At 67.4% G+C, this 56,780-nt stretch carries 50 protein-coding genes (1 of these 50 running past the window's edge); 24 read left to right on the top strand and 26 right to left on the bottom strand.

Annotated elements, in window-relative coordinates:
• Positions 1-82, bottom strand: partial view of an SfnB family sulfur acquisition oxidoreductase gene (locus tag RT697_RS11665; protein WP_313699013.1) — the beginning only. It extends 1,136 nt beyond the left edge of the window; only the first 82 of its 1,218 coding nucleotides appear in the window; the start codon lies at positions 80-82; the stop codon falls past the left edge of the window.
• Between the two features lie 4 nt (positions 83-86).
• Positions 87-1,328 carry an SfnB family sulfur acquisition oxidoreductase gene (locus RT697_RS11660; RefSeq protein ID WP_313699011.1) on the bottom strand — a complete coding sequence of 414 codons (1,242 nt, stop codon included), beginning with the start codon at positions 1,326-1,328 and terminating at the stop codon, positions 87-89.
• Positions 1,329-1,554: 226 nt separating this feature from the next.
• Here RT697_RS11660 and RT697_RS11655 point away from each other — a divergent pair, with 226 nt between their 5' ends.
• The 6 genes from RT697_RS11655 to RT697_RS11630 all read left to right on the top strand — a co-directional run bounded on the left by RT697_RS11655 (position 1,555) and on the right by RT697_RS11630 (position 8,285).
• Positions 1,555-2,382 carry a hypothetical protein gene (locus RT697_RS11655; RefSeq protein WP_313699009.1) on the top strand — a complete coding sequence of 276 codons (828 nt, stop codon included), beginning with the start codon at positions 1,555-1,557 and terminating at the stop codon, positions 2,380-2,382.
• A gap of 60 nt (positions 2,383-2,442) precedes the next feature.
• Entirely contained in the window at positions 2,443-4,125 is a 1,683-nt protein-coding gene (locus tag RT697_RS11650; protein ID WP_175137153.1) for an ABC transporter substrate-binding protein, read from the top strand.
• A 19-nt stretch (positions 4,126-4,144) separates the two neighbouring features.
• Positions 4,145-5,122, top strand: coding sequence for an ABC transporter permease (locus tag RT697_RS11645; protein WP_313699007.1), 978 nt, complete (start codon positions 4,145-4,147; stop codon positions 5,120-5,122).
• Positions 5,119-5,997, top strand: coding sequence for an ABC transporter permease (locus RT697_RS11640; RefSeq protein ID WP_313699005.1), 879 nt, complete (start codon positions 5,119-5,121; stop codon positions 5,995-5,997). The genes RT697_RS11645 and RT697_RS11640 overlap by 4 nt, the downstream gene beginning before the upstream one ends.
• Positions 5,998-6,011: 14 nt before the next feature.
• Positions 6,012-7,718 (top strand): ABC transporter ATP-binding protein, encoded by a 1,707-nt coding sequence (locus RT697_RS11635; protein ID WP_313699003.1) that lies wholly within the window; start codon positions 6,012-6,014, stop codon positions 7,716-7,718.
• A 129-nt stretch (positions 7,719-7,847) separates the two neighbouring features.
• The gene (locus tag RT697_RS11630; protein ID WP_313699001.1) at positions 7,848-8,285 is read left to right on the top strand and encodes a universal stress protein; all 438 of its coding nucleotides are present in this window, start codon (positions 7,848-7,850) and stop codon (positions 8,283-8,285) included.
• Between the two features lie 11 nt (positions 8,286-8,296).
• Here RT697_RS11630 and RT697_RS11625 read toward each other — a convergent pair whose 3' ends face one another.
• The 4 genes from RT697_RS11625 to RT697_RS11610 all read right to left on the bottom strand — a co-directional run bounded on the left by RT697_RS11625 (position 8,297) and on the right by RT697_RS11610 (position 12,988).
• Positions 8,297-9,304: a 2Fe-2S iron-sulfur cluster-binding protein gene (locus RT697_RS11625; protein WP_313699000.1), complete on the bottom strand. Its 1,008-nt coding sequence runs from the start codon at positions 9,302-9,304 to the stop codon at positions 8,297-8,299.
• A gap of 11 nt (positions 9,305-9,315) precedes the next feature.
• On the bottom strand, positions 9,316-9,795 hold the full coding sequence (locus RT697_RS11620) for a GlcG/HbpS family heme-binding protein (protein ID WP_056319338.1): 480 nt from the start codon (positions 9,793-9,795) through the stop codon (positions 9,316-9,318).
• 29 nt (positions 9,796-9,824) lie between these two features.
• Positions 9,825-11,285 carry an aldehyde dehydrogenase family protein gene (locus tag RT697_RS11615; RefSeq protein WP_313698998.1) on the bottom strand — a complete coding sequence of 487 codons (1,461 nt, stop codon included), beginning with the start codon at positions 11,283-11,285 and terminating at the stop codon, positions 9,825-9,827.
• A gap of 170 nt (positions 11,286-11,455) precedes the next feature.
• Entirely contained in the window at positions 11,456-12,988 is a 1,533-nt protein-coding gene (locus tag RT697_RS11610) for a hypothetical protein (RefSeq protein ID WP_313698996.1), read from the bottom strand.
• Positions 12,989-13,218: 230 nt separating this feature from the next.
• Here RT697_RS11610 and RT697_RS11605 point away from each other — a divergent pair, with 230 nt between their 5' ends.
• Entirely contained in the window at positions 13,219-13,962 is a 744-nt protein-coding gene (locus RT697_RS11605; protein ID WP_313698994.1) for a sulfite exporter TauE/SafE family protein, read from the top strand.
• A 79-nt stretch (positions 13,963-14,041) separates the two neighbouring features.
• Positions 14,042-14,764, top strand: coding sequence for a GntR family transcriptional regulator (locus RT697_RS11600; RefSeq protein WP_312438843.1), 723 nt, complete (start codon positions 14,042-14,044; stop codon positions 14,762-14,764).
• 58 nt (positions 14,765-14,822) lie between these two features.
• Here the strand turns inward: RT697_RS11600 and RT697_RS11595 are convergent, their stop codons facing one another.
• The 4 genes from RT697_RS11595 to RT697_RS11580 form a co-directional block, all read right to left on the bottom strand.
• Positions 14,823-15,170, bottom strand: coding sequence for a 2Fe-2S iron-sulfur cluster-binding protein (locus RT697_RS11595; RefSeq protein ID WP_313698991.1), 348 nt, complete (start codon positions 15,168-15,170; stop codon positions 14,823-14,825).
• Between the two features lie 4 nt (positions 15,171-15,174).
• The gene (locus RT697_RS11590; RefSeq protein ID WP_313698989.1) at positions 15,175-15,510 is read right to left on the bottom strand and encodes a ferredoxin; all 336 of its coding nucleotides are present in this window, start codon (positions 15,508-15,510) and stop codon (positions 15,175-15,177) included.
• Positions 15,507-15,806 carry a 2Fe-2S iron-sulfur cluster-binding protein gene (locus tag RT697_RS11585; RefSeq protein WP_056566926.1) on the bottom strand — a complete coding sequence of 100 codons (300 nt, stop codon included), beginning with the start codon at positions 15,804-15,806 and terminating at the stop codon, positions 15,507-15,509. Before RT697_RS11585 ends, RT697_RS11590 begins: the two co-directional genes overlap by 4 nt.
• Before the next feature lie 86 nt (positions 15,807-15,892).
• Positions 15,893-16,624, bottom strand: a complete 732-nt coding sequence (locus RT697_RS11580) for a TenA family transcriptional regulator (protein WP_056319353.1) — start codon at positions 16,622-16,624, stop codon at positions 15,893-15,895.
• Between the two features lie 227 nt (positions 16,625-16,851).
• On the opposite strand from RT697_RS11580, the gene RT697_RS11575 reads away from it, so the two are divergent.
• Positions 16,852-17,067 (top strand): hypothetical protein, encoded by a 216-nt coding sequence (locus RT697_RS11575; RefSeq protein WP_313698988.1) that lies wholly within the window; start codon positions 16,852-16,854, stop codon positions 17,065-17,067.
• Between the two features lie 98 nt (positions 17,068-17,165).
• Here RT697_RS11575 and RT697_RS11570 read toward each other — a convergent pair whose 3' ends face one another.
• The gene (locus RT697_RS11570) at positions 17,166-17,597 is read right to left on the bottom strand and encodes a DUF2809 domain-containing protein (RefSeq protein ID WP_313698987.1); all 432 of its coding nucleotides are present in this window, start codon (positions 17,595-17,597) and stop codon (positions 17,166-17,168) included.
• A 266-nt stretch (positions 17,598-17,863) separates the two neighbouring features.
• Here RT697_RS11570 and RT697_RS11565 point away from each other — a divergent pair, with 266 nt between their 5' ends.
• Together RT697_RS11565 and RT697_RS11560 are read left to right on the top strand one after the other, a co-directional pair.
• Positions 17,864-19,555: an MFS transporter gene (locus tag RT697_RS11565; RefSeq protein ID WP_313698985.1), complete on the top strand. Its 1,692-nt coding sequence runs from the start codon at positions 17,864-17,866 to the stop codon at positions 19,553-19,555.
• Positions 19,556-19,571: 16 nt separating this feature from the next.
• Entirely contained in the window at positions 19,572-21,668 is a 2,097-nt protein-coding gene (locus RT697_RS11560) for a site-specific recombinase (protein ID WP_313698983.1), read from the top strand.
• A gap of 100 nt (positions 21,669-21,768) precedes the next feature.
• On the opposite strand, the gene RT697_RS11555 is transcribed toward RT697_RS11560, so the two are convergent.
• The 4 genes from RT697_RS11555 to RT697_RS11540 form a co-directional block, all read right to left on the bottom strand.
• The gene (locus tag RT697_RS11555; protein WP_313698982.1) at positions 21,769-22,752 is read right to left on the bottom strand and encodes a spore coat U domain-containing protein; all 984 of its coding nucleotides are present in this window, start codon (positions 22,750-22,752) and stop codon (positions 21,769-21,771) included.
• Positions 22,749-25,055 carry a fimbria/pilus outer membrane usher protein gene (locus RT697_RS11550; protein WP_313698981.1) on the bottom strand — a complete coding sequence of 769 codons (2,307 nt, stop codon included), beginning with the start codon at positions 25,053-25,055 and terminating at the stop codon, positions 22,749-22,751. The genes RT697_RS11555 and RT697_RS11550 overlap by 4 nt, the downstream gene beginning before the upstream one ends.
• Positions 25,056-25,153: 98 nt before the next feature.
• Positions 25,154-25,861, bottom strand: a complete 708-nt coding sequence (locus RT697_RS11545; protein ID WP_313698979.1) for a fimbria/pilus periplasmic chaperone — start codon at positions 25,859-25,861, stop codon at positions 25,154-25,156.
• Between the two features lie 12 nt (positions 25,862-25,873).
• On the bottom strand, positions 25,874-26,377 hold the full coding sequence (locus RT697_RS11540) for a spore coat U domain-containing protein (RefSeq protein WP_105237060.1): 504 nt from the start codon (positions 26,375-26,377) through the stop codon (positions 25,874-25,876).
• 436 nt (positions 26,378-26,813) lie between these two features.
• On the opposite strand from RT697_RS11540, the gene RT697_RS11535 reads away from it, so the two are divergent.
• Complete coding sequence (locus tag RT697_RS11535; protein ID WP_313698976.1) at positions 26,814-28,223, top strand: MFS transporter; 1,410 nt, start codon at positions 26,814-26,816, stop codon at positions 28,221-28,223.
• Positions 28,224-28,391: 168 nt separating this feature from the next.
• Positions 28,392-30,014: a methyl-accepting chemotaxis protein gene (locus tag RT697_RS11530; RefSeq protein WP_313698974.1), complete on the top strand. Its 1,623-nt coding sequence runs from the start codon at positions 28,392-28,394 to the stop codon at positions 30,012-30,014.
• 48 nt (positions 30,015-30,062) lie between these two features.
• On the opposite strand, the gene RT697_RS11525 is transcribed toward RT697_RS11530, so the two are convergent.
• Positions 30,063-30,827, bottom strand: a complete 765-nt coding sequence (locus RT697_RS11525) for a carbon-nitrogen hydrolase family protein (RefSeq protein ID WP_313698973.1) — start codon at positions 30,825-30,827, stop codon at positions 30,063-30,065.
• Between the two features lie 66 nt (positions 30,828-30,893).
• Complete coding sequence (locus tag RT697_RS11520) at positions 30,894-31,496, bottom strand: HutD family protein (RefSeq protein WP_313698971.1); 603 nt, start codon at positions 31,494-31,496, stop codon at positions 30,894-30,896.
• Between the two features lie 108 nt (positions 31,497-31,604).
• Here RT697_RS11520 and RT697_RS11515 point away from each other — a divergent pair, with 108 nt between their 5' ends.
• The gene (locus RT697_RS11515) at positions 31,605-31,895 is read left to right on the top strand and encodes a metal/formaldehyde-sensitive transcriptional repressor (RefSeq protein ID WP_175123774.1); all 291 of its coding nucleotides are present in this window, start codon (positions 31,605-31,607) and stop codon (positions 31,893-31,895) included.
• A 23-nt stretch (positions 31,896-31,918) separates the two neighbouring features.
• Complete coding sequence (locus tag RT697_RS11510) at positions 31,919-33,028, top strand: S-(hydroxymethyl)glutathione dehydrogenase/class III alcohol dehydrogenase (protein WP_313698969.1); 1,110 nt, start codon at positions 31,919-31,921, stop codon at positions 33,026-33,028.
• Here the strand turns inward: RT697_RS11510 and RT697_RS11505 are convergent.
• Both RT697_RS11505 and RT697_RS11500 read right to left on the bottom strand, forming a co-directional pair.
• Positions 32,967-34,142, bottom strand: coding sequence for a glycosyltransferase family 4 protein (locus RT697_RS11505; protein ID WP_313698967.1), 1,176 nt, complete (start codon positions 34,140-34,142; stop codon positions 32,967-32,969). The genes RT697_RS11510 and RT697_RS11505 overlap by 62 nt on opposite strands.
• Positions 34,139-35,137, bottom strand: coding sequence for a hypothetical protein (locus RT697_RS11500; protein ID WP_313698965.1), 999 nt, complete (start codon positions 35,135-35,137; stop codon positions 34,139-34,141). The genes RT697_RS11505 and RT697_RS11500 overlap by 4 nt, the downstream gene beginning before the upstream one ends.
• A 334-nt stretch (positions 35,138-35,471) precedes the next feature.
• On the opposite strand from RT697_RS11500, the gene RT697_RS11495 reads away from it, so the two are divergent.
• The 3 genes from RT697_RS11495 (at position 35,472) to RT697_RS11485 (ending at position 39,225) form a co-directional block, all read left to right on the top strand.
• Complete coding sequence (locus RT697_RS11495; RefSeq protein WP_313698963.1) at positions 35,472-36,581, top strand: GTPase; 1,110 nt, start codon at positions 35,472-35,474, stop codon at positions 36,579-36,581.
• Between the two features lie 184 nt (positions 36,582-36,765).
• On the top strand, positions 36,766-38,871 hold the full coding sequence (locus tag RT697_RS11490) for an EAL domain-containing protein (RefSeq protein ID WP_313698961.1): 2,106 nt from the start codon (positions 36,766-36,768) through the stop codon (positions 38,869-38,871).
• Between the two features lie 141 nt (positions 38,872-39,012).
• On the top strand, positions 39,013-39,225 hold the full coding sequence (locus tag RT697_RS11485; protein WP_056565214.1) for a DUF1059 domain-containing protein: 213 nt from the start codon (positions 39,013-39,015) through the stop codon (positions 39,223-39,225).
• A gap of 98 nt (positions 39,226-39,323) precedes the next feature.
• On the opposite strand, the gene RT697_RS11480 is transcribed toward RT697_RS11485, so the two are convergent.
• On the bottom strand, positions 39,324-42,734 hold the full coding sequence (locus RT697_RS11480; RefSeq protein ID WP_313698959.1) for a TM0106 family RecB-like putative nuclease: 3,411 nt from the start codon (positions 42,732-42,734) through the stop codon (positions 39,324-39,326).
• 247 nt (positions 42,735-42,981) lie between these two features.
• Between RT697_RS11480 and RT697_RS11475 the strand changes: the two genes are divergently transcribed.
• The gene (locus RT697_RS11475; protein ID WP_313698958.1) at positions 42,982-43,761 is read left to right on the top strand and encodes a Sir2 family NAD-dependent protein deacetylase; all 780 of its coding nucleotides are present in this window, start codon (positions 42,982-42,984) and stop codon (positions 43,759-43,761) included.
• Positions 43,762-43,776: 15 nt separating this feature from the next.
• Here RT697_RS11475 and RT697_RS11470 read toward each other — a convergent pair whose 3' ends face one another.
• Positions 43,777-44,829 (bottom strand): WYL domain-containing protein, encoded by a 1,053-nt coding sequence (locus RT697_RS11470; protein ID WP_313698957.1) that lies wholly within the window; start codon positions 44,827-44,829, stop codon positions 43,777-43,779.
• A gap of 174 nt (positions 44,830-45,003) precedes the next feature.
• The gene (locus RT697_RS11465; RefSeq protein ID WP_313698956.1) at positions 45,004-46,524 is read right to left on the bottom strand and encodes an EAL domain-containing protein; all 1,521 of its coding nucleotides are present in this window, start codon (positions 46,522-46,524) and stop codon (positions 45,004-45,006) included.
• Between the two features lie 469 nt (positions 46,525-46,993).
• Between RT697_RS11465 and RT697_RS11460 the strand changes: the two genes are divergently transcribed.
• From RT697_RS11460 to RT697_RS11450, 3 genes are all read left to right on the top strand, one after another.
• Positions 46,994-47,926 (top strand): N-carbamoyl-D-amino-acid hydrolase, encoded by a 933-nt coding sequence (locus RT697_RS11460; RefSeq protein ID WP_313699017.1) that lies wholly within the window; start codon positions 46,994-46,996, stop codon positions 47,924-47,926.
• Between the two features lie 130 nt (positions 47,927-48,056).
• The gene (locus tag RT697_RS11455) at positions 48,057-48,992 is read left to right on the top strand and encodes an ornithine cyclodeaminase family protein (protein WP_313699016.1); all 936 of its coding nucleotides are present in this window, start codon (positions 48,057-48,059) and stop codon (positions 48,990-48,992) included.
• A 41-nt stretch (positions 48,993-49,033) separates the two neighbouring features.
• On the top strand, positions 49,034-50,014 hold the full coding sequence (locus RT697_RS11450) for a quinone oxidoreductase (protein WP_313698954.1): 981 nt from the start codon (positions 49,034-49,036) through the stop codon (positions 50,012-50,014).
• Positions 50,015-50,046: 32 nt separating this feature from the next.
• On the opposite strand, the gene RT697_RS11445 is transcribed toward RT697_RS11450, so the two are convergent.
• Positions 50,047-50,982, bottom strand: coding sequence for a LysR family transcriptional regulator (locus RT697_RS11445; RefSeq protein ID WP_313698952.1), 936 nt, complete (start codon positions 50,980-50,982; stop codon positions 50,047-50,049).
• 97 nt (positions 50,983-51,079) lie between these two features.
• On the opposite strand from RT697_RS11445, the gene RT697_RS11440 reads away from it, so the two are divergent.
• On the top strand, positions 51,080-52,300 hold the full coding sequence (locus RT697_RS11440; RefSeq protein ID WP_313698950.1) for an MFS transporter: 1,221 nt from the start codon (positions 51,080-51,082) through the stop codon (positions 52,298-52,300).
• 36 nt (positions 52,301-52,336) lie between these two features.
• Here RT697_RS11440 and RT697_RS11435 read toward each other — a convergent pair whose 3' ends face one another.
• From RT697_RS11435 to RT697_RS11425, 3 genes are read right to left on the bottom strand one after another with little or no spacing between them, the layout of a single operon-like run.
• Complete coding sequence (locus RT697_RS11435; protein ID WP_313698949.1) at positions 52,337-53,758, bottom strand: aldehyde dehydrogenase family protein; 1,422 nt, start codon at positions 53,756-53,758, stop codon at positions 52,337-52,339.
• Positions 53,755-54,867: an alcohol dehydrogenase gene (locus RT697_RS11430; protein WP_313698947.1), complete on the bottom strand. Its 1,113-nt coding sequence runs from the start codon at positions 54,865-54,867 to the stop codon at positions 53,755-53,757. Before RT697_RS11430 ends, RT697_RS11435 begins: the two co-directional genes overlap by 4 nt.
• Positions 54,864-56,090, bottom strand: a complete 1,227-nt coding sequence (locus RT697_RS11425; RefSeq protein ID WP_313698945.1) for an ABC transporter substrate-binding protein — start codon at positions 56,088-56,090, stop codon at positions 54,864-54,866. Before RT697_RS11425 ends, RT697_RS11430 begins: the two co-directional genes overlap by 4 nt.
• 175 nt (positions 56,091-56,265) lie before the next feature.
• On the opposite strand from RT697_RS11425, the gene RT697_RS11420 reads away from it, so the two are divergent.
• On the top strand, positions 56,266-56,780 hold a 515-nt coding region (locus RT697_RS11420; protein ID WP_409517426.1), incomplete at its 3' end, for an AAA family ATPase.

Genomic DNA, 56,780 nt, shown 5'->3' with positions numbered 1-56,780 from the left:
GGGCGGTCTCGATGGCCTGCGCGTCGTTCTGGATGATGGCGGCGCGGCGGGGCGCCAGCGTGGACACGTTCTGGTGCGGCATGAGGTCAGATCCAGGAATGGCGGTTGGGACGCTGGCCGTTCAGCACATGGTTGCCGATGGCGTGGTACTTCCAGCGCACGGGATCGTGCAGCGTGTGCGTGCGCGCATTGCGCCAATGGCGGTCCAGGTTGAACTCGGCCAGCGACGCGCGCGAGCCCGAGAGCTCGAAGAGCTTTTCGCTGGCGGTCAGCGCGATCTCCGTGGTCAGCGCCTTGGCGCGCGCCACCACGATGGAAGCGGCCGCCACGGCATCCGCGTCCAGCTCGCGTGCCGCGGCGTCGTCCAGGTGTTGCGCGGCCTCGGTCAGCAACGCTTCGGCGGCATGCAGCTCGATGTACAGGCGCCCCACGTCGGCGATGACGTACGGGTCCTGCGTTGCGCGTTCGACGTTGGCCTCCACCCAGGGGCGCGAGCGTTCACGCAGGAAGGTCACCGTGTCGTTCAAGGCGCCCTGTGCGATGCCGGCGTCGATGGCGGCCTGCATCAGCTGCGCGAAGGGTCCGATCAGCACGGGGCTTTCCTGCACGGTCCAGGCGGGCAGGATGCTGTCCGCTTCCACGCGCACGTTGTCCAGCAGCACCGTGCCGCTGGCCGTGGTGCGCTGGCCGAAGCTGGACCAGTCGTCCACCACCGTCAGGCCCGGCGCGCCGCGTTCCAGCACGACCGTCACCAGCCTGCCCTGCGCGTCCAGCACCTTGGATGGGATCCAGTGCGCGAACAGCGCGCCGGTGGAGTAGAACTTGCGGCCGCTGACGCGAAACCCGTCGCCGTCGGGCACCAGGCGCGTCTGGATGTCGCGGGTATGTCGCGTGTGGCGTTCAGGGCCGGCATTGCCCAGCCGCCGCCCCGCCAGCACGCCCTCGTAGTACCGCCGCTTCTGCGCTGGCGACCCGGTCAGGCGCAGCAGGTTCAGAAAGCCGAAGTGATTCTGCGGAATCTGGCCGAGCGACGGATCCACCGCGCTGATGATGCGAAAGACCTCGGCCAGCGTGACGTGAGACACGTCCGGCCCGCCGTACTCACGCGGCACCGTGATGCCGCCCAGCCCGCTCGCCGAATAGCGTTCGATCTCGCGCCACGGCAAGCCGCGCTCGCGGTCCCGCTGCGCCGCGCCTTGTGCGAAATCGGCGGCCAGCGCATGCGCGGCGTCGATGGCTTGCGCGTCGCCGGCGATGCGGGCGGCAGGCACGACCCGCGGCGCTTCGTCGATGTCGGGCGTGGTGGAAATGCTTGAAGCGTGCGGCATGGAATGCCCCGGCGTTGAGAAGACATGCAGCCTACGTCGCGGCCATGGCGCAGCGGAAGAACTGATTTTGCATTGGCTTATTTGAAATCGGCATATGCGGCCGAACACGGCGCGCGCCCTTGTTAGCGAGGTGCGGCGCGCATATCCAAATCACCAAAGAATGTTTGTGGCGGGCATTGGCGCTTGCTTAGAGTCGAGTCTTTCCGCCAACCACCTTGCTGCCGCCATGCCCGAACTGGATCTGCCCCTGTCCCTGCATTACGACGGCGCGCTTGAAGCGCAGCTGTTTGACGATCTGCGGCTTGTCGTGGCGCCGAACATTCCAGCCGCGCGCATCGATGCGCCGCGCGACCTGGCGAACGCGCAAGAGCGCGAGGCCGCCGGCCGCTACGCTGTGTGGAACACCGTGCATGACCTCTTCATCACGCAGGTCGCCGCGCATGCGATATCGGGCCTGTTCGACGACGACGTCGAGTTTCAGTTTGCGCTGGCGCGGCAGCTTGGCGACGACGCCGCGCACGCGGAGTTCTCGCGCGGACGCGCCGCAATATTGCTGGGCGCCGATCCGCTGCCCCTGGTCGAGGACGGCGTGCGTGACGCGTGGGACCTGATCGGCGGCTTTGCCTTACGCAACTGGCAGAACTTCCTGGCGTGGCAATTCCACTACGAGCACTACATCCTGGCGCGCCTGTTCGTGAACCGGCGCACCGCGCAGGTGCTGGACTTCGGCCACCGCGAGTTCGGCGAGAACCGCATCCTGCCCGACGAGGAAGCGCACCGTATCCGCATCACGCAGTGGTGGCTGAACAAGCTGGAACGCGCCGACCCGGCCCAGCGTGAAGATTGGGTGGAAGGCCTGATCCAGGCCGACGAGGATGCGCAGCGCATCCTGGGCCCCTATCTGCGCGACTCCTGGCAACTGAACCAACGGGCCACACGCCTGGACACCCGCAACCACGTCGCGCTGTACGACGCGTGGCGGCGCGAGCTGCTGGCCACGCTGTTGCGGCGCGATCCGGCGGATCTGCCCGCGTTGACCAGCCTGGCGGCGTGACCCCGCACATCTCCCCCCTTTTCTGCACGACGCCCCATTCCCCCTCGCAAGGACACCACGATGACGCAGTCTCTCCCCCCCGCCGCGGACGATCAGGATCAGCCCGCCAGCCCGCTGCGCCGCTGGCTCATGGGCGCCGCGGCGCTGATGGGCTCGGGCGCCCTGTTTCCCAACGTGATCTTTGCGCCCGCGCACGCCGACACGAACAGCCTGCCCAACACGGTGGACGGCGCGGTGCGCGGCGGCGTGCTCAATGCGGTGGTGCATCCGGAGCCGCCCACGCTGGCGTTCTACCTGAACTCGTCCACGCCGACCGGCGCGGTGGTTAGCAAGATCTTCGATGGACTGGTGGAGTACGGCCCCGACCTCAAGCCGCGCCCCGTCCTGGCCGAAAGCTGGACCGTGTCGGAGGACGGCAAGACCATCACCTTCAAGCTGCGCCAGGGCGTGCTGTGGCATGACGGCAAGCCGTTCACGTCGGCGGACGTGAAGTGGTCGGCCGAGGAAGTCTGGCTGAAGCACGCGCCCAGCGCGCGCCGCGTGTTCCAGTATCTGCAGAAGGTCGAGGCGCCGGACGACCACACCGTGGTGCTGCACCTGTCCCAGCCCACGCCGGTCGCGCTGAACGCCATCGACTCGCTGGGCGCGCCGATCCTGCCGCGCCATCTGTTTGAAGGCACGGACATCCAGAACAATCCGTACAACAACAAGCCCATCGGCACGGGCCCCTTCGTGTTCAAGGAATGGAACCGGGGCAACTACATCGTGCTGGAGAAGAACGAGAAATACTGGCAGCCGGAGCGCCCGTACCTGGACCGCATCGTCTGGAAGATCATTCCGGACGTCTCGGGCCGCGCCACCGCGCTGGAAACCGGCGGCGTAGCCTACGGCGAGCGCAATCCGGTGGCCTTCACCGATGCGACGCGCCTGTCCAAGCTGCCCAAGCTGGCCGTGGACACGTCCGGCTACAACGGCTTTGCGGCGTGGCTGTGGCTGGAAGCCAACCTGCGCGATCCCATCCTGTCGAACCTGAAGGTGCGCCAGGCCATCGCGCATGCGGTGAACAAGCAGGTGCTGGTCAAGACCGTATGGAACGGCTATGCCGAACCGTTCGTCAGCCCGGTGCCGTCGCTGGTCAAGCCGTACCACAACCCCAACGTGCAGCAGTATCCCTTCGACCCGGCGCTGGCAGAAAAGCTGCTGGACGAAGCCGGCTACCCGCGCAAGGCCGACGGCTGGCGCTTTGCGCTGACGCACGACTACATCCCGTTCGGCGACGACTACCGCCGCACCGGCGAGTTCGTGCGCCAGGCGCTGCGCAAGATCGGCATCGACGTGACGCTGCGCGGACTGGATCTGGCGACGTGGACGCGCAACGTGTTCACCGACTACAACTTCCAGCTCATCAGTTCGTGGGGCACGGTGCTGATCGATCCGCAGCTGGGCGTGGAGACGCGCTACTGGAGCAAGGCTGAGGCCAAGGGCACGCCCTGGTACAACGTGTCCGGCTACAAGAACGCCGACATGGATCGGGCCATCGAAGCCGCGCAGATCGAAACCGATCCGCAAAAGCGCATCGAGCAATACAACGAGGTGCAGCGGCTGGCGCAGCGCGATCTGCCGCTGATCGGGCTGTTCGAATTCCGCTGGTTTGGCGTGTGGGACAAGCAGGTGCGCAACGTGACGGACGCGTCGTCCCATTCGCGCAACAACTTTGCCAACGTCTGGCTGGGCAAGGCCTGACGGCCGGGGAAAGATCGCCATGTCCCTGCGCCTGCCCCGTCCGCTGCGCTACCTGCTGCAGATCCTGTTCGTGGTGGGCGTCACCGCGATTGCCAACTTCTTTCTGCTGAAACTCGTGCCCGGCGATCTGGTGGACGTGATCGCCTCAGAAAACAGCGGCATCACGCCCGAGCACGTCGCGCAGTTGCGCCAGGCCTATGGCCTGGACCAGAGCGTGTTCGCGCAGCTCGGCTATTACCTCAAGAGTCTGCTGTCGCTGGATCTGGGCTATTCGTTCCGCTATGGCGAGCCGGTGTCGGACCTGATCTTCAACCGGCTGCCCGCGACGCTGGCGCTGATTGGCACGGGACTGGCGCTGTCCGTGGCCGTCGGCGTGCTGCTGGGCGTGCTGGCCGCCCGGCGTCCGCAGGGCATCCTGGACACGCTGCTGTCGGGGCTGGCCACGGCAGGCTATTCCGCGCCCATGTTCTGGACGGCGCTGATGCTGATCGTGGGCTTTGGCGTGCATCTGAACTGGCTGCCGGTCGGCGGCATCCGCGACGTGGGCGCGGCGCATCAGGGCTTGGCGCTGTGGGTGGACTATGCGCGCCATCTGGCGCTGCCGGTCACCACCGTGGCGATCTACTACGTGGCCATCTACGCCCGGCTGTCGCGCGCGTCGATGATCGAGACCCTGCAGGAAGACTACATCCGCACGGCCCGCGCCCGCGGCAACGGCGAGGCGCGCGTGATCTGGCGCCATGCCCTGAAGAACGCCATCCTGCCGGTCATCACCATGCTGGGTCTGCAAAGCAGCGCGCTGCTGGGCGGCAGCATCGTGGTCGAGACGGTATTCGCGTGGCCGGGACTGGGGCAGTTGTCGTTTGAGGCCATCGCCAGCCGCGACGTGAATCTGCTGCTGGGCATCCTGCTGATGAGCGCGGCGCTGGTCGCCCTGATGAACATTGCCGTCGACGCCTGCTACGGCCTGCTCGACCCCCGAGTGAGAAAGACATGAAAGCACCCGCCCTTGCCGCGCTGCGCCTGCTGCGCACGCCCTCGGCCGCCGTCGGCGCGGTCATTCTGGCCATCGTGATCGGCGCGGCGGCCAGCGCGTCGTGGCTGTTTCCCGACGATCCGCTGGAGATGGTCGGCGCCCCCTTCACGTGGCCCGGCGAGGACGCCGCGTTTCCGGCGGGTACCGACCTGATGGGCCGCGACATCCTGGCAGGGCTGTTCCACGGGGCGCGCGTGTCGCTGCTGGTGGGCGGCGCGTCGGCGGCAATTGCGCTGGGCATCGGATTGCTGGTGGGCGCCTTTGCCGGCTATGCCGGTCCGCGCACCGACGCCGTGCTGATGCGCATCACCGAACTGTTCCAGACGGTGCCCTCGTTCCTCTTGGCGATCGTGCTGGTGGCGATTCTGGGGCCGTCGCTGTCGACGATCATCTTTGCGCTGGGCATCACGTCGTGGACCGGCATTGCGCGGCTGACGCGCGGCGAATTCATTTCGCTGCGCGAGCGCGAATTCGTGCGCGCCGCGCAGACGTTGGGCGCCGGCCACGCCCGCATCATCTTCCGCGAGATCCTGCCCAACGCCCTGCCGCCCATCATCGTGACCACGGCCGTGCTGGTGGCCCACGCCATCCTGTCCGAAGCGGGACTGTCGTTTCTGGGACTGGGCGATCCCAACGTGGTGAGCTGGGGCAGCATGGTCGGCGCGGGCCGCGAGGCGCTGCGCACCGCGTGGTACATGACCGCGCTGCCCGGCCTGACCATCATGGCGACGGTGCTGGCGCTGAACCTGCTCAGTGACGCCGTCAACGATGCGCTCAACCCCAAGCTGCGCCGCCGCCGCGTGACGGCGCAGCCCGCCGCCGCCGGCCGGCCGTAACCTCATCTCCTGCCATGACCACGCTGATCGACATCCAAGGATTGAACGTCGCCTTCCCCGGCCATCAGGCCGTGCGGAACCTGGACCTGCAACTGCGCGCCGGCGAAACGCTGGCGCTGGTAGGCGAGTCCGGCTGCGGCAAGTCCACCACCGCGCTCGCGCTGCTGGGACTGCTGCCGCGCCATGCCAAGGTGCAGGGTCGCGTGCTGTTCGAGGGCCAGGACCTGCTGGCGCTGCCGGAACGCCGCCGCTGCGCGCTGCGCGGCGACCGCATTGCGATGATCTTCCAGGAGCCGATGACCAGCCTGAATCCCGTGCTGACACTGGGCGACCAGATCGGCGAAGCGCTGCGGCTGCACCGCGGCGCGTCCGCCCGCGCGGCCCGCGCACGCGCCATCGAACTGCTCGACCTGGTGCGCGTGCCCGAGCCGCAACGCCGCGTGGACGACTATCCGCATCATCTGTCCGGCGGCCAACGCCAGCGCGCGATGATCGCCGCCGCCATCGCCTGCCAGCCCGCGCTGCTGGTGGCAGATGAACCCACCACCGCACTGGACGTGACGGTCCAGGCGCAGATCCTGAAACTGCTGGACGACCTGCGCGGCGAGCTGGGCATGGGGCTGTTGCTGATCACGCACGACCTCGCCGTCGTCGGCGAGTGGGCCGACCGCGTGGCGGTGATGGTGCAGGGCGAAAAGGTCGAGGAAGGTGCGGCGTCCACGCTGCTGAGCCAGCCTCGCCATCCGTACACGCGCGGCCTGCTTGGCGCATCGCTGCGGCTGGACGACGCCACGCATTACAGCAGGCTGCGCCTGCCGGAAATCCGTACGCGACTGGACCCGGCGTCCGGCAAACCGATATTCGGTCTGGTGACGCCGCCGCGCGCCGTGGCGGCGGCCAACGATCCCGCTGCCGGCGCCAGCGGGCCGCTGCTGCAGGTGCAGGACCTGCGCGTGCAGTACCGGACTTCCCGAGGCATCACCACTGCGGTCGATGGCGTGTCGTTCGAGATCGCGCCGGGCGAGACCGTGGGTCTGGTGGGCGAATCGGGCTGCGGCAAGTCCACGCTGTCACGCGCGCTGGTGCGGCTGCTGCCGCCGGCCTCGGGCCGCATCCTGCTGGGCGGCGAAGACACCACCGAACTGGACGCCGGCCGGCTGGCCGCCTACCGCCAGCGCGTGCAGATGATCTTTCAGGATCCGTACGCGTCCCTCAATCCCCGGCACACCGTCGCGGACATCCTGGAGGCCGCGCTGCGCATCCACCGCGTGAAAGATCGCGACGAGCGCCGCCGCCGCATTCACCACATCCTGGACGCCGTCGGCCTGCCCCGCGAGGCGCTGGCGCGCTATCCCAGCGAGTTCTCGGGTGGCCAGCGTCAGCGCATCGGCATTGCCCGGGCGCTGGTGCTGCGGCCGGCGCTGGTCATCTGCGACGAGCCCGTGTCGGCGCTGGACGTTTCCGTGCAGGCGCAGATCCTCAACCTGCTGGTCGACCTGAAGGATGAGTTCCGCCTGTCCTACCTGTTCATTTCGCACGACCTGTCCGTCGTGCATTACTTGGCGGACCGGGTGCTGGTGATGAATGCGGGGCGGATCGTCGAGGAGGGACCAAACGCCACGCTCTGGCGCGACGCCCGCCACCCGTACACGCGCAGCCTCATCGCCGCCCTGCCCCGGGGATTGGAGCCCCGGGACGAGGCGCAGCGGCGGATCGCCTGACGCCGCCGCGGGCTTCACCCGCGTACTCCCCCCGCGTACTCCCCCATATGGGGGCTGGCTTGCGCCTGCCCGCAGGCCTATACTGGATTCGCCGTTGCTGGACATTCCTTTACCTAAAGGAGAGGCAACATGTACAGGCACTTGCTCATCGCCGTGGACGGATCCCTGCTGTCCGAGTCGGCATTCAAGCGCGCGCTCGTTTTCGCCAAGGAAATGGGCGCCACCATCACCCTGCTGCGCGCCATTCCGGAAGACCACCTGCTGGTCTACCAGGCCGAGATGCTGGGCGCCACCGAGGGCCATCACACCGACCAGGCTCGCAAGAACGCGCAGGCGTATCTGGACGGGCTTGAGACCGAGGCGCGGCACGCGTTGGTGCCTTGCGAAGCCATCGTCACCGTGAACGACCATCCCCACGAGGCCATTGTGGACACGGCGCAGAAGTCCGGGTGTGACCTGATCGTGATGGGTTCGCACGGCCGGCACGGCATGACGGGCTTCTTGCTGGGCAGCGAGACGCAGCGCGTGCTGGCGCGCACGCGGCTGCCGGTGCTGGTGTATCGCTAGACCGGGTGCCGTTATGCCGGGGCGAGCGCGTGCTGGAACGTGAAGCTGTCCGCGTACATGTGGTCCAGGCTCGCGCCGCGCTCGGCCAACAGGCTTTTGGCCTGGCGAATCATCTCCGGCGCGCCGCATAGATAGAAGGCATGTTCCGACAGGTCGCCGTGGTCTTCCAACACCGCCTGCTGCACGTAACCGCGCCGTCCCTGCCAGTCCGCCCCCGCGCGCGACAGCACGGGCACGAAATTGAACTCGTACAACCGCCCGGCCCAGCTTTCGATCTCGTCGCGCAGATACAGGTCCGCCTCGGTGCGCATGCCCCAATACAAGGTCACGGGCGGGCAGTCCTCGTTGTCCAGCAACGATTCAAGAATCGCCTTGATCGGCGCGATGCCGGTGCCTGTGGCCATCATGATGAGCGGGCGCCAATCTTCCTCGTGATAGCTGAAGACGCCAAGCGGCGCCTCGATCTCCACCGGCGCGCCCGCGCTGGCCTGTCCCAGCCACTGGTCGGTATAGCGGCCGCCGGGAATGCGGCGCACGTGGAAGTCGATCAGGTTGCCCGCCGGCGCCGATGCCATGGAGAAGCTGCGCGTCTCGCCGTCTGGGAGCACCACGTTCATATACTGTCCCGGGACGTAATCCAGGCCGTCGCCGGGTAGCGCCAGCGTCAGGTGGATGACGTCGTCGCAATAGCCGTCGATGCGGAGGATCGTGGTGGGGATGCGGCGCGGCTCGGGAAAGACCTGCCGGCTGCTCGCCACACTGATGCACAGGTCGGCCGTCGGACGGGCCTGGCACGCCAGCGCGTATCCCTGCTCCGCCTCTTCCGGCGTCAGCGCCATGGGAAACTCGTCGTACCGGACAGTGCCCGATTCCAGCTTGATGCGGCAGGTGCCGCAGCCGCCGAACGTGCACTCGTGCGGCAGCTTCACCGCCGAGCGCTCCGCGGCTTCCAGCACGGATTCGCCTTCGTCGACGACAAAGGCTTCAGCGGTTTCCAGGATGTGCACGCGGTATGCCATGGCGCCCTCGCCTATTTCTTGATGTCCGCTTCGACCAGCACCTTCATGCCGCGCGGCTCCAGCAGTTCGCCCAGCGCGGCCAGCGCCGCCAGGCCCGCCTTCGTGTCCTGTTCGCCGTTGCCGCCGCTCAGGCCCACGCCGCCGATCACCTCGCCGTTCACGACGATGGGAAAGCCGCCGACGAACACTGCGAACTTGCCGTCGAAGCTCCACTGGATGCCGAAGGCTTCGTTGCCGGGCAGTGCGGGACCGTTGGGCGGGGTGTTGAACAGGTGGGTCGAGCGCTTGTGGCCGGCGGCGGTGAACGCCTTGTTCCAGGCGATCTGCGGGCCCGTGATGCGGGCGCCGTCCATGCGCTCCAGCGCAATCGGATAACCGCCGTCGTCCACGATGCAGATCGACTCCAGCACGCCGATTTCCTGCGACTTGGCGATGGCGGCGCGCACCATGACGCGCGCCTCTTCAAGTTCGAGCCGATAGATCTGTTTCATGTGCAAAGCCTCTTTGGATGGATGAGCCGTCAGCCGGCGCGGTAGACGGTCTTGATCTGTGTGTAGAACTCCAGGCCCACGCGGCCCGATTCGCGGAACGTGGAGGTGCTGGAATGCTTTAAGCCGCCGAACGGCGCGTTGATCAGGTTGCCGGTGGTGGTGCGGTTGATCTTTACGGTGCCGGCCTGGATGTCGCGGGCAAAGCGATGCGCGTAACGCGCGTCGGTGGTGGCAATGGCGGCCGACAGGCCGTATTCCGTATCGTTGGCCTGCGCGATGGCGTCTTCATAGCCGTCGACCTCGATCAGTGCGATCACCGGACCGAAGATCTCTTCTCGGGCAATGCGCATCTGCTGGGTCACCCCGGCAAAAAGCGCAGGCGTCACGTAATAGCCGCGGTCAAAACCCGGGCCCGTCAGTCGATCGCCGCCGTGCAGGTGCTTGGCCTCCTGCTTGCCCAGTTCGATGTAGCCCAGCACGTTGTCGAGCTGGCGTGCGGTGGCCAGCGGGCCCAGGTCGAAGTTGCCTTCCAGGCCGTTGCCGATGGTCAGCGTCTTGATCCTGGCGAGCAGCTTTTCCGTATAGGCCTGGCTCACCTTGCGGTCGACCAGCACGCGGCTGGTGCCGGTGCACGCCTGGCCGCTCAGCGAGAAACCGCCCTTGACCGCCAGATCCACCGCGCGGTCCAGGTCGGCATCGGCCAGCACGATCAAGGGGTTCTTGCCGCCCAGCTCCATCTGCGTGCGCGTGGTCAGGCCCGCTGTGCGGTGGATCTGCTCGCCGGCGGCCGTGGAGCCGGTGAACGAGATGGCGCGCACCTGGCTCGCCCCCGTGATGGCCTCGCCTACCGCGCCCGCAGGACCCGTCAGAAAATTCAGTACGCCGGCGGGCAGGCCGGCCTGCACGAAGGCCTCGGTCAGGCGATAGCCCGACATCGGCGCGTCGGACGAGGGCTTGAACACCACCGTGTTGCCCGTGATGAGCGCCGGCGCGATCTTGCGCGCCGGAATCGAGATGGGGAAATTCCAGGGGGAGATCACCGTCACCACGCCCAGCGGCTCGCGCTGGCTGTAGACGATCATGTCCGGATCGTCGTTGGGGTAGGTCTCGCCGGTGAAGGACTGGCCCTCGACCGCATAGAAGCGGATCGTCTGCGCCGAGCGCAGGACTTCGTCCTTGGCCAGATTCAGGCCCTTGCCTTCTTCGCGGGTCAGTTCGCGGGCGATCAATTCGGCATTGTCTTCCAGGTGCTGGGCCGCCCGGAACAGGATGGCCGCGCGCTTGGAGATCGGCGTGTCGCGCCACGCGGCAAAGGCCGCTGCGGCGGCCTGCACAGCCCTCTGCGCGTCCTCGGCGCCGGACACCTGGAAGTGTCCGACCACGTCTTCGGTGTCGGCCGGATTTCGGTTCGGTGCGGTTTTGCCCGAGACGCCGGGCGTCCAATTGCCGCCGATGTAGTTCAAAAAGGTCTGCTGCGAGAGATCGTCCACGGAAGCGCTTCCTTGATTGAGTCTGGGCCGGCCTGGCCAGGCGCGAGGCATTTGGGCCAGTTTCAGAACATTGTATACTTTAATCACTGAGCGACGATCGGTGGAAACCCCACCGCGGCGCCAGCAAAAAGGCTCCCGCGCGGGAGCCTTTTTTCATTCAGCCGTGGCGCTCAGCTCCAGATCAGCACGGCGCAGATCGTCGAGACGAAGAGCGCCAGCAGCACGGGCAAGAGCAGCGCGCGCACCAGCGACAGCACGTTCACCCGCGCAAACCCCGCCACCGCGATCAGGGAAGACCAGGCGATCAGCGTGCCGCCGCCCGTCCAGACGGCGCCCATCTGGCCAACCGCCGCCAGCGTCGCGGGGTCCACCCCGACCACCGGGCCCAGCGCACCGGACAGCGTGCCGGTCAGCGGGAGACCGGCAAAGCCGGATCCGTCGATGCCGGTGATCATGCCGACAAGCAGCACACCGAAGGCGACGAGGAAGTGGTTTTCCGGGATCAGGTGCTGGGCGGCCGAGATCACCTCGAACAGCAGGCCGGGCGCCTGCGCCGCCGGCACGCCCAGGATCTGCGCGGCGGTCTCATTGGCGCCCACGAAGAAGAAGCCGGCGATGGGCAGCACGGAACCCATTGCCTTGAAGGCGAACACGAAGCCGTCGGTCACGTGCTCCGGGCAAACGTCCAGCATCTTGCGGGGACCTTCGGCGGCCAGCGTCACCAGCATCATCACCACGAAGGCGACGCCGCCGACCAGCGCCGCCGCATCGCCGCCGCGCAGGGCGGGCAGCGACGGAAACAGCCGGGGCAACACCATCACGGCGATCACGGCCAGGAATGCCAGCGGCGTCACCACGGCAAAGACCTTTGACCAGCGGACGCGGCGACGCTCTTCCTCGCTCAGCGCGGGGCCGGCGGGCAGAGCGGGATCGGCGCCCATCGTGCCGCGGGCAAGTTCCGCCTTGTCGAAGGAGCCGGCCTGCTCGATGCGCGCCAGGCTGCCGTCCTGCGCACGGGCCTGCCAGGCCGACAGCAGCGCCGGATCTGCCGGCACGATATGACGGCGCACCAGCAGGTAGGCAGCCGTCAGCGCAACCGCGCCGGTGATTAGCGACAGCACCAACGCGCGGTCGGCCACCACGGCGGCGCTGACCGCCGCCCCCGCCGCCTTGGCGCTGATGCTCGGCGCCACGCCGATCACGTAGTCCGACGACAGGGCCATCCCCTGCCCCGCGATGGCGATGGCCATGGCGCCGGCCAGCGGCGGCAGCCCGGCCGCGATGGCCGCCGGCAGCAGGATGGCGGACACCAGTGGCACGGCGGGCGTGGGCCAGAAGAACAGCGAGATCACATAGGTACAGAGGGCGATGATGACGAACGACGAATGCCCGCCCCGCATGACGCGGCGAAACGGCTGGACCATGCGCACGTCCGCCTGCAGCGTCTTCAGGGAATTGAGCAGCGCCGTCATGAACGTGATGACGAGAAAGATGTTGAAGAGCTCTTTGGCGGCGACGAAGCTGGCGGAAAAGATGCCGATGAGCCCGCTGATCGGATTGCCGGTGATCGCCAGCACGACCAGGAATGTGCCGATGACCGATGGCACCACGACATTGGCGCGCAGGATCATCGTCAGGATGATGGCGGCCACGCTGATCAGGTAAATCCAATGAGCGGCAGTGAGCACGACGTCGGATTGCATGCGCTATTCCCCTTGTATGCGTGGCTGTTGGGTCGCCACACTCGGTATACTATATTTCGTTGTAAGGCATACCAATCGAAATATGCACCGCCTAGGGAAACCGATAGTGCTGGTTTCAGCCTGATTTTTAACTGAAAAACAAGGGATTACCCGGGGATTTTAGGAATTTGCGGTCAGCGTCCGGATTCATCGATAGACTATCGTATACAGAAATTACAAAATCCTTAGGCATGTCGTCTCCCTTGGAATTCCCCGATCTTTGGCACTACGCGGCCATGGCGGCTGTTGTCTTCGGCGCGGCCGTCGCGCAAGGCGTGGGCGGCGTGGGGTTTGCGATGTTCGCCGCGCCGGTCGCGGCGATGTTCTTCCCGCAACTGGCGCCCGGTCCGCTCCTGACCCTGGGCGGCTTCATTTCGCTCTTGACCGCCCTGCGCGAGCGCGCCGCCATTGATTGGCCGGCGGTCTCCTATGCCCTGGCCGGGCGCGCCGTCGGCACCCTGATCGCGATCTACGCCATGGCGCGCTTTGCGCCGCAGGCGCTGGGCGTGCTCTTTGCCTGCATGATCCTGGCCGCCGTCGCGCTCAGTGTGGCGGGACTGAAATTCTCCGCGACACCGGGCCGCGTGTCCGGCGCGGGGGTGGCCTCGGGGATCATGGGCACGATGACGTCGGTGGGCGCGCCGCCCATCGCCATCGTGCTGCAGCACGCCGCGCCGCCCCGGCTGCGCGCCACGCTCGGCATGGTGCTGTTTCTGGGATCCATTTTTTCGCTCGCCATGCTGGCGCTGGCCAATCGCTATACGGGTTACCACGCCGGGCTGGCGCTCAGCCTGGCGCCGTTTCTGCTGGCCGGTTTTGCGGTCTCCAGCCGGCTGCGGACCCTGTTGCCTCCCCGCGCCGTGCGTGGCGTGCTGCTCGTAGCCTGCGCCATGGGCGCGGTGGGGGTGCTGGTGAAGTCATTCTGGGTGCACTGATGCGGCAAACCGCCGGCGACGGCCGGCTACACCCGGTAATACAATGCCGACTATATCCATTACGCCAAACCTGCTCGCCATGACAACCTCCCCCGTCAGCCCGCAAGCCGTCGAGACGCAGCATTCCACCTCGCTGAAGATCGGCGAGCAGCACCCGCAGCTGTTTGCCGTCATCCGCGACAAGCTGCGCGAACGCATCCTGAGCGGCGAGTTCACGCCCGGCGACCGCCTGGTGGAAGGCCGCCTGTCCGAAGAAATGGGTGTATCCCGTATCCCGGTGCGCGAGGCGTTGCGCGCGCTGGCGGCCGAAGGCCTGGTCACGATCGAGCCGCGCCGCGGCGCGTCCGTATCAGTGCTGTCGGATGCCGTGGCCTACGACATGGTGGAAGTGCGCGCCACGCTGGAAGGCTTGAACGCCAAGCTGGCCGCGCAGCGCCGCGACGAAAAGACGGTGGAGCGCCTGCAGGCGTTTCTGCGCGAAGGCACGGAAGCGGCGCGCGACGAGAAGCTGGACAAGTTCCTGGCGCTCAATTCGCAATTCCACGAAATGCTGGCCACGATCGGCGGCAACGTGGTGCTGACCGACCTGATGCGCTCGCTGCGCGACCGCACCGCGCTGCTGTTTGCGCCCAGCAACATGCGCCGCGCCAAGCAGAACTGGGACGAGCATTCGCAGATCCTGAATGCCGTCATCGCGGGCAACGGCGATCTGGCGGCACTGCTGGCCAGCCAGCACGTGCACAACGCGGCCAAGGCCTACACCGAGGCGCAACAGCCGCCGCAGCAGGCATCGGTGGCCTGAGCGCCTGACCACTGACGCGCGGCTATCACCGCCGCCGCGCCGCGCCCCCGCCTTCCGTTCATCCTGTCGTGGCCGTCTCCACCGCTCCCGGCGCCGCGCCGACCACGATCCCCTTGCCGTTCTGCACCACCCACGACACCTTCACGTCGCCATTCACGAACGTCTGGCAGGCCATGCGATAGCCGGCCTCGAAGTCTTCCGGCCGCAGGTGCTTGCGCTCCTTCGGCTTGATGGCATCGGTGTTTTCCAGCCCCTCTTCGATCCGGCACTTGCAAGTGCCGCACAGGCCGCCTCCGCACTTGAACGGGATGCCGCCCTTTTCCTTGAGCGACACGCGCAGCAGGTTGCTGTTTTCCGGCGCGGTGGCGACCATGCCGCCGTTGGATATGAACGTGATCTGGACCATGTAATCAGTGCTCCGCGGCGCGCGCGCCGGACCGCAGCGTCAGCGTCGACGCCATGCTGCCAAAACGCGTCAGGTGCGCCAGCTCCTTGCGGGCCGCGTCCACCGACGAGAACTTCTCCAGAAACTTGGACGGCACATGGTTGACCACGTAGGGCGGCGTCTCTTCGGTGACCACCAGCTTGATCTCGCGGTCCAGGCGGGCAATGCTGAACACCGCCAGCGCGCGCCCGTAGAACACGTAGTCATAGGTCTCGATGATGTCGGCGCCGTCGCCCGCCTCGGTGCGGAACACGCCGGGCTTGGAGGTCAGGATCACGTAGGTGGATTCGGTCGCCATCATGCCTCCACGTCCTGCGACAGCTCGATGTCGCTGCTGAGCCAAAGCTGGCACGCCAGCCGGTAGCCCTGGTCGACGCGGTCGCCCAGCTGCTTCTTTTCCTTCCAGTTCACCGGCGGCAGATGCTCCGCCCCGGCGATGATTCGGCACGCACACTTTGCGCACTTGCCCATGCCGCATTCGTAGCGCAGATGCGGAAACGGAAACTGCTTGATGCCGGCACGCACCACCAGGTTGGTGTTGTCCTTCACCACGTCGGTGTAGGTCTGGCCGCCTTTATGAAACACAACGGTAGGCATGAGGTCTTCGTCCAGGTTCTGCGGTGCGGCCACCGCCCGGGCGCGCCGGACGGGCTGGGCGGGCCGGGCTGGGTGGATATGCGCAATCAGGCGGCAAGGCCAAGTTCGGGCAGCTTGATCTCGTCCTGCACGTAGTCGGTGTAGAGCGCCGTGGTGTACAGCAGCCGCATCTGCGCGCCGATTTCGCAGATCTTCAGGCAGCGCTGCTGCAGGTCCACCGTGTTGGCGTGCTCCAGCACGATCTGGTAACCGCGCTCGCCGTGGATCTCGTCGGACACGATGTGCAGATCGAAGAATTCCACTTCCTCGTCGGTGAAGCCGTATTTCTCGCGCAGGGTCGGCGTCTGCTTGCGGTAGATGGAGGGCACCTGCGATTCCAGCCCCACCACCAGACCGGCCACCGCCACGATCGGATCCTCGCGCATGGCCACGGCATAACACCAGCTTTGGAGGGCTCGAGTCGTGGGCGACATGTTGTCCGGGTTGGTGACCCGTTCGCGGGTGGTGCCGCAGGCTTCGGCAAAGCGGATCAGCAGATCGGTGTGACGGTCGCCGCCGATTTCCTCTTCGTACATGTTGGCCAGCAGGAAATCCTTGGCCTCGGTGTAGGTGTCCGGCGTGCGGGCGTATAGATAGCCCAGGTAGTCGGCAAAGGGGCCGACATAGTGATAGTGGTTCTCGGCCCAGCGCGACAGATGCTCGCGGCTCAGCTTGCCTTCGGCCCAGGCGATCGAAAAGGGCGACGCGTTGGCGCTCTTGCCCTTGATCGCGTTTTCCAGTGCCGTGCGGAATTCATCTCGGTTCATCAGTTCTGCCATGACTCGCTCCAGGTCCAGTGGGAGAAATTCCAGGCCTGTGTCAGCCCGGGCATGATGAACATTGTATACCGTCTACTGTTTTGGACCGCTAGGGCAATCCCGAACTACGCCAGCTAAAAGAGGGACAGTTTCAAGCAGATCAAGCACTTGGCGCTCACAGGACGATTTGGCGCGGCAAGGTGCATGGGCGTACAATGAATACAATTTCAACGCAATACGGAAATACCATGAACACCCGCCACCCGCTGGGCGACGCCCCGATCGGTCAACAACTGCTCACCCACTACGCCCGCCGCGATGCCGTGCGCCACGCGACACCGTTGTTCCCATCGTCCTGGGCCGAATTGCTGGCTCCGTTCCGCAATGCCCGTCTGCAACCGCTGCGCGCAGCCGCACCCGCCGCGCGCACGCAACGCGACGACGCGGTCTGCCAAGCTGGCTGAAGGGAAAGCCTGGGGCTGAACGCCCCGGCGTGAAAAACCCGTGTGAAGACGTCCGGGCTTCAATGCCCGGGACGCTTTCCCGGGCGCGCGCTGCGCCGTCAGCGCCTTGCGCGCAGACTCACCTGCATCCGGGCGTTCTGCAGCGCCGCGTTCCGCTGGCGGCGGGCGTTGCCGCCGGCAAGCGCCAGCACAATCGCAAAGCCCACGGTGTAGGCCAGCACGTCCCACCAATCCGGCACGCTGCCGAACACCACGCGCAACACCTGCTGCTCGATGCGCCAGCCGAAATGCCGCGCCAGATACTGACCCAATTCGACGGCATACCCCGTGAACAGCGCCGCCAGTGCCAGCGGCAGCACGCCCGCACGGACAAAGCTGCGATACAGCAGATAGGCCCACCCCACCGCCACGACGTCACCCACGAATCCGCGCAGGAAGGGATAGGGCGCACCCACGGTGGCGATCAGCGCCAGGATGGCGGTCACGGCAAGCAGGGCGGCGAACGCGCGCCCGTTGAAAGTCAAAGTCATTGAATCAGCAAACGTAAATAGTGAAACAGGGAGGGCGTGAGCGGCGTGCGCAGCGGCTCGGCAACGTCATCCGGAGCTGCCTGAATCCGCGCAAGTATTTGCGCGGGAAGCACCGCTACGCCCGCGCCCCGGCCCGTAACAAGGCCAGCGCGCAGGTTACCGGAAAACCGAATACCGCCCTCCTCGCCCGCCTGCCTTGGGCGTACCATTGAGCGACCCCGACCCAGCCCAGAACGGGCGCGATCCTCGCGTCCGGCCACGTTCCCATGCTGCAGCCCGTTTCGGCTTCGACCGATCTGCCGGCGGCCCCTCCGGCCGCGCCCGCGCCTGTCCTCCAGGTCAGCACGCTTTCCCCTCTCGCCTTTCCCGCCTTTCGCGTCATCTGGATTGCCAACCTGTTTGCCAACCTGGGCACCTGGGCGCAATCGGTGGCCGCCGCGTGGGTCATCACCACGGAGCAAAGCAGCCCGCTGATGGTCGCGATGATCCAGGTGGCGGCGGCGTTTCCGCTGGTCGCCCTGTCGATCCTGACCGGGGTGCTGGCCGACAACCACGACCGGCGCCGCGTCATGCTCGCGGGCATGCTGCTGGAGCTGGCGGGCGGCGTCTTCATCACCATCCTCGCCTTCGCGGGGTTGCTGCACCCGATCACGCTGATTGCATCGGTCTTCTGCATCGCCATCGGCAGCGCGATCGTCACGCCCGCGTGGCAGGCCGCCGTGGGCGAACAGGTGCCGCGCGAGCACGTCGGCAGCGCCGTGCTGCTGAACAGCGTCAACTTCAATGTGGCGCGGGCGGTGGGGCCGGCCATCGGCGGCCTGCTGCTGGGCGCGTTGGGCACGTCCTGGGTCTTTCTGCTGAACTGTTTCTGCTACGCCGGGCTGATCTGGGCGATCTGGCGCTGGAAGCGCGACCTGCCCGTGCGCCGGCTCCCGCCCGAAGGACTCTTCGAAGGCGTGGTCGCTGCGCTGCGCTACACGCAGCATTCGACGGTGACGCGCGTGGTGATGCTGCGCTCGTTTGCCTTCGGCCTGTCGGCCAGCGCGCTGTGGGCGCTGTTGCCGCTCTTGGCGCACGAGCACGAAAGCGGCAGCGCGCTGCTGTACGGCTACATGCTTGGGGCGCTGGGCGTGGGCGCCATTCTGGGCAGCGTGCTGGTGCGCCGGGCGCGCGCGGCGTGGGGATCGGGCGGTTTGATCAGCGTGGCCGCTGCCCTGCTGGCCGCCTGCCTGCTGGCGCTGGGCCTGACCGACACGCTGTGGGTCGCGTTTCCGGCGCTGCTGCTGTCGGGCGGCTGCTGGATCGGCGTGCTGGCCACCTACAACACGACCGTGCAGCTTCTGGTGCCGGACTGGGTGAAGGCGCGCGCGCTGGCGCTGTATCAGACCGCGATCTTCGGCGGCCTGGCGGCCGGCTCGTTCATGTGGGGCCACTTCGCGGGCACGATGGGCGTGGCCGGCGCGCTGTCGGCTGCCGGCATCATGCTTGGCGTGACCGTGGCGCTGCTGTACCGCTCGCGCCTGCCGGAACAGGTGGACGCGCGGTCGCTGACCCGCGCCGACGACACCGAACCGGCGATGGCCGCCGCCGGCTTCAACACGCAGCGCGGCGCGGTGCTGGTCGCCGTCGAATACCTGGTCAACCCGGACAAGCTGTCCGCGCTGATCCACGCCGCCCGGCCGTTGCGCCTCCTGCGGCTGCGCAATGGCGCGCAGCAGTGGCAGCTGTTTCGCGACCTGGAGCGCGAGGGCGTCTGGCGCGAGGTCTTCCTGGTGGAAAGCTGGATGCAGTACCTGCGGATGATCGACCGCATGACACTGGCCGACAAGATGGTGCTGGACGAGGTGCGCGCACTGCACGCGGGCGACAAGCCGCCGGTGGTGTCGCGCAACGTCAGCTACCAGGCGATGAACGAGGCGCAGGGTTTCTCGCTGCGCCGCGCCCCCGATTCCCGATGACGCGCGAGGCCCGACCATGCTTACCTCTTTGTGGCGCAACTGGCGGGCTTGGCGGCGTGGCGGGCCGCAGCTCGACGTCATCCTGTCCAATGCCGATCCGCAAGCCCCGCTGGCCGAACGCAATCTGTGGCTGGTCGACCTTGGCCGATGGCTGAACCGGCCGGACGGCGAACCGGCGGACGGCGAACCGGCGCAGGACGCCGCAAGCGATCCTCGCCACGCCCGCCTGCGCTACCTGCTGCAGGTGCTGGAACGCAATCCCGCCATTGCGGCCCGCACGGCGGCCACGCTGCGCTCGGTGCTGGTGGACAACGACCCCACCGCCCTGCTGTGCGACACCGGCGTCGCGTCACGCCCCGGATTCTGGGGCGAGTTGTGGCGCCGCGTCGTGGCCTGGATGCTGCCGCCAACCGTCAATCAGGGCGATATGTCGGGCCTCTTCACGCTGCTGTTTCGCCGCGCCGGCGACGCGCAATGGATCGAGTCGCTGGACGACGAGACCCTGGCGCGCGTGCGCGCGCTGCTGCGTCTGGAAGAAAACAGCCAAATGCCGGAAGCAGAAGCGCAGGCCGCCCCGAGCCCGCAGGCTCTTGCCCGGCGCTTGGAACACGCCCTGACCAGCAGCATGCAGGTCCTCATCAGCCAGGTGCGCGCGGTCGGCCTCAGCCAGGACATCCGCTCGCGTCTGCCGGGCAGCGTGGACGAGTCGCCGTTCTTCACGCTGGAGGACGCGGCGGCCGAGCTTTTCAACAGCACCCCGGACACGCCGCACGACGTGGTGGGCCAGCGCCTGAACGTGTTGCGCGCCATGCTGGACGACTGCCGCGCGGCGGGCGACGCCGTCTACGAAGAACTCAAACGCAACGGCGTCGCGGTCGACGTGGTCTACCAGATCGAGTGCATGAAGCTGCGCCTGACGCGCATCGAGCTGCTGCTGGGCGTGTGGATCGACCCCACGCAACGCCACCGGTACGCGCACCTGATGGCCGAGCTGATCCGCTGCACGCTGGCGCGCAGCAGCATCCGGCATCTGGCGGCGTCGTCGCTCTTCCAGTTGGCGCGCCGCGTGATGGACCGCAGCGCCGAAACCGGCGAGCACTACATCGCTCGCGACACGCTGGAATACATGGACATGCTGAAGGCGTCCATGGGCGGCGGCTTCGTCGTGGCGTTCACCGTCTATGTAAAGTTCATCATCACGTCGGCCCACCTGGACAAGTGGGTGGAAGGCCTGCTGAATGCGCTGAACTATGCCGGCAGCTTTCTCGTGATCCAGTTCGCGCATTTCACGCTGGCCACCAAGCAGCCGGCCATGACCGGACCGGCGCTTGCCCGCCGGCTGGACGCGGCCTACACGCCCGACGGACGCGAGGCGTTCGTCGACGACACGCTGGCGATGCTGCGTTCGAACGCAGCGGCCATCGCCGGCAACCTGGCGGTGGTGTTTCCGCTGGCCTGGGCGATTCAGTGGCTGGCCATGCGGTTTCTGGAGCAGCCCCTCATCGATGCCGACAAGGCGCACGACACGTTGCAATCGCTGTCCTTCTGGGGACCGACGCCTTTCTATGCCGCTGTCACCGGCGCGCTGATCTGGCTGTCCAGCCTGATCGCCGGCTGGGCCGACAACTGGTTCGCGCTGCATCGCGTGCACGACGTGATGGCGTACGGCCGGCGCACGCGGCAGCTGCTCGGCGCGCGCGGCGCGGTCAGGTGGGCGGGCTTCTGGCGGCGCAACGTGTCGCAGATCGCCGCCAACGTGTCGTTGGGACTGATGCTGGGCCTGCTGCCGGCGCTCGTCAGCGCGCTGGGATCGACGCTTGAAGTGCGCCACGTCTCGCTCAGCGCCGGCCAGATCGGGGCCGCGTTTGCCACGCTGGGCTGGGAGCTCGTGCATACGCAGGTGTTCTGGATGGCCGTGGCGGGCACGGCGGCGACAGGCGCGCTGAACGTCATCGTCAGTTTCGCGCTGGCCTTCAATGTGGCGCTGGCGTCGCGCGACATGCGCCGGGACGACCGCATGTCGCTGACCGCCGGCGTGCGCCGCCGCATCCTGCGGCGGCCGGCGGCGCTCTTCTGGCCGGTCAAGCCGCGCGCGGCGCCCGTGCAATCTTGATGCGGCCCGCGTGGACGCCTGACTGACGCGGCGCGTGTGAACGTCTGACCGACGCGTCGCGCCCGGACGCCTGACCAGCCGCGGCCGCTGCGCGCCACGCTCAGAACGTGATCGTGGCGGTGACGACGTCGCGGTACGTGCCGGGCCGGGGCGTCGTCTGCGCAGGCACGCGGCCATACACCGTAAACGTCTGGTTGGCGCCCGTGCCCACGCCCGCCCTCGGCGCGCCGCCCGAGGCATCGCCCCAGACGGTGCCGTAGGCCGCGTCCTGGTAGAGCTGATAGTTGACGGTGTCGGCGGCGGTCGTGTGCTTCATCTTGCGCGCCAGCACGTTGCCCGCGACCGAACCGCCGTTCAAGGCCACGGAGAAGGCGTTGGCATTGGTGCACCGGACGGTGATCTGGCTGTTGGCCGTGACCGCGGCGTTCAGCACGCCGCGCGGGGGAAACGCCATGTCCGTCGCGTTGATGGTGCAGTTCTTCTGCACGGTCGTGCGCACCACCAGCGGAATCGTGATGCGCTGCGTCGGCGCCGCAAGCGGGCAGTTGGACAGGCCCGACAGCAGGCCGAACAGCACGTCCAGGCGGCCGGTCGTCGCATAGGTCTCGCTGTAGACGGTATTGGCGTTACCGACCGTCGGCACCGTGGTCTGTCCGCCCGGAAGCTTGCCGTAGAACCGGAAGGTGGTCGACACGTTGCCGCCCCCCAGCAGCGGGCCGGTCATCGTCTGCGAAGTGGGTTGCCCGGCTGTCGCCGCCCCCCATATCTGGGTCCGCGCCGCGTCCGTGTACAGGTTGTAGTTCATCCGGTTCGTGCCGGCGCCCAGGGCGCGCGCCGCGATGGACGGACTGGTATTGCCGACGCCAAGGCTGAAACACAGCCGCGCGCCGATGGCCAGCAGCGAGAAATTGCAGGTCACGGCGACCGTTCCGTCCGCCACCGTGTCGCCCGGCAGCAGCGGATTGACCGTACCGAAGTCCAGCGTCGCTGTCGTGCCGGCCGACAGCGCGCAGGTGTTTGCCTGCGCCGCGCCGGCATAGCCCGCACAGACGCCCATGGCGGCAAGCAGCAGGGCGATCTTCATGGTTGCCCCCGATCCAACGGCTTGCACACGATCGGTCCGATCGTCGGCAGCGGATCGGCATCCGAGCGCACGTAATCGAACTCAGCCTCGCACGCCACGCCGCCGCCGCGCACCCGCAACCGGTTGGTGGCCGCCACGTCCTCCACGAACGTCAGGCCGTCGTAGCCCACCACCGTGCGCTTGCCGCTTTCGATGTGGGCAACCTCCGCCCCGACCGGCACGAAGGCTCCGTCCGGCAAGGTCAGGACCACCGAGGCCGCGTCGTACTTTTCCACCGTGAACGTGGTCAGCACGCCGGCGCCGGACTGCGGCACGACGACCGCCCGCGTCGAGTCCAGCCGCACGTCCACGGGCAGGTCTTCCGGGTCGATGGAAATGCGGTTGGTCTGGTAGGCGTTCAGGTCCGGCACCAGCAGATGGCCGCTGCCATTGGTGCGGCCCAGCCGGCGGTTCTCGTGCAGCACCGCGACGTCGGGCGTGCCCTCGGTGGAGACCAGCGCAAAGCTGTCGTTGATGCGGCGCGACGGGATCACGGTGCCGTCCATCATCACGAGCGACCCCGAGGCCTGCACGGACGCCTGCGTCCGGCCGCCGTAATCCTGAACCAGCCCGCTCACCAGCCCGTACTGGCCCAGATACTGGAGCTGCCCCTGGTTGAGCTGCATGCCGCCGCTGCGGCCGTTCTGCACCGCCCACCCCCAGCCGCCCTCATACGGCACGCTGCTCTGCGCGTTGACGCTGTAGGTGTCCTCGCCGCCTTGGCGGCCGACCGACACGCCGGCCTGCGCGCGCTCGCCCAGCATCACCGCCAGCCCCAGGAACACGCCTTCCGAATTCGATTGCGAAAAGTCCTTGTACGCGCTCAGCGTCAGGACCACGCGGCTGTGCAGGTTGGCCGTGTACGAGGCCGACCCCAGCTTTGCCATCGGCACGTTCGGCATGCGGTAACCGATATAGCTGAGCGCCACGCTTTGCGAGCGGCCCAGCGGCATCGACACCGTCACGCGCTCGGTCTGGCGCGGCACCGGCGCGTCCTCGCGCGAGCCCAGGTCGCCGTAGTTGCCGATCAGGCGCGTGGCCTGCGTATCCACGCTGAATTCCGGCCGGACGTACTGGTAGCCCAGGCTGACCTGGCCGCCGCTGAAGTCGCCCGCGCTGCCGGAGAGCGATCCGCTCAGCACGCCAAGCTGCCCCATCTTCACCATCGCGCCGGCGCCCGCGTTGTACAGCCCCGGGCCGGCCTCGGTGTGCGCTTCCAGCGTCAGGTTGTCGGTGTAGCCATAGCGGCCCGATGCCGTCAGCACCGGCTTGCTGTCGTAGTCGAACGAACGCACGCTGAACTGGCGGCGCACGAAGCCCGCCTCGACCGACCAGCTGGACAGCCCCGCCGCCAGCATCCGCGGGTCGATGTACAGCGGCACCGACGTGCTGACGGTGCGGCCCAGCGCGTCGCGCGTGATGAGCGTGGCCTGGCCCGCGCCGGTGATGCCCGGAATCTGGTTCACCACGAACGGCCCCGGCGGCACGTTGCCCGAATACTGCTGCACGCCATTGACGAACAGGGACACCGACGACGGCACGACCGACGACGCGCTCAGCGACGACACGGGGAAGGTGACCAGATCGGGCCGCAGCGCGAAGTTGCGGCCCCATTGCACGCCGGCCACACGCACCGAGCGCGACCAGTTCAGCGACGAGGTGATCGTGTCGCCCAGGCGCAGCGTGCGCAGCGTCTCCTGGTCCGAGCGCGTCCAGAACGTGTCGTAGCGCACGTATTCATCGCCGCGGCCACCCACGTAGGCCGTGCCCGAATTGCTGAACACGCCATTCGGATCGAAGTAACGCTGTTCGGAATACAGCGACAGCCCGTACTGGGAGTCGGTCTGCGCATAGGCGTCGTAGTTCACCACCACGCCGCGCCCGGCCGTCGCCAGCGGCGTGGCCGGCAGCCCGCGCGTGTTCACCTCGTACGGCATGCGCAGCGTGTCTGGCAGCACCAGATCCACCGTCTGCGCCGCCGGGTTGTACACGTAGCGCAGGCCGGCCACGGCGTCCAGGCTGACTTCGCGCGTGGCGGACATGCCGATCACGGACAGGTCCACGCCCAGCGAGCGCAGCGCGGCGCCGCTGACGGACAGGCGGCCGTGCGTGTCGTGAAAGCGCAATAGCTGGGATGTGTTGACGCCGTTGATGCTGACCTCCAGGTACACGTCGCGCTCGGCAATGCTGCCGAACGAGACCAGTTGACCGGGCACATCCGCCGCCTGGGCCGGCGCACCCAGCAGGAAGAGTGCGATTCCCAAGGCGCGTTGCCCGCGGAGACGGGTAGCGCGCACTGCCATAGACTGCCCTTCTGTGGTTGCCGGCGGGCCGTGGGGTTCGCCGGACCGCGGTCATGCTTTCATCGCGGGCTGACAGTGAGCGTGTCGCCGTTGACCAAGGCCCTGATCTTTACCGGCCCGGTGGCCCCCTGCTTGGCCGGGATGCTCCATTGGCGCGCGCGATTGGCCAGCGCATAACCCAGCAGTCCCTCCACCTGCGCCACGGGCTTGCCTGCCGAATTCAGGATCTCCAGCGCGGCCACCTGCGCATAGCGGGTGCCGCTGTTCGACACGCGCACCACCCAGTCGCCGCCTGAACGTTCCGCGCGCCAGGCCAGCTCGGGCTCGGGCGACGGCGTCGTGCCGGCCACGAACACCGGCACCGAATAGCGCAGGCGCAGCACCACGCCATTCACGCCGGGCGAGGACGGGTCGGGAATCTCGTCGATGATGAGGCGGAACCCTTTCTGCAGCGACGGCGCGTCCTTGGACACGCGCACCAGCCGCACCAGCTGCTCGCCGCCGGGCGGCACCTGGATGATGGGAGGACTGGCCTGGATGTCCTCGGTCGGCGACAGCACGTCGTCGCCGTCCGCCTGCTCCCAGCCGTAGATGCGCACCTGCCCGTAGATCGGCGTGGACCCAGGATTGCGCAGCATGATGCCGCTTGCGCCCTGCGTGGGCGCAAGCTCGACCAGCACTGGAGAGATCTGCAGGGCAGCCGCCACCGCGGCGCCGCCCCAGCCTGCCAGGCAGGCGGCAAGCAGCGCCCGAAAAAACATCCGCATCGGACTGCTCCCTTAGAAGTAGACCGTCGCGGTGACTGTGGAGGAATACGTGCCGGGCGCCGGCGTGGTCTGCGCGGGCACGACGCCGTTCACCTGGATGGGCTGCGCCGCGCCGGTGCCGGTGCCGCCCACGCGGGCCGCAACGTCGGCATCACCCCACACGACGGTCGTGCTGCCTGGCTTGTAAAGCTGATAAGCGACCGTCGCGGTATTGGCGCCGGTGCCGCTCAGGAATCGCTGGGCTTCCGTCGATCCCGTACCCGTGCCCGCGTTCAGCCCGACGGTATACGGGGTGGTATTGCTGCACGTGACGGACAGATTGGTATTACCGGTGACCGCGGAATTCAGCACGCCTTGACTTCCGAAACTGAGATCAGTCGCGGAAATGACGCAATTGGCGGTAATGGTGAGTGTGACGTTGAAATTCGCGGTGGCGGTCTGAGCGAGCGCTATGCCGGGCGCCGCTCCACCGATAAACAAACACAAAGTCGCTGCGCGCAAGGTCGGGCGTTTCATGAGGAATGCCTCCAGGTATACGGTTGCACCATCAATCCTGCTGGCGATAATCGTACGTCCAAATATTGGTATGCGGCACCAAATAGTTTCTTATTCCGGGGGTATTTATTACGATTATTAACCAATGAGTCCGGAATATCGCACCGCAATATCCGACCGCTCCTATAAGACTGTCGGAATTTTCGCTGTACATATTGTTGTGATTGAATTTCCGTTGCGGTTTCATTAAGTGACAATTCACGGCTGATTATCCGATTGGATAATCGCTTCGCGTGGACCGGTTTATTCGGACACGCACATTCCGATTGCCGCAGCCGGCGCGCCGGCATCATCGAGCGTCCCGCCCGGCAAAAACGATGAATTCAAACGGCGCATTAGAATCAGTCCCTACGACTCCGGACGCTCCGCCCGGACGCCCTCGCAGCGCAGCCCACTCATGCTCTCGTTCTCCCGCAGCACCGTCTATCCGGCCGGCGTCGGCCTGCCCGCCGCCGAACGTCTGGGCGCACTCATCGCCGTCATGCTGGCGGTCTGCATGGCCAGTCTGGACACCGCCATTGCCAACACCGCGCTCCCGACCATCGCGCGCGACCTGCAGGCCAGCGAGGCGGGTTCCATCTGGGTGATCAGCGGTTATCAACTGGCGATGGTGGCCGGTCTGCTGCCGGCGGCCGCGCTGGGCGAGATCCTGGGACACCGGCGCGTCTACATCGTCGGGCTCGCGGTGTTCACGCTGGCCTCTCTGGCAAGCGGCCTGGCGCCGTCGCTGCCCGTGCTGGTGGCCACGCGCATTCTGCAAGGGCTGGGCGCGGCCGGGGTGATGAGCGTGAACGGCGCGCTGCTGCGCTTCATCTATCCCTCGCACATGCTGGGCCGCGGCCTGGGCCTGAACGCCATGGTGGTCGGACTGTCGTTTGCCGGCGGGCCGACCGTGGCGTCCGCCATCCTGCTGCTCGGGTCCTGGCACTGGCTGTTCCTCGTCAATTTCCCCATCGGCATCCTGGCGGCCGTGCTGGCCTTGCGCGGCCTGCCCGACACCACGCGCTCCGGCCACGGATTCGACGGCCTGGCCGCGCTGCTGTGCGCCATGGCGCTGGGGCTGCTTGTGCTGGCGACCAATGAACTTGCGCACGGCGCACCGTGGCCGCGCGTGGCGCTGGAGGGCGGGTTGGCGGCGGCCAGCCTGTGGCTCCTGATGCGGCGCCAGGCCGGCCACCCCGCGCCCATCCTGGCGGTGGACCTGCTGCGCCGCCCCCTCTTTGCGCTGTCCGCGGCGACCGCCGTGTGCGCGTTCGCTGCCCAGGCGCTGGCCTTCGTGTCGCTGCCGTTCCTGTTCCAGTCGGTGTTGGGCTACAGCCAGGTCCAGACCGGCTTTCTCATCACGCCGTGGCCCGTCGTCGTGGCCTTCATGGCGCCGATCGCGGGGCGGCTGTCCGACAGCTACCCGGCGGGCATGCTGGGCGGCGTGGGGCTGGCCCTGTTGGCGCTGGGCATGGCTTTGCTGGCGCTGATGCCGGCCGACCCGTCGGTGCTGGACATCTCCTGGCGCATGGCGATCTGCGGCGCGGGTTTCGGCTTTTTCCAGTCGCCCAACCTGCGGGCCATCATGACCTCCGCCCCGGCGTCGCGGGCGGGCGGCGCCAGCGGCATGATCGGCACGGTGCGCCTCTTGGGACAGGCCTCCGGCGCGGCCATGGTCGCCGCGTGTTTCAACGTGTCGTCCACGCACGGCGCCATCGCGGCCTTGTGGCTGGGTGGCCTGTGCGCCGGGCTGGCCTGCATCGCCAGCTTTGCCCGCCTGCGGTTCGACGCGAGCGAACCGGTGCAAACGCCGGCGGCGCGCTGACGCGCCGGCAGTCCCATGACAACGTAATCACGCAACACTATTGCCGTTCGTGTCGATATATTCGACCGCCGGATCGACATATTCGTAAGATGTGCAACATCCGCTAAATAAGGTTCTGGCGGGGCCGTTGTCCTTATGCAGGCTTGCTGCACCTTTGGGACGACGCGCATGACACAGTTTCTGAAAAACATCACCATCCGCCGCATGATCCTGGGCACCTTGCTCGTGATCAGCCTCTTCATCGCCGGTCTGTCGGCCATCAGCGTCCATGGGCTGCGCAGCGCCGAGGAAGCGCTCGCAGCCAGCAACGAACTCCTGCACGAGGTATCGGCGCTTTCCCGCGTCAACGACCAGGTCATGCGCGCGCGTCTGCGGCTGTCGCGCCAGCTGGAATACGTGGCCGAAGGCCAGAAGGATCAGGCCGCGGCGGAAGGGCGCAGCATCGACACCGCGCTGACCGAAGCGAAGAAGCATCAGGCGCAATTCATCGAACTGGCCCGGCGCGACGCCCCGACGGCGTTGCTGGACGCCATGCGGTCGGGCTTTGACGCGCTGGCCGACGGCATTGCCGTGCAGCGCCGGCATCTGGATGCGGGCGAGGTCGACAAGGCGCGCGCCCAGGCGGCCGGGCCGGTGGTCACCGCCAGCCGCAGCTTCGGCAAGAGCATGGAGGAGTACGAGGCGTACGCGCAGGCGCGCGAGGTCCAGCTGCTGGCCAATGCCGACGCCAACCGCCGCCAGGCCTATATCGGCATGGGCGTGGTGCTGGGCATCTGCCTGCTGCTGCTGGTGCTGGGCGACCGCTATGTCGTGTATTTCGTGAAGCGTCCGCTGGATTCGCTCAAGGGCCATTTCCAGCGCATCGCCGGCGGCGACCTGACCACGCCGATTCCGTCCTTTGGCAAGAACTGCGTCGGCCAGATCATCCCCTTCCTGCAGGACATGCAGGCCAGCCTGGTGCGCACCGTGCATGCCGTGCGCGACGGCGTGGTCGAGATCAACACGGGCTCCAGCGAGATCGCGGCGGGCAACCAGGACCTGTCCAGCCGCACCGAACAGCAGGCGGCGTCGCTGGAAGAAACGGCGGCCAGCATGGAACAGTTGCTGTCCACCGTGACCAGCAACGCCGAAAACGCCCGGCTGGCCAACGAAATGGCCAGCACCGCGTCCGAGGTGGTGCAGCGCGGCGGCGACGCCGTGCAGGCCGCGGTCAGCACGATGCGCGAGATCGCGCAGGATTCCAGCCGCATCGAGGACATCGTCGGCGTGATCGACGGCATTGCGTTCCAGACCAACATCCTGGCGCTGAACGCGGCGGTGGAAGCGGCCCGTGCGGGCGAGGAAGGCAAGGGCTTTGCCGTGGTGGCCGCCGAGGTCCGGTCGCTGGCGCAGCGCAGCGCCAGCGCCGCCAAGGAGATCAAGCAGCTGCTGGACGCCTCCGGCGCCACGGTGCAGGCCGGCTCGGCGCAGGTCGAGGCGGCGGGCCTGACGATGACCGAAATCCTGGAAACCATCGAGCGGCTGACGATGCTGGTGAACGACATCGCCACCGCGTCCAACGAGCAGGTGACCGGCATCGACCAGGTCAATACCGCCGTGACGCAGATGGACCAGGTGACGCAGCAGAACGCGGCGCTGGTCGAGGAAGCCGCGGCGGCCGCCTCGTCGCTGGAAACGCAGGCGCAGCGGCTGCAGTCGGCGGTAAGCGCATTCCGGCTGCCGGCGCAGGGGCAGGGCGCCGCGCAGCAGGCGGTGCAGCCCTACGGCCAGCCGGCGCTGCTGCCGGGGTGATGGCGCAATGATCCGGCACGGGCGCGTTTCCAGGCGCCCGTCCCTGGGCTATTCCTTCACGTAGCAGGGATACAGCGCCTGCTGCGCCCGCGACCGGGCGGGGTCCACGTCGAACGCCACGATGGACTCCGTGTCGGTGCTTTGCGCCAGCGGATCGCCGCCCGGTTCGAACGCAAACGCCACCCCCCCGAACACCTGCCCCTCGGGCGTGCGCCCGGCACGGTTGGAACTGACGACATAGCAGCCGGACACCAGCGCGGCCATGGCGCCGGCGGTCAGCCAGCGACCCCGCGACGCGCCGCTGGCACGCGGCACGACGATCAGCTCGGCCCCGTCGCGGCCATAGCGGCGCGCGCGTTCGTTGAACATCAGCTCGGTGCAGAGCAGCACGCCGACACGGATGCCGCCCACGTCGGCGACCTCGAATCCGTCGCGCGCGCTGTGGAACCACGTTGCCTCGAAAAAACCCGGCTCCTGCGGAAAATACTGCTTGTGATGCAGCGCCGCATAACGCCCGTCCTGCAGTGCGAAGGCTTCATTGGCCAGACGCTCGCCGGCAAACACGGGGCGGGACGACACGATCGCGGGCAGGTTCAGCGCCGCCAGCGCGGCAAGGCCCGCCTCGTGCATGCGCACGGACTCGGCGGCCAGCGCGGCGTCATAGGCCGGCGACGCCGCCAGCCAGGGACCGAACGGCATTTCGTTGGTGACCAGCAGGTCGGGCGCCAATTCGTGGATGCGATCGGCGATGCCTTCCCAGTTCGCGCCTTCCGGCATCAGCCCGGCCGGGCCTTCCATCATGCAGATCCGCATCCCCGCTCCTGTCATGTCGCGCTGTTGCCGTGGCTTTGACGCGTTGTTTTCCCCACGCCCCGCACGTCAGACCGCGCGTGGCGTCATTTCAATCACGCACGCGTCAACGCCGTGTCCGGCGCTCAGGCAATACCGGCCAAGTCCGTCCCGCCCTTCGGCGTGCAGGCAATCGTAGCGCGAAGCCAACCGGTGCTCTGCGCCGTCCAGCTCAACCGTCAGGTCGGCGCCGGCATTGAACACCAGCACGCTGGGCGCGCTGCTGTGAAACACCCAGGGCTCCGCCCCGCGCACCCACTGCAGGCGGGCGTGCCACTGGTCGGGCGCGTAGATCAGATTGAAGTCGCGGATCGGGCCGTCGAGCAGGCGGCACGCCACCTGTGCATCCCCGGAGAACGCATACGCGATGCGCGGTTCCAACGGCGGCTGGCGCTGCCCATCCACCGTCAGTTCGATGCCGCGGCCTTCCAGCACGGTAATGATCCGTTGATATCCGCCAAAGACGGAAAAGCCGCCATCCTGCGCGACGTCGGCCAGCGAAAGACGCCAGCCGAACGACGCCGTATGGCCGCCCGGATTGCAGGCAATCTCCTGCGTCGTGCCCCCGCCGTTGCGCCACGGCATGCGGGGATAGTCCGCGGCCCGGTACAGCCGCACGTCGGAGGGATTCATGGTCAGTCCTGTAGGGTCGGGCGGAAGACAGGCGGAATTATAGGTGCCGCCTGGACGCGCCGCTTCGGAATCCGTATACTCCCCCCCTGTATCGAATCGGAGCCTGCCGTGCCGCACTCCCCAGAAGAAAAGAAGCGCGTTGTCACCCGCCTGCGCCGCATTCAAGGGCAGGCGTTAGCATTGGAACGCGCGGTGAACGAAGGCACGGAATGCGGCGCGCTGCTGCAGCAGCTGGCGGCGTTGCGCGGCGCCACGAACGGCCTGATGGCCGAAGTGCTGGAAAGCCATCTGCGGGAAACCTTCCTGCAGTCTACTCAGGCGAATCCGCCCGACCCCAGGCCCGAGACCGAATCGCAGATCGATGACCTCATGCGCATCGTCCGTTCTTATCTGAAATAACCCCCTCTACGTGGAGCATCGCTATGAAATCACGCGCAGCAGTCGCATTCGGCCCCGGCAAGCCCCTGGAAATCGTTGAAATCGACGTGGCGCCCCCGCAGCGCGGCGAGGTGCTGGTGCAGATCACGCACACGGGCGTCTGCCACACCGACGCCTTCACGCTGAGCGGCGACGATCCCGAAGGCCTGTTCCCCGCCGTGCTGGGCCACGAAGGCGCGGGCGTGGTGGTGGAAGTGGGCGAAGGCGTGACCTCGCTGAAACCCGGCGATCACGTCATTCCGCTCTACACGGCCGAATGCCGCGAGTGCAAGTTCTGCCTGTCGGGCAAGACCAACCTGTGCCAGAAGGTGCGCGCCACGCAGGGCAAGGGCGTCATGCCGGACGGCACGTCGCGCTTCAGCTTCGAAGGCAAGCCGCTCTATCACTACATGGGCTGCTCGACGTTCAGCGAATACACCGTCGTCAACGAAATCTCGCTGGCCAAGATCAACCCTGCCGCCCCGCATGAAAAGGTCTGCTTGCTGGGCTGCGGCGTGACCACCGGCATTGGCGCGGTGCACAACACCGCCAAGGTCAAGGAAGGCGACACGGTCGCCGTGTTCGGGCTGGGCGGCATCGGCCTGGCGGTCATCCAGGGCGCAGTGCAGGCCAAGGCCGGCCGCATCATCGCCGTCGACACCAACCCGAACAAGTTCGTGCTGGCCAGCGCCATGGGCGCGACCGACTGCATCAACCCCAAGGACTACGACAAGCCCATCCAGGAAGTCATCGTCGAACTGACCGACGGCGGCGTGGACTTCTCGTTTGAATGCATCGGCAACGTGCACGTGATGCGCGCCGCGCTGGAATGCTGCCACAAGGGCTGGGGCGAAAGCATCATCATCGGCGTGGCCGGCGCCGGTCAGGAAATCAGCACGCGTCCGTTCCAGCTGGTGACGGGCCGCGTGTGGCGCGGCTCAGCCTTCGGCGGCGTGAAGGGCCGCACGCAGCTGCCGGGCATGGTCGAAGACGCGATGAGCGGCAAGATCGACCTGGATCCCTTCGTCACCCACACGCTGCCCCTGGACCGTATCAACGAAGCCTTTGATCTGATGCATGAAGGCAAGTCGATCCGGACGGTGATCCACTACTGACGTAAGCGTTCTCGCGGTAGACGCGTTCGGTATTGCCGACGAAGGTCGCCAGCGAGAACTCCTTGAGCGCCGTGCTGCGCGCATCCACGCCCATGGCGTGCAGCACGCCGCGGTTCGCCAGGATCGCCGACAGCGTCCGGGCCACCGCTGCCGGGGACTCGGGCGGCACGATCCAGCCGTTGCGGCCCTCGGTCACGTTTTCGGGCAGGCCGCCCACGGTCGTCACGATGACCGGCTTGCCCGCGGCCATCATCTCGCGGCAGGCGAAGGAAATCGTCTCCACGCGGGTCGACAGCACAAATCCCACATCCAGCGCCGCCAGCACCGGCTCGACATTGTCGAGCATGCCGGTGAAGACCACCTGATCCTGCATGCCCAGCGCGGCGACACGGTCCAGCATTTCATCGCCCGGCATCGCCCCGGCGATCAACAGCGCGACCTGCCTGCGTTGGGACTCGGGCAGCAGCGACACGGCGGCCACCATGGCGATCCAGTTCTTGTAGTCGGCCGTGCCGGCGTTGCTGCCGATCACCAGCCGGTCACGCAGCGCCGGCGGCAGGAAGCGGGCGCGCGCCTTCGCCGTTTCGGCATGGCAGGCGGGACGGTACTTCGCGGTGTCCACGCCGTTGTGCACCACGCGCAGGTCTTCGTTTCGAAACACCGACTGCCGCATGCGCCGGAAGGTATGGCTGCAGACGCAGATGACGCGATTGGTGCCCCACTTGGCGCGCAGGCGAGCGCCAAAGCTGCTGGGGTCGCGGTCGTTGTGCTGCGTGTACACGATGAAGGGACGCTTGCGGCCCATCCCCACCGTCGCCAACATGCACAGCCGATGATCGGCCGAGCCATTGACGTGGATGACGTCGAATCGCTCCTGCCGCACCAGCGCGCGCAGGCGGCGCAGCGCGGCCAGTTGCTCGAACACGTTGCCCTTGAACTCGAGATCGATGGTGCGCAGGCCGGGCTCGGCCTGCGCTTCGGCCAGCAGCCGGCTCTTGCGCGGCGCGCCAACCGTGACCTGCGACTTCTGGCACAGGATGCGCGCCAGCGACATCACGTAGGTCGTGTGACCGCCGCCGTCGCCCTGGTGGAAATTGGTGTAGAGGATCTTCATGATTCGGGACTCGTCAGCACTTGCGAAGGGGCCTGCAGCAGGCAGCTCCAATGGCGCTTTTCAAATACGTCGTCGCCCAGCCGGCTGAGCAGCGACAGGTTGTAGACCTGGATTTCCCGCGCGCGCAGCAGCTTGCCGGCCTGCCGGAACGCGGGTTCGATATGTCCGGCGAACTGCCGGTCCAGCGCGGTGGCCAACTGCGCGCCAGTGCGCTCGTAAAAGCGGGGGCCCGCCGTGGCCGACAGGTCCAGCCCGTGCAGATAGACCGTCCTGGCGCCCAGCCAGGCCAGGAACTGCAGGGACGTGTAGGCCACCGTCCCGCCGCCGAACAGGCCGCGGGCGGGGTTCAGGCTGAAGCCGTGGGCGTGCATCGGATGGTGCGCGTCGAACAGCACCAGTTCCTGATCGCCGCCCAGTTGCGCCTCGAGTTCCTGCGGTTGCGGGCGCGGCCGCTGGGCGCGCTGATGCACTTCCTCGAACAGCGCGATGCGGCATCGCACCGACCGATGGTCGAACAGCAGCGCAATCCAGCGGTAGACCTCGGGCGTCACGAAGAGGACCAGGTCCTGCGCCAGGACTTCAGCCACGAGGTCGCGGCGACTTTTGACGAAGCCCGCGTCCAGCATGGCGTAATAGTGAAAGCGCAGCGCCGGATGCCGCGCGCGCAGGGCGATCGAGCCGTTCACGCCCATGACGGTGCTCATCCTGCATTGGGCGTAATCGATCTGCGCGACGGAAGGGCCGCTGAGAATCAGGTGCGCATCACCGTCGATGCCGCGAGGCAAGTGGTCCAGCGCCACGGTGGCCGGGCCGCGCACACCGAGCAGGTCGCAACCGGCCAGCCGATCCGATCTGTCGCGCCGCACATTCACGAATGGCCACAGCGTCTCGTTGTGGCGATCCGCCTTGGGTCGCGTGTGACGGTAGAAATAGCGCAGACCCTTGTTCAAGGGACGTGAGCGCAGCAAGCGGGGGACGAGCGCAAGTTGGTGCATGTGGGATTGCGCGGGTACCGCGGCTTGGCCTGACAACGGCCTGATTCTACGCAGCGCCCCCAGGCCGAAAAGCGAGGGGATTATGTGAGATGTAACGCTTTAGAAGCCCGCATTTATCCGCCCCCAAATATGCATTTCGGCCATCGGCGCCGCTTTCGGCCTGCGCCAGAACGCGTCCGCGCCCACGAGGCCGCGCCATCGCAGTGGCGCCCCGCATCATGCCGATGATGTCCCCCAGACGGACGAGGCGTTTGCTGCCGATTACGTTTTGCGCCAAAGAAGACGTCGTCTGATATCGTTCGAACCATTGCCTTTTCGCTTTCCACGTCCCCCCATGAGCGCCATCCGCCCCGACCACCCCGACCTGCAGGACGCCATCGCGGATGCCATCAGCACCGCCACGCGCGGCGCCGGCCGCGTCAACATCCTGGTCGCCGGCAAGACGGGCGTGGGCAAGAGCACGCTGCTCAACGCTGTGTTTCGCGGCGATCTGGCCCGGACGGGCGCGGGCAAGCCGGTCACCCAGACCACGCAGGAATTCACCCGGCCGGGCCATCCGCTAACCATCATCGACACACGCGGCCTGGAAGTCGGCGACTACGAGGCGTCGCGCGCGCAGCTTGCCGAGCTGATCCAGGAACGCTCGGCGTCCGACGACCAGGACCGGCATCTGCACGTGGCGTGGCTGTGCATCCAGGACAGCAGCCACCGCGTCGAGGACGCGGAAATCGAACTGTGCGACATGCTGGACAAGGCCGGCATCCCTGTCGTTGCCGTGCTGACCAAGGCACGCAAGAACAGTCCCTTCGTCGAAGACGCGCGCAAGCTGTTGCCGCGCGCCCGGCAGGTCGTGGCCGTGCGCGCGCTGCCGGAATGGATCGACGAACTGGACGCCGAACTGCCGCCCATGGGGCTGGACCGCCTGATCGAGGTGACGGCCGAACATGTGCCCGAGGCGCAGCAACGCGCCTACGCCAACGCCCTATCCACCCGCAACAAGAAGGCCCTGGAAGTAAAAAAAAAGCGGGCTGAGATCGAAGTGAACGTGGCCGCGGGCTTGGCCGCCTCGGCCGCTGCCGCGCCCATTCCGTTCTCCGACGCCTTCGCGCTGGTGCCGATCCAGGTCGGCATGATCGCGAAGATCGGCATCACCTTCGGCATGGAACTGAATACGACCGCGATCACCACGCTGGTCACGTCCACGCTGGGCGCATCCGCCGCCACGCTCATCGGGCGGTCGGTCGTCTCGGGCATGTTGAAGTTCATCCCGGGTGCGGGCAGCGCCGTTGGCGGCACCATCGCGGCCACCACGGCCGGCGCCATCACCAAGTTGCTGGGCAATGCCTACATCGCGGTGCTGCACGACTTCTGCCTGAAGAATCCGGGCAAGGACATCGACGTCCCGATGATCGCGCAGGCGCTCAAGCAACGCGTCAAACTTTGATCGCGAACCGATGCAATTAAATGCGTTTGTGCGACACGATTCGATAGATTGGTCTTTTTCGTGACAGTAAGGTAAATATTGCCGGCTTCACGACGTAAATCCGTATAACCCCTCTAGTCATTCAGGGCAGATCCGCGCAGGCGCGTTGCCCGACAACGCGGCCAGTGCAAGCCCGCCGCATCCAATGATCCTCGCCAATTCCGACGTCATGTACCGCCACCTGGTGCAAGGCGTCGTCGACTACGCCATCTACATGCTCAATCCGGATGGCACCGTCGCCAACTGGAACGCCGGCGCGCAGCGCGCCAAGGGCTACACCGCCGCCGAAATCGTCGGCCGCCACTTTTCCTGCTTCTACACCGAGGAAGACCAGGCACGCGGCGTTCCGCAGCGCGGCCTGGCCACCGCGCGCGAAACCGGCAAGTTCGAGGCCGAAGGCTGGCGCGTGCGCAAGGACGGCACGCTGTTCTGGGCGCACGTCGTCATCGATGCCATCCACGACGACACGGGCGCGCTGATCGGCTTTGCCAAGGTCACGCGCGACAACACCGAACGCCGCGAACGCGAGCAGCAGCTGTTGAAGGCCAAGCAATTGGTCGAGCACTACAACAGCGAGCTCGCGTCCATGTCGACCTTCCTGCAGGCGGTGGTGTCGCACATCCCCTCCTGCGTGCTGGTGCTGGATGCCGTGTCGCGCCAGTTCCTGCTGGCCAACCGGCAGGCCGAGGAAACGTTTGGCGGCAAGCCGGGCGGCCTGCAGGGCAAGACCGCGCAAGAAGCCCTGCCCGAACTGGTATGCGCGTTCTTTGACCGCCTGACCAACGACGCGCTGCGCTCGGACGGCGCCATGCGCGAAGAGGAAGAGGAACTGGCCACCGCGCGCGGTCCGCGCACGCTGCACACCAAGACGCTGGCGTTTCACAGCAACGACCCGCGCTCGCGCTACGTGCTGCTGATCGCGGACGACGTGACCGACGAGAACGCCGCGCACGCGCAGGTGCGCTACATGGCGCACCACGACACGCTGACGGGCATGCCCAACCGCCGCCTGTTCCGCGACCGGCTGCTGAGCGCGCTGGGCGCCAGCCGGGACCGCTCGACCGCGGTGCTGTGCCTGGACGTGGACAACTTCAAGAGCGTGAACGACACGCTGGGCCATCAGTCCGGCGACGAACTGCTGCGCCTTCTGGCCAAGCGCCTGCCCAAGCACCTGCGCGAACAGGACACGCTGGCGCGGCTGGGCGGCGACGAATTCGCCGTGGTGCTGCCGAACATCGCCGAACAGGACGACGTGCGCAAGCTGGCCGAGCGTCTCATCGAGGCGGTGCGCCAACCCTTTGAGATCGCGGGGCACACCGTGCCCGTCAGCATGAGCATCGGCATTGCCATATCGGAATCGCAGTCGCTGTCGGCCGACCACCTGCTGCGCTACGCCGACATGGCGCTGTACGAGGCCAAGCGCAACGGCCGCAACTGCCTGGCGTTCTTCGAGCCGGAAATGGAAGCCGCGGCGCTGCGGCGCCATGAGGTCGAGATGGATCTGCGCCAGGCGATCATCTCGCATCAGCTGCAGCTGTATTACCAGCCGATCATGGACGTGAGCCACGTGCGCATCGTGGGCCGCGAGGCGCTGATGCGCTGGCAGCATCCCAAAAAGGGGCTGATCATGCCGCAGGACTTCATTCCCATCGCGGAAGAAACCGGCCTGATCCACGAACTCGGCGCCTTCACGCTGCACGAGGCCTGCGTCGAAGCCATGCGCTGGGACGACCATGAAACCGTGGCGGTCAACCTGTCGGCCAGCCAGTTCACCAACGGCGCGCTGGTGTCGCTGGTGGAGTCCGCGCTCGCCAAGTCCGGCCTGCCCGCGCGCCGGCTGGAACTGGAGATCACCGAATCGGTGCTGCTGACCAATTCCTCCGGCAACCTGGCCACGCTGCACCGCTTGAAGGAACTGGGCGTCAAGGTGGCGCTGGACGACTTCGGGACGGGTTATTCGTCGCTGGGCTACCTGCGCACCTTCGAGTTCGACAAGATCAAGATCGACAAGTCGTTCACGCAGGACGTGGAATCCAGCCGCGAGGCGCTGGCCATCATCCGCGCCATCAACGGCATCGGCCGCAGCCTGGACATTCCCACGACGGCCGAAGGTGTGGAAACACCGGAGCAGCTGGAACGCCTGACGGCGGAGGGCTGCTCGCACTTTCAGGGGTATCTGCTGGGCCGCCCGGTGTCGCACGGGGACGCTACGCCAGCGTGGACCGGCCCCGGCTCGCCCCCCCTGAAATAAGACGTCTGCGGCGCGCGCCGCAGACCTATACTTTGAAAACACCGGCCGCGATGCGACGCGCCATCGCGCCGGTGTGTTGCGCCTGGCGCGCCGGCTGTTCAAGCACGCAATGCCTATGCAGGCATGCGCGGGGAGAGCCCCATGACACGCAAGTACATCGATTGCCGCGAGTATCCGAGCGAGATGAACTGCTCGGTCGCCTTGTCCGCGGACTCGGACGAGGAATTGCTGGAAGCCGCGGTGCAGCACGCCACCACGGTGCACAAGCACGCTGACTCGCCGGAACTGCGCTCGCAGCTCAAGTCCCTGTTCCACAACGGCACACCGCCCGCCGAAGCGCCCCGCCGAGGCTGACGGCAACGCCTGCGGGCGCGCCGGGCCGGGGATATTCCTCCGGCACGGCGCGCCCGCCTCCCATTTCCGTATTTCGAAGGCGTCACGCTGACCGCGCGCTACACGTTCTGACCGGCCTCGGCGACCCAGCACAGCGTGTTGACCAGCGCCATCTGTTCCGGCGTCTGGCAGCGCACCGACAGCAGGGCGGGGCTGGCGACCAGGATCGCCAGCGCCTTGGCGCGCGACACCGCCACGTTCAGGCGGTTCCTGCTGAACAGGAATTCCATGTCGCGCGGCATGGTCTCGCCGCTGGAGGTGGCCATGGAAATGATCACCACCTGCGCCTCCTGGCCCTGGAACTTGTCGACGGTGCCTACCCGCGCGCCCTCGGGCAGCGCCTGCCGCAGCGTGTTGACCTGCACGTTGTAGGGCGCCACCACCAGCACGTCGTCGGGCGTCATCAGCACCGCGCGTCCGCGCTTGTCCAGATAGCGCTGCCGCATCAGGCTGGCGTACAGCGCGGCCACTTCGCGCGCCTCTTCGTCGCTGGACTGCGCGTTGCCTTCGTGCACGACCGGCACGTAGCGGATGCCGCTGGCAGCCAGCGCCTCCGCCGCATCCGCGCTCAGCACCAGGCCCTGTCCCGCCGCCGATTCCGCGGCCCGCAGCCGGCCGTCGTAGATGGCGTCCGAAATGAAGCCGCAGATCGCCGGGTGCATGCGGTATGACGTGTCCAGGAAGATGCCGCGGTCGGCGGCGATGGTGGCGTGGCCGTTCAAGAGGTATTCCAGCGTGGATTCGCCCGAGCGGCCGGGGTGCGTGCCCTTGGTCGGCTGGCCGAGCTGCATCTGGTCGCCCAGCAGCACGATGTTGCGCGCGCATTGGCCCAGCGCGACCAGATTCGCCAGGCTGACCTGGCCGGCTTCGTCCACGAACAGGTAGTCGAACTGCTGCTGGAAGTCGGCGCGGCTGAACAGCCACGCCGTGCCCGCCACCAGTTGATGGCGCGCCAGGTCGATCTTGTCGTTGGCAAAGACGTCTTCGATGAAGTCGCCGTTGAAACAGGAGTCGTCGCCCTCCTTGCCCGACTTCTTGGCGCCGGTGAACGCCAGGCCCGCCTCGCGCGCCGCCGTTTCCAGGCCAGATAGCAGATTGTTGATGGCGTGATGGCTGTTGGACGTGACCGCGATGCGCTTGCCCTGGCGCAGCAGGTTCACCAGCACGCGCGAGCCGGTGTAGGTCTTGCCCGCGCCGGGCGGGCCTTGCAGGAAGAGGGTGGTCTCGTCCATGCGGCCGACGATATCCACGACCTGATCCAGCAGATTCGCGCCCGGGTCGGCCAGCGGGGTCCCGGGCGGCACGCCGCCGATGCGCGGCGGCTCGTGCCGCAGCAGCGCATCCACCGCGCGAAACGGCGTGCTGGCGCCATCATCCGATGCGAGCAGCGCGTCGCCGTAGCGGAACATGGCGTTGGCCAGCTCATCGATGCTGACCGGCCTGCCCGGCCCGAGCGACAGGCGCTGCGGCGGCGTCGCCTTGCGCGACATGGTGAAGGTGGCGACGCCAGCCGTTGGATCCACCGTCAACCGGCTGATCGCCGGCCCGCCGCGCACGTCCGTACAGGCCGCCCCGGTGCGCAGCTTGGTCTGCTGCGCGGGAAAGCGGTAGGTGTAGCGCAGCGACTGCGCCACCGCTTCCGGCGCCACGGTGTCGTCCCGCACCAGTCCGCCCAGGCATTCGTTGTCTTCCACCAGCTCGGCATCGGTGGCCTCCATGCGGGCGAACATGGCCCACCATTCCGGCTTCTGTTCGCGGCGATGAAAGTCCAGCAACTGATAGACCAGCGCGCGAAAGCGATCGCGGTCGGACCAGTCCAGCTCGTCGGGGGGCAGCGGGCCGAGCAGCGCGGCGCGGTACGGCTCCAGACGCAGCTCGGCCGCGGTCTTTTCGCCGACCTGGAAGCGCGCGGCGTCGATCTGCTCTTGCGTGTCGCGGCGATTCGCCCACGGCATGCCGTCGGGACGCAGCGCGCACAGCCATTCGCGCAGCTTGTAGGTGGACAGCACGTCGTCGCGGTTGTAGTCGGCGATGTCCTGCAGCAGTTGCGCCTCGCCGGTGCGCTTCCAGCGTTCGTAGTAGACGATGCTGGCGCCCGCGTTGGTCACGCCGCCCTCGCGCTGCGGCAGGTAGAAGTGTTCGATGTTCTTGATCGAGTAGCCGGGTTCTGACACGCGCACGCCTTCGCGCACGACCTGGTACAGATCCACCAGCTTGTTCATGCGCAGCAGGTTGTCGACCTCGGCCTCGCGCGTGGCGTGCACGGACATCAGCTTCTTGATCGCCGTCGTCTCGTAGGGCGCGTAGTGGTAGATGTGCGCATCGGGATGGCGATGCAGGCGCGCCACGACGTAGTCGATGAAGGCCTCGAAGGCCAGCTTCTCTTGGCCGCGGTTATGCGCCCAGAACGGCACGAAGCGCTCGTGGCCGTCGTCGATGACGTACAGGCCAAACAGATATTCCAGTCCGCCTTCCTCCAGCGGATCGCCTTCCATGTCGAAGAACATGTCGCCCGCGTCCGGCTGCGGCATGCGTTCGAAGCCGCGCAGCGCCGTGTCGTCGGGGTCCTTGGCGATGCGATCCCAATGGCGGCCGCCGTCGGTCCGCGCGCGCAACTGCAGCGCCGCCTGCGCGCGCAGCTTGTGCAGGATGGCGGGTTCCAGGCGCGTGACCGCGGCATCCGGCGCCAACGTGCCCAGTTGTTCCAGCGTGCGGATGCCCTGCGCGTTCAGCTTGCGGATCTGCTGCCGCGTGATGTTGGCGACCAGCGACAGGTGATCGTCGTCCGCGCGCCGCGCCTTGCACAGCGGATCCCAGCGGCACTGGGCGCACTTCTCACAGGGGTCGGGATAGGTGGACGCGGCGCTGCGCTGATCGGCGTGCGCCTCGAAGCGGCGCATGACCTGGCGGAAGTAATGGGCATAGTCGGCCACGCGCAGGGACACCTCGCGGCCGCTGCCCAGCACCACGTGCATGTGCAGCGGCGCCGCGCCCTGTTCCAGGCCCAGCAGCCATGAATAGAACGAGAGCTGGATCGCGAATTTGGCGCGCGCCGACCGCGCCAGCTTGGTGTCGCTGGCCTCGTAGCTGTAATCGCCCAGGCGCGAAGGGCGTCCGGTCTTCAGCAGGAAGTCGGCATGGCCGATGTACTGGCCGTGGCGAAACGCCGCCTGGTAGATGACATCCGCGCCATCGGCCATGGCCTCGCGCGTGCGGGCCAGACGCACGGCCAGCCCGTCGCCCGCGTCGCTGACGTCCACGATTTGCCGGCCGCTGGCGCGCAGCCGTTCTAGGTATGCGCGCTCGTGGTCCAGCCCTTTCTGCTGAATCAGTTCAAGCTGTTCGTCCTCTTGCGCGGCCGGCAGCGGCGATTCAAGGTTGAGCAGATCGAGCGTGGTGAGGTGCTCGCATTCCAGGAAGCCGACCAGGTCGGATGCGGAAAACAACAGGCGGTCGCCGGTCTTTTGCATGGTGGGGAAATGCCGGGTCGAGATTGCGGAGGCCAAGAATAGCAAATGGCGATTCGGACATTATCAGGCCGAATATTCCCGCGTAATCGCCTGAAATCCGTTCCGATTAATTCAACCCTCAAATGTCCAAATGCGGTTTCATAATCCAGGCTGTTTCAGTAAATGGAAGCGACATGCCCGGTTTGTTCGATACGTTTATCTGCAGCCTTGGCCGCGACGCGGCTCTTTCAGACGGCGGGCGGTTTGCATGAAACTTCGCACCCTCGATATTTCCGATTCCCTGGTGCAAACGCTGCGCGCGGCGCGCCTGATCGTCGTGCTGACCGGATCGGGCCTGAACCCGGCCAGCCGCCTGCCGCAAAGCCGCGACGGCATGCGCGGTCTATGGGCGCGCTACGATGCCGCGGCGCTGGCGACTGCGGATGGGTACCGCGACGATCCGTCGCTGGTGTGGGCCTGGCACGAGGAAAGGCGGCGCCGCGCGCTGCTGGCCACGCCCAACGCCGCGCACCGCGCCATCGCCGCGCTGGCCGAGCGCGTGCCGGGCACGTTTGTCGTGACGCAGAACGGCGACACGCTGCACGAACGGGCGGGCAGCCCGCGCATCCTGCATCTGCAGGGCCGGTTCGACCAGCCGCGCTGCTCGGGCTGTGGCATGCCGCATACGCTGACCGCTCCGCCGGAAAAGTCCTCGCGGCACGGCCCGCATCCGGCGCCCCCCGCCTGCCGCATCTGCGGCGACCTGGTGCGCCCGGGCCGGCTGTGGCACGGCGAGGCGCCCGCGCCCGCCGTCTGGCGCGTCGCCAAGGGGCTGGCCGCCAATGCCGATCTGGTCGTGACGGCCGGTACGTCGTGCCAGACGTCGGCGGCGGCCGAACTTTGCTACGAGGCCGTGGGGTGTGGCGCGCAGCTTGTGCAGATCAACCCCAATCCGACAACGCTGGATCGCGTGGCGACGCACAGCGTCCGGGGTGCGGCCGACAAAGTGCTGCCGCTGCTGATCGCGCGCGCCTGGCCCGCCGATTGAAAGCGGGCCGGCGCGCTAGAGGTAGCGGCGCGCCAGTTCGCGGGCCTCTTGGGCGAAGCGGTCGCGGATGTCTTCCGGTTCCAGCACCTCGATCGAGGACGCGTGCCCGTGCAGCAACTGCCACAGCATGACCGACGGGCGCACGGTGGCGGTCAGCGTGAAGCCGCGCTCGTCCTCGTCGATCAGCTGGTCCGCCGACAGCCAGAATTCGCGCAGCGGATGACGCTGGCGCCGGCCATCGTCCAGCACGGGTTCGGCGGCGTGCAGGCGAATCCGGGTTTCCTCGCCCGGATCGAAGTTCAGGGCTTCCTCGCGCCGCACGTAGTCCTGCAGATCGAACGTGGGATCGATGTCCGCCGCCTCGTCCAGCAGCCGGACCTCGGACAGCCTGTCCATCCGGAACAGGAACCGCTTGCCGGGCTGACGCACGCCCCACGCCACCATGTACAGCACGCCCGCGCGGTCGACCATCGCCAGCGGCGTCATGACATACAGGCGGTCGGCGGGCGTCTTCTCGCCGAAGGGCGTGTTGCGAAACGACAGCTTGCGGTTGTAGTACAAGGCGCCGCTGACCTGACGGTAGACCTCGGCAGGCACCGTGGGCAGCACGGTGGGGTGGGTGCCGTCGATGCGCAGGATCTTGCGCGCCCAGTCATGCGCCGGCCCGATCGTGGGCTGGGACCGGTGCGTTTCCAGATAGCGCCAGGCGCTGTCGAAGGTGGTTTCCAGATCGTCCAGCACGACGGCGGGCAGGTGGCGGTCGGCCACCTGCTTGAGCGCGCACATCGCCATCGCCATGTTCGCGTTCATGTTCTGGATGTGGAAGTCGGCGCGCTGGATGGTGCGGTACCAGAGCTTGCCGCGCGTGGCGCCCACGCTGCCGACACTGTCCAGCTTGAGCAGCGTGCGGCGGATCTGCTTGTCGACGGGCACCGGGTTCTGCAGCACGGCCAGCCGGTCGCGGATTTCCGCCATGCCCATGCCCTTCGCCATCGCATCGGTTTCTTCGTTCTGGACATACGGCAGGATGCGCAGCAGATTGTCGACGAGCGTCTGGTTATGTCCCATGGCAGATACAGCAAATTAACCCGTTAAATACCGCCCGCATTCTATCTGTAAAACCAGCTAATAATGATTTTCCGCATTCCGGATAATGCGGCCGGCGTCATCGCATCGGACGCTCCGCATTATGTCGGTTGTCGCAAAAATAAAATGGACATACGACAACCGGTCCGCCGGCGGTCAATCGGCCACGATGTCGGCAAGCGGAACCGGACGGCCGAACAGCCAGCCCTGGCCGACCGCGGCGGGCTGGCGGGCCAGCAGATAACTGGCCTGCGCCTCGGTTTCAACGCCCTCGATGATGAGGTTGATGCCCAGTTCCCGGGATATTGCGATGACGTGGTCGACGATCAGGGTGCCCGCGTCCTCGGCGCCGATCGCGCTGGTGAAGCTGCGGTCCAGCTTGATGGCGTCGGCCTGCATTTCGGCCAGATAGTTCAGGTTGGAATGGCCCGTGCCGAAATCGTCGATGAACACCTTGAAGCCCTTGCCACGCAAGGCCTTGACCATCGCCAGCACGTGGCCGTCGGACAGCGGCGTGCCTTCGGTGATCTCCAGCGCCACGTTGCCGGGCTGCAGACCGCGCTCGCTGACGACGTCCAACAGGAAATTCCGGTAGCCCGCGTCTTTCAGGTCCGCCGCCGACACGTTGATGCTGACATAGAGGGCGGGGTCTGCGCGCAGGCGCTCGTGCAGGTCGCGCAGCGCCTGCGACGTCACCAGCCGGGACAGCGCGCGGCCCAGCCCCATGGCTTCGGCCAGCGGCACGAACAGGAGGGGCGACACGTCGCGGCCACGGGCGCGCCAGCGCGCCAGCGCCTCGAAGCCCGCCAGTTGCCGCGTGGCGAGCTGGCGCAGCGGCTGGTAGTGGACCTGGATGTCTCCGCCCAGGATGGCCTTGCGCAGCTCGCTCTTGGCGCTGCCCGCGTGCATGCGCCACAGGACGCAAAGGCCCGCCAGAAAGGCAAGGGCCAGGGCGCCGACCACGGACAGGACCATCGCCGGAAGCTGGAACCACGCGTCGGACCGCAGCCGCGACACGACGCAGATGTCGGGGCCGCCGTCCGGCGCGCACAGCGAAGCGCGCCGTTCTGGCGCGAAACCCTGGTCGTCCACGTTCTCGCGCGGCATGTCCAGGTCGTGCGCACGGCCGAAGCGCCGGTACACATGGTCGCCGTCCCGCGTCACGATCTTGGCGTCGATGCCTGAGCCCGGTTCCGGAAAGCCGTCGAACGCGCCCGGCGCGGTGAATACGATGATGTCGCGCATCGCCGCCATGTCGCCGATGATGCGGCGGTCGACGATATTGGCAGCGCCCACCCAGAGCTGCAGCCCGCTGGCCAGCGTGAAGGCCGGCGGCGGCAGGGTCAGCGGATCGGGCAGCTTGCCCCAGGCCGCGGAACAGCGCAGCATGCCGCCCAGCGTGCGGCCGATGTCCCGGATATAGGTGGAATTGAAGAGCAGCACGCGCAGGGTCGCCACGTCCGCTTCGGAACACAACGCGCCGCCTTGCGTGGCCGCGGCCATGAGGCGATGGCTTTCCTGCGCTACGCGCAGCGCGTGCGCAAGCAGCCGGGCGTTATGCCCGGCTAATTTGTCGTCGGCCTGGTTCAGTTCGATCTGGCGTCCAGCCAGCACCCCCGCGAGGAATCCAAGCGCCGACAACAACAACACAAAAGCCGCAATTCTGGAACGTGACATGGGGGACCGGTGCACATGGGCGGCGCGTTGCATGCAAATCTGCGCGTAAGGCAATGTAACCGAACTTCCAAGGGCTTAAACCGCAAATTCGCCCCTCCTGACCCGCTAATTGTGGCTTTCGGAAATAGAAGCGTTGCTAGGAAAGCCGGCGGGCGATCCGCGCCAGGCGGCCCCCGCGAGACCGGATCTACGGGGAAACCCGATATAAAACTTTGCGCGACGCCCATGATCCCGCGTTATGCACAGGGGGGTTGGCAGTGGCGCGGCTTCTCGGGTTTTCCCATGCAGATCAGTGGGTTGCGTGCCTGGACGCGGCCGGCGCAGTGCGCCGCCAGGCGGGCGGACCACAGTTTCGGATCGGACCGCACGCGGGCATGCTTGCGCCTTCGGCCTTGAACGCGCCCCCCGCGCGACGGCCCCCCGCAAGATTCTGGAGACTTTCGTGAACCCCTCATCCCCGTCCCGCAAAATGGGTCTGGCCGTCGCCCAGATGGGCGCGGTCAATCTGGCCGACTCCCGCGCGGTGGTCGTGCGCCGCCTCGTCGAGATGATGCGCGAGGCCGCCGCCCGCAAGGCCGAGTTCGTCGTGTTTCCCGAACTGGCGCTGACGACCTTCTTTCCGCGCTACTGGATGGATGACGCCGAAGCGGTGGAGCGCTATTTCGAAAAAACCATGCCCAACGCCGACGTGCAGCCACTGTTCGACACGGCGCGCGAGCTGGGCATCGGCTTTTACCTGGGCTACGCCGAGCTGACGCCGGAAGGCCGTCAGTTCAACACGGCCATCCTGGTGGACCGCAGCGCCAGGATCATCGGCAAGTACCGCAAGATCCACCTGCCGGGCCACTCGGACCACAAGGTCGACGCCCCCTTCCAGCATCTGGAAAAGAAGTTCTTCGAAGTCGGCGACCTGGGCTTTGGCGTGTGGGAGACCAACGACGTCAAGATCGGCATGTGCCTGTGCAATGACCGCCGCTGGCCCGAGACCTACCGCGTCATGTCGCTGCAAAGCGCCGAACTGATCGTGCTGGGCTACAACACGCCGTCGCTGAACATCCACTGGAACGAGCCCGCGCACCTGCGCACCACCACGCACGAGATCGTGCTGCAGGCCAGCGCCTACCAGAACGCGGTGTGGATCGGCGCGGCGGCCAAGTGCGGGCACGAGGACGGCCATCACATGATCGGCAGCTCGATGATCGTCGCACCGTCCGGCGAGATCGTGGCGCGCGCCAGCGGCGAGGAAGACGAAGTCATCACCGCGCGCATCGACCTGGCGCTGGGCCAGACCTTCCGCGACCACGTCTTCAATTTCGCCAAGCATCGCAGCCCGCATCATTACAAGCTCATCGTCGAGCGCACCGGCGCGGGCGATCCGCTGCCCCGGCCCGACGTCGACTGACGCAGTTCGCCTGCGGTAAACGACCCATTGCCCGCGACATCGCGGGCAATTTCTTTTTGGCGGCCGCGCCCCGCACGCTGCTAGACTGCCCGAGGCCCCTTGATTGACCGACCCTGCAGGCAACGATCCGATGCGCTTAATCGACACCGAACAGACCCGCAACGCCCTGTCCTTCGACACCGTCATCCCCGCCCTGCGGGACGCCTTTCGCGAAGATGCCACGGTGCCCGCCCGCCACGTCCACGCCATCCAGTCCGGCAACGCGCACGGCACCTCGCTGATCATGCCGGCGTGGAGTGATCGCGGGTACTTTGGCGTGAAGATCATCAACATCTTTCCCGAGAACACGCATCAGGGCCTGCCGGGCCTGCACGCCACGTACAACCTGTACAGCGCCACCACGGGCGTGCCGGTTGCGCAGGTCGACGGCGATATCGTCACCGTGTACCGCACCGCAGGCGCGGCCGCGTTGGGCGCGGACTACCTGGCGCGCGCCGATGCCCGCACCCTGCTGATCGTGGGATCCGGCCGCATCGCTGGCTTGGTGGCGCAAGCCATGCGCACGGTGCGCCCGATCCAGCGCGTGCTGGTGTGGAATGTGCGGTCCGCGGGCGCCGAGACGTTGGCGGCCGGCCTGCGCGAGCAGGGCTTCGATGCGCAAGCGGTCACTGACCTGCAGGCAGCCGCTGGCCAGGCCGACATCGTCAGCTGCGCCACGCTGTCCACCGAACCGCTCATCCGTGGCGCGTGGCTGCGTCCCGGCACGCACCTGGACCTGATCGGGAGTTTCAAGCCGGAAATGCGCGAGACGGACCCCGCGTGCTTTGACGGCACGACGGTCTACGTGGACACGGACGAGGCGCCGACCAAGTCCGGCGACCTGCTCTCGGCATTCGACGCCGGCGTGCTGACGCGCGAAGACATTAAAGGCAACCTGCACCAGCTGGCCAAGGGCGAACGCCCCGGCCGAAGCAACGATCAGGAGATCACGGTGTTCAAGGCGGTCGGCAGCGCGCTGGAAGACCTGACGCTGGCGACGCTGGTGTATGAAGCCGTGAAGGAATGATGGCAGGTGGTGCTTTACCCATAAATCAAAGGAGACAACGCATGGCGCAGGCACGTTCCATCCAATTGACCGAGTTCGGCGGCCCGGAAGTCATGCGGCTTGTCGACGCCGACCTGCCGCCCCCGGGGCCGGACGAAGCGCAGCTGCGCCAGACGGCCATCGGCTTCAACTACATCGACATCTATCAGCGCGCTGGCAAGTATCCGCTGCCCACGCCGACAGGCCTGGGGCATGAGGCCGCCGGCGTGATCGAAGCGGTGGGCGCAGGCGTGACGGACCTGCGCGTGGGCGACCATGTCGTCTACATGAACGCGGGCGTGGGCGCCTACGCCGACCGGCGCAACGTGCCGGCCGCCAAACTGGTGAAGATCCCGGCGGGCATCTCCGACGAAGACGCTGCCGCCGTGTTCTTCAAGGCCATGACGGCGCAATACCTGGTCAAGAAAACTTATGCGGTCCAACCCGGCGACATCGTGGTGGTGCACGCGGCCGCAGGCGGGGTCGGACAGATTCTGAGCGGCTGGGCGCATGCGCTGGGCGCCCGGGTCATCGGCACGGCGGGCTCGGCCGCCAAGTGCGAGGCCGCGCGAGCAGCCGGCTGCGATGTCGCCATCGACTACACGCAGGAAAACTGGGTGGAGCAAGTTGTGGCGGCCACGGGCGGCAAGAAAGCGCGGGTCGTCTACGACTCCGTGGCCCGGCACACGTTCATGGGGTCGCTGGACTGCGCCGCGCCGTTCGGCATGGTGGTGCTCTTTGGCGCGGCATCCGGCCCGGCCCCGGCCATCGATCCGGAACTGCTGAACAAGAAAGGCTGCCTGTTCCTCACGCGCCCGTCCGTATTTCCGCACAACGCCGACACGCAGACGTTCCGCGCCAATGCGGCGGACGTTTTCGACGCCATGCGATCCGGCGCGGTTCGCGCGGCCATCGGGGCGCGCTATCCGCTGGAACAGGTCCAAGACGCCCACCGCGCCGCTGAAAGCCGCGCGGTCACCGGCGCCATCGTCATCACCCCCTGATCGGCGGCGCGGGGGCCGGCGCCACGCGAAGGTCAGGCCCCCGCCAGCTCCGCCGGCAGATGCTCGCGCATGATCTCGATGAAGCGCCGCAGGCGTGCCGGCTGAAAGCGCGACGGCGCATAGACCAGGAAGACGGGCAGGGCATCCGCGCGCCATTGCGGCGCCAGGTGCACCAGCCGGCCGGCGGCCAGGTCGGCCTGCATGGCCCAGGCCGATCCCAGCGCAACGCCCAACCCCTGGATGGCCGCGTTGCGCAACGCATGCAGGCCGTCGGTGGACAGGCGCGGCTGGATGTCGAAGCACTGCCTTTCTCCGCTGCCGCAATGCGTCAGGCTGACCTCGGTGCGATAGAAGGTGCGCAACGCCAGCCACGGCAGGCGCGCCAGGTCCGAGGCGTCCTGCGGCACGTCACCGCCGGCAAGCAGGTCCGGCGACGCCACGACGATGCGCGGCACCTCTCCCAGCTTCACGGCGATCACCGACGGATCCGTCAGGGCGCCCACACGGATTGCGCAATCGACGTTTTCGGCGATCAGATCCGGCATGCGGTCGTGCAGCAGCCACTCCACCCGCATGTTCGGATAACGCTTCAGGTACTTGGCCAGCGGCTCGATGAACTGATCCTGGCCGAAGACGTGCGGCGCCACCACACGCAGCATTCCGGCCGGATCGTCGTCCGCGCCGCGCACCTCGCTCTCGAAGGACTGCCAACTGGCCAGCAGCTCCTTGCCCCGCTCGTAGCAGCGCTGGCCGTCTTCGGTCAGGCGGATGGCGTGGGTGGAGCGCTTCAGGAGCCGCACGCCCATCGTGCGCTCCAGCAGTTGCAGGCGGCGGCTGACGGTGGGCTGGGTGCCGCCCATCTGGGCGGCGGCGGCGGACAGGCTGCCGGCCTCGACGATGCGCACGAAGGTTTCGATCAGCAGCATGCGGTCGGTGCCGGCTGCGGCAGAAGGGGCGGGGGTGGTCATACGCCTATCGTATAACGCATGTACCCGAAGGTCGGCTACCAAAACCTCGGCGGCAAGCCCAGAATTTGCCCCGTACTCAAAGCCACCGGACACCACCATGTCATCCCCCACTTCCCACCCCACCCTATCGCGCGGCCTGGTCTTCCTGCTGGCCGTGGGCGCCGGCCTGGGCGTCGCCTCCCTTTATTACAGCCAGCCGATGCTCGGCGTGCTGGGCGCGGACATCCATGCCAGCGCCGAAACGCTGGGCTGGATTCCGACGCTGACGCAGCTGGGCTACGCCTTCGGCATCCTGATGCTGGCGCCGCTGGGCGACCGCTACGACCGCAAGCGCATCATCCTGATCAAGGCCGCCGTGCTGAGCCTGGCGCTGCTGCTGGCCGGCGCGTCGCCCACGATCGGCCTGCTGCTGGCCGCCAGCTTCGCCATCGGCCTGTCCGCCACGCTGGCGCAGGACATCGTGCCCGCCGCCGCGCACCTGGCCCCGGCCGACCAGCGCGGCAAGATCGTCGGCACCGTCATGACGGGCCTGTTGCTGGGCATCCTGCTGTCGCGGGTGGTCAGCGGCTTTGTGGCCGAGCAGTTCGGCTGGCGCATGATGTTCGCGGCCGCCGCCGTCAGCATCGTGGCGCTGGGCGCGGCCCTGTGGCGCGGCCTGCCGCGCTTCGAGCCGTCGACGCGGCTGGCCTACAGCGCGCTGCTGGGTTCGCTGCTGACGCTGTGGCGCCAGCACCCCGGCCTGCGCCGCGCCGCCACCGCACAGGGTCTGCTGTCCTTGGGCTTCAGCGCCTTCTGGTCCACGCTGGCCGTGATGCTGCACGACGCGCCGTTCCATCTGGGCGCGGGCGCCGCCGGCGCGTTCGGTCTGGCCGGCGCCGCAGGCGCCCTGGCTGCGCCGCTGGCCGGCCGCGTCGCCGACACGCGGGGTCCGCTGGCCGTCGCCAGCCTGGGCGCCGGCCTGACCATGGTGTCATTTGCCGCGATGATCTTCCTGCCGTTCCTGCCCACGCATGCCGCGCTGTGGCTGATCGGCGGCGCCGCGGTCGGCTTCGACCTGGGCATCCAGACCTCGCTGATCGCGCATCAAAGCATCGTCTACGGCATCGATCCGGCCGCCCGCAGCCGCCTTAACGCCATCCTGATGACGGGCGTCTTCATCGGCATGGCCGCCGGCGGCGCGCTGGGCAGCCTGGCGCTGGCCCACTGGGGCTGGACCGGCGTGACGCTGACCGCAGCCGGCGCCGCGGCCGCCGCCCTGGCCCTGCGCCTGTGGCCCGCCAACAACCGCAATGGCGAGGCCAGCCGCTACGCGGCGTGAGAATCGGGCCGGCGTCTCGCACGCCGGCCCGATCCGCTACACCAGCACCGACACGGTCTGCGTGTTGGTGTATTCCAGCAGTCCGTCCAGCGCGTTTTCCACCCCCACGCCGGACTGCTTGTGCCCGCCAAAGGGCACGTCCGGCGACATGACGTGGATGTGGTTGATCCACACCGTGCCGGTCTCCAGCCGCCGGGCTATCGACTGCGCCAGGGCCACATCCCTGGACCACACCGATCCTCCCAATCCGTACTCGGTGTCGTTGGCCCGGCGGACAACCTCGTCGATGTCGCGGTACTTCAAGAGCGGCAGCACCGGCCCGAAGGCTTCTTCGACCACGCTGCGCGCGTCATCGGGCGGATTGTCCAGGATGGTGACGGGCACGAAGTAACCCTTGCCCTCCGGCACCTCGCCCCCCGTCAGGAAGCGCACGCCGGTCCGATGCGCATCGGCGATCAGGTCCTTGACGCGCTCGAACTGCGCGCGGTTCTGGATGGGGCCAAGTCCCGTACCAGGCTGCGAACCGTCGCCCACCACCACGCTGGCCGCCTCGCCCGCGAGCGCGTCGGCGAAAGCGTCGTAGATGGACTCGTGCACATACAGCCGCTTGGTCGCCAGGCAATACTGCGACGAATTGCGGAAGGCGCCCCAGAACAGCTTGGCGGCCGTTTCCTTGACGTCGGCGTCGGGCAGCACGATGGCCGCGTCGTTGCCGCCCAGTTCCAGCGTCACGCGCTTCAGCCGGCTCGACGCGCTTTGCATGACGCGGCGGCCGGTCACCGTGGACCCGGTGAAGGCGATCTTGTCGATGCCGGGATGCTCGGTCAGCCACGGGCCGAGGCGGTCTCCGCCGCTGACCACGTTCAGCACGCCGGGCGGCAGCAGGCCGCGAAACAGTTCGCCCATCTTCAGCGACGTGAGCGGCGTGTACGGCGAGGGCTTGAGCACCACCGTGTTGCCGGCCAGCAGCGCCGGCGCGATCTTCCAGATGGCCAGCGTCATCGGAAAATTCCACGGCGCAATGGCGGCGACCACGCCAATGGGCACGCGACGCGTTTCGAACCGATGGCCCGCGCCGCTGTCGTGATGCTCCACCGGCAGGTCGCGCGCGGCAAAGGCGCGCAGCCATGCAACGCAGCGGCCGACCTCGGCGCGCGCGTCCGCGTGCGGCTTGCCTTGCTCGCGCGTCAACAGCCGCATGAAGCCGTCTGCGTGCTGCTCGAGTTGATCGGCCATGTTGCGCAGCGCCGCCTGGCGCTCGCCGATGGGCCGGTCGCGCCACGGCCCGAAGGCCGCGCGGGCCGACGCGATGGCGGCATTCAACTGGTCCAGCGACGCGTCGGGCGCGGCCGCGATGCGTTCCTCGGTGGCGGGGTTCAGCACGTCGAACGTCTGCGGCGACGTTTCCGCGCGGCCGTTCACCGTCATCGTGTAATCGGAATCCAGATTGAGACTCATGGTTGTGTTGCCTGTTCAAGAGTGACCGGGGAAGCTTCAGAAGCCGTGCCATCAGCGGGCGTGAGCAGCAGCCGTCCCACCACGCGGCCCGCGGCCAGATCCGCCAGCGCGGACTGCGCACCGTCCAGGCAGCGGCACGCGGTGGGAATGGCGATGGGCTTGCGTTCGCGCACCAGCGCCATCAACGCCTTCAATTCATCGAGATTGCCGATGTACGAGCCTTCGATGCTGATGGCGCGCATGGGCACCAGCGCGGGCGACAGGGACAGCTCGCCGCCGAAAAGGCCCACCAGGATGAGCTGGCCGCCTTTGGTCAGCAGGTCCAGGCCCAGTTGCACGGTGCTGGCGGCGCCCACGCAGTCGATCACGGCCCACACCGCGCCCGCCGCCTGCCGCACCTGCGCGGCGGCATCGGCTGCGCCGGCGTCGATGGCCGCATGCGCACCCGCGGCCAGTGCGGCGCCCCGGCGCGCGCCGTCCGGCTCCACCACGACGACGTTGGCGCAACCCAACGCGCGCAGCAGCGTGACGCCCATCAGCCCCAGCCCGCCCGCGCCGATCACCACCACCGATTCCTCGGCCAGCACGTCCTCGGGAATCTTGCGGATGGCGCTATACGTGGTCAGGCCCGAGCACGCATAGGGCGCGGCCTGCTCGGGCCGCAGATCGCCGATATCGACCAGATAGCGCGCGTGCGGCGCCACGATGTGATCGCTGTAGCCGCCGGGGCGGAAGATGCCCAGAAAGCGCGGCGACGCGCACAGGTTCTCGCGGCCGCGGCGGCACACCTTGCAGTCGCCGCAGCCGATCCACGGGTACACCAGATAGCGCTGCCCCGGCCGCACATCGCCGGGCGCGTCCGGTCCCACGGCCACCACTTCACCCACGGTCTCGTGGCCCAACGTCAGCGGCAGCGACACGCCGCGTTGCTGCATGCTCAGCCGCTTGCTGCCGCCCAGGTCATACGAGCCTTCCCAGGTGTGAATGTCGGTGTGGCAGACGCCCGCGGCCAGCACGCGCAGCAGCACCTCGCTGCCCTGCGGCGCGGGCGTGGGGCGTTCGGCGCGCGTCAGCGGTTCGCCGAACGCCGTGACCTGATAGCTGATCATTCCGCGCCTCCGGACTTGGCCAGCGCGCAGCCGCCCTTGTCGAGCGGACGGAACGCCACGTTGCCGGGAATCACCGCGACCTGCTTGTACAGGTCCCACTCGCCCTTGGAGTCGGCGGGCTTCTTCACTTCAAACAGGTACATGTCGCGCACCACGCGGCCGTCCACGCGCAGCTTGCCGTCCTTCGTCATGAAGTCGTTGATCGGCATCTGGCGCATCTTGGCCATGACGGCGTCGGCGTCCTTGGTCCCCGCGGCCTTGACCGCGTTCAGGTAGTGCGTGACGGCGCCATACGTGCCCGCCTGTGTCATCGTGGGCTTGCGGCCGACCTTGTCCTGAAAGCGCTGCGACCACGCGCGCGTGGCGTCGTTCTGGTCCCAGTAGAAGGCTTCGGTCAGGAGCAGCCCCTGGCCCAGCGGCAGGCCGATGGATTTGACGTCGGACAGGAAGGCCAGCAGCGCCACCAGCCGCTGCGAGCTGCCCGGCCGGCCGATGCCGAAGTCCGCGGCCTGCTTGATCGCGCTGATGACATCGTTGCCGCCCAGCGCCAGGCCGATGATGCCGGCCTTGGAGCTTTGCGCCTGCAACAGGTACGAACTGAAGTCGGGCGTGTTCAGCGGCGAGCGCACCGCGCCCAGCACCTTGCCGCCGTTGCGTTCGATCACCGCCGACGCATCGCCCTGCAACGCGTAGCCGAACGAATAGTCCGCCGTCATGAAGAACCAGTTCTTGCCGCCCTGTTCCGTGACGGCCGCACCGGTGCCGTTGGCCAACGCGTAGGTGTCGTAGGTCCAGTGCACCGTGTAGGGCGAACACGCCTTGCCCGTCAGTTCGGACGTGGACGCGCTAGTCACCATGACCACGCGCTTCTTTTCGCGGCCCAGTTCGCTGATCGCCAGCGCCAGCGCGGACGTCGGCAGGTCGGTGATCATGTCCACCCCATCCTGGTCGAACCAGCGGCGCGCGGCGGCGCTCGCCACGTCCACCTTGTTCTGCCCGTCCGTGAAGACCAGCTCGATCGGCTTGCCCAGCACCGAGCCGCCGAAGTCCTGCACCGCCATGCGCGCGGCCTCGACCAGCCCCTTGCCGCCGATGTCCGAATACGCCGAACTCATGTCGGCCATGATGCCTATCTTCACGGGGGCCGCCGCGTTCTGCGCGTGCGCGCCGCTTGCGGCCAGGATCGCGCCCGCCAGCGCGAGCGTCAGTTTGGGGATTGCCATGGACTTGTCTCCGTTATCGGTTTACGCCGTCTTTGCGGCGGTGTGCGTATTGCTCCGGGGAGCGTCCTTTTGTATCGTAGGCACGCGATTTCGCCTTCGTCCAAAGCGACGATTTTCCAGCGCCGCGCGGGTTTTCCCGCGGCCCGCGCAGAACCGCAACTCCACACAGGCACTCATGCGTCATTCGTTCTCGATGGAACACGCGCTGGCCAGCGGCAAGCTCAACGCACCGGCCGCGCATGGCGATCACATCGCCCGGCTGGCGCTGTGCGAGCAGATCTGCCGCCCCGACGGGCCCAAGGTGGTGGTGGCGCGCGGGCCCGCCGGCTACGGCAAGACCACGCTGCTGGCGCAATGCCAGGCGCGCTTCCAGGCGCTTCCCATGCGCACCGCCTGGCTGACGCTGGATCGCGCCGACAACGATCTTTCCCGCTTCCTGCGGTGCCTGACCGCGGCGCTGGGTTCGCTGGCCGGCGCCGCGGGCCTGCCACCCGGCGGCCACGATTCCGAAGACACCCTGGCGCTCGCGCTGGTCGAGGCCGTGGCCACCCACCGGGGGCCGTTCGCGCTGGTGCTCGACGAGTTCGAAGCCATCACCGCGCCTGCCGTGCTGGACCTGGTGCAGGACCTGATCGGCCGCCTACCCGCGCAAGGCCGGCTGCTGATCGGCTCGCGGCATTCCCCGGGCCT

Origin of the sequence: Achromobacter sp. (assembly GCF_032113835.1) — a bacterium.
GTDB lineage: Bacteria > Pseudomonadota > Gammaproteobacteria > Burkholderiales > Burkholderiaceae_B > Achromobacter.
The sequence above is the reverse complement of the archived record's forward strand: the minus strand, read 5'-3'. Positions and strand labels throughout refer to the sequence as shown.

Excerpts from the sequence above, each read along its gene's own strand:
- RT697_RS11610 (WP_313698996.1), bottom strand. The coding sequence starts at position 12,988 with ATGCAATCCGACGTCGTGCTCACTGCCGCTCATTGGATTTACCTGATC.
- RT697_RS11565 (WP_313698985.1), top strand. The coding sequence starts at position 17,864 with ATGCTGCAGCCCGTTTCGGCTTCGACCGATCTGCCGGCGGCCCCTCCG.
- RT697_RS11640 (WP_313699005.1), top strand. The coding sequence starts at position 5,119 with ATGAAAGCACCCGCCCTTGCCGCGCTGCGCCTGCTGCGCACGCCCTCG.
- RT697_RS11445 (WP_313698952.1), bottom strand. The coding sequence starts at position 50,982 with ATGACCACCCCCGCCCCTTCTGCCGCAGCCGGCACCGACCGCATGCTG.
- RT697_RS11495 (WP_313698963.1), top strand. The coding sequence starts at position 35,472 with ATGAGCGCCATCCGCCCCGACCACCCCGACCTGCAGGACGCCATCGCG.
- RT697_RS11450 (WP_313698954.1), top strand. The coding sequence starts at position 49,034 with ATGGCGCAGGCACGTTCCATCCAATTGACCGAGTTCGGCGGCCCGGAA.
- RT697_RS11555 (WP_313698982.1), bottom strand. The coding sequence starts at position 22,752 with ATGAAGATCGCCCTGCTGCTTGCCGCCATGGGCGTCTGTGCGGGCTAT.
- RT697_RS11545 (WP_313698979.1), bottom strand. The coding sequence starts at position 25,861 with ATGCGGATGTTTTTTCGGGCGCTGCTTGCCGCCTGCCTGGCAGGCTGG.
- RT697_RS11620 (WP_056319338.1), bottom strand. The coding sequence starts at position 9,795 with ATGAAACAGATCTATCGGCTCGAACTTGAAGAGGCGCGCGTCATGGTG.
- RT697_RS11520 (WP_313698971.1), bottom strand. The coding sequence starts at position 31,496 with ATGAATCCCTCCGACGTGCGGCTGTACCGGGCCGCGGACTATCCCCGC.
- RT697_RS11505 (WP_313698967.1), bottom strand. The coding sequence starts at position 34,142 with ATGAAGATCCTCTACACCAATTTCCACCAGGGCGACGGCGGCGGTCAC.
- RT697_RS11425 (WP_313698945.1), bottom strand. The coding sequence starts at position 56,090 with ATGGCAATCCCCAAACTGACGCTCGCGCTGGCGGGCGCGATCCTGGCC.
- RT697_RS11630 (WP_313699001.1), top strand. The coding sequence starts at position 7,848 with ATGTACAGGCACTTGCTCATCGCCGTGGACGGATCCCTGCTGTCCGAG.
- RT697_RS11535 (WP_313698976.1), top strand. The coding sequence starts at position 26,814 with ATGCTCTCGTTCTCCCGCAGCACCGTCTATCCGGCCGGCGTCGGCCTG.
- RT697_RS11660 (WP_313699011.1), bottom strand. The coding sequence starts at position 1,328 with ATGCCGCACGCTTCAAGCATTTCCACCACGCCCGACATCGACGAAGCG.
- RT697_RS11570 (WP_313698987.1), bottom strand. The coding sequence starts at position 17,597 with ATGACTTTGACTTTCAACGGGCGCGCGTTCGCCGCCCTGCTTGCCGTG.
- RT697_RS11540 (WP_105237060.1), bottom strand. The coding sequence starts at position 26,377 with ATGAAACGCCCGACCTTGCGCGCAGCGACTTTGTGTTTGTTTATCGGT.
- RT697_RS11485 (WP_056565214.1), top strand. The coding sequence starts at position 39,013 with ATGACACGCAAGTACATCGATTGCCGCGAGTATCCGAGCGAGATGAAC.
- RT697_RS11595 (WP_313698991.1), bottom strand. The coding sequence starts at position 15,170 with ATGGTCCAGATCACGTTCATATCCAACGGCGGCATGGTCGCCACCGCG.
- RT697_RS11600 (WP_312438843.1), top strand. The coding sequence starts at position 14,042 with ATGACAACCTCCCCCGTCAGCCCGCAAGCCGTCGAGACGCAGCATTCC.
- RT697_RS11435 (WP_313698949.1), bottom strand. The coding sequence starts at position 53,758 with ATGAGTCTCAATCTGGATTCCGATTACACGATGACGGTGAACGGCCGC.
- RT697_RS11460 (WP_313699017.1), top strand. The coding sequence starts at position 46,994 with ATGGGTCTGGCCGTCGCCCAGATGGGCGCGGTCAATCTGGCCGACTCC.
- RT697_RS11605 (WP_313698994.1), top strand. The coding sequence starts at position 13,219 with ATGTCGTCTCCCTTGGAATTCCCCGATCTTTGGCACTACGCGGCCATG.
- RT697_RS11465 (WP_313698956.1), bottom strand. The coding sequence starts at position 46,524 with ATGTCACGTTCCAGAATTGCGGCTTTTGTGTTGTTGTTGTCGGCGCTT.
- RT697_RS11560 (WP_313698983.1), top strand. The coding sequence starts at position 19,572 with ATGCTTACCTCTTTGTGGCGCAACTGGCGGGCTTGGCGGCGTGGCGGG.
- RT697_RS11510 (WP_313698969.1), top strand. The coding sequence starts at position 31,919 with ATGAAATCACGCGCAGCAGTCGCATTCGGCCCCGGCAAGCCCCTGGAA.
- RT697_RS11490 (WP_313698961.1), top strand. The coding sequence starts at position 36,766 with ATGATCCTCGCCAATTCCGACGTCATGTACCGCCACCTGGTGCAAGGC.
- RT697_RS11585 (WP_056566926.1), bottom strand. The coding sequence starts at position 15,806 with ATGCCTACCGTTGTGTTTCATAAAGGCGGCCAGACCTACACCGACGTG.
- RT697_RS11500 (WP_313698965.1), bottom strand. The coding sequence starts at position 35,137 with ATGCACCAACTTGCGCTCGTCCCCCGCTTGCTGCGCTCACGTCCCTTG.
- RT697_RS11650 (WP_175137153.1), top strand. The coding sequence starts at position 2,443 with ATGACGCAGTCTCTCCCCCCCGCCGCGGACGATCAGGATCAGCCCGCC.
- RT697_RS11655 (WP_313699009.1), top strand. The coding sequence starts at position 1,555 with ATGCCCGAACTGGATCTGCCCCTGTCCCTGCATTACGACGGCGCGCTT.
- RT697_RS11635 (WP_313699003.1), top strand. The coding sequence starts at position 6,012 with ATGACCACGCTGATCGACATCCAAGGATTGAACGTCGCCTTCCCCGGC.
- RT697_RS11580 (WP_056319353.1), bottom strand. The coding sequence starts at position 16,624 with ATGGCAGAACTGATGAACCGAGATGAATTCCGCACGGCACTGGAAAAC.
- RT697_RS11440 (WP_313698950.1), top strand. The coding sequence starts at position 51,080 with ATGTCATCCCCCACTTCCCACCCCACCCTATCGCGCGGCCTGGTCTTC.
- RT697_RS11530 (WP_313698974.1), top strand. The coding sequence starts at position 28,392 with ATGACACAGTTTCTGAAAAACATCACCATCCGCCGCATGATCCTGGGC.
- RT697_RS11625 (WP_313699000.1), bottom strand. The coding sequence starts at position 9,304 with ATGGCATACCGCGTGCACATCCTGGAAACCGCTGAAGCCTTTGTCGTC.
- RT697_RS11430 (WP_313698947.1), bottom strand. The coding sequence starts at position 54,867 with ATGATCAGCTATCAGGTCACGGCGTTCGGCGAACCGCTGACGCGCGCC.
- RT697_RS11645 (WP_313699007.1), top strand. The coding sequence starts at position 4,145 with ATGTCCCTGCGCCTGCCCCGTCCGCTGCGCTACCTGCTGCAGATCCTG.
- RT697_RS11470 (WP_313698957.1), bottom strand. The coding sequence starts at position 44,829 with ATGGGACATAACCAGACGCTCGTCGACAATCTGCTGCGCATCCTGCCG.
- RT697_RS11575 (WP_313698988.1), top strand. The coding sequence starts at position 16,852 with ATGAACACCCGCCACCCGCTGGGCGACGCCCCGATCGGTCAACAACTG.
- RT697_RS11475 (WP_313698958.1), top strand. The coding sequence starts at position 42,982 with ATGAAACTTCGCACCCTCGATATTTCCGATTCCCTGGTGCAAACGCTG.
- RT697_RS11590 (WP_313698989.1), bottom strand. The coding sequence starts at position 15,510 with ATGATGGCGACCGAATCCACCTACGTGATCCTGACCTCCAAGCCCGGC.
- RT697_RS11525 (WP_313698973.1), bottom strand. The coding sequence starts at position 30,827 with ATGCGGATCTGCATGATGGAAGGCCCGGCCGGGCTGATGCCGGAAGGC.
- RT697_RS11480 (WP_313698959.1), bottom strand. The coding sequence starts at position 42,734 with ATGCAAAAGACCGGCGACCGCCTGTTGTTTTCCGCATCCGACCTGGTC.
- RT697_RS11455 (WP_313699016.1), top strand. The coding sequence starts at position 48,057 with ATGCGCTTAATCGACACCGAACAGACCCGCAACGCCCTGTCCTTCGAC.